At 70.7% G+C, this 55,624-nt stretch carries 58 protein-coding genes and 1 pseudogene (1 of these 59 running past the window's edge); 35 read left to right on the top strand and 24 right to left on the bottom strand.

Going from position 1 to position 55,624, the window contains the following annotated elements; genetic code table 11:
• Positions 1-1,625: 1,625 nt before the first annotated feature.
• The 4 genes from AB0M02_RS16815 (at position 1,626) to AB0M02_RS16800 (ending at position 4,732) form a co-directional block, all read left to right on the top strand.
• A complete protein-coding gene (locus AB0M02_RS16815; protein ID WP_364227363.1) occupies positions 1,626-1,844 on the top strand; it encodes a hypothetical protein in 219 nt (72 codons plus the stop codon).
• A gap of 299 nt (positions 1,845-2,143) precedes the next feature.
• Positions 2,144-2,995, top strand: coding sequence for an ABC-2 family transporter protein (locus AB0M02_RS16810; RefSeq protein ID WP_364227501.1), 852 nt, complete (start codon positions 2,144-2,146; stop codon positions 2,993-2,995).
• Positions 2,988-3,788 (top strand): ABC-2 family transporter protein, encoded by an 801-nt coding sequence (locus AB0M02_RS16805; RefSeq protein ID WP_364227360.1) that lies wholly within the window; start codon positions 2,988-2,990, stop codon positions 3,786-3,788. Before AB0M02_RS16810 ends, AB0M02_RS16805 begins: the two co-directional genes overlap by 8 nt.
• Entirely contained in the window at positions 3,785-4,732 is a 948-nt protein-coding gene (locus AB0M02_RS16800; protein WP_364227357.1) for an ATP-binding cassette domain-containing protein, read from the top strand. Before AB0M02_RS16805 ends, AB0M02_RS16800 begins: the two co-directional genes overlap by 4 nt.
• On the opposite strand, the gene AB0M02_RS16795 is transcribed toward AB0M02_RS16800, so the two are convergent.
• A complete protein-coding gene (locus tag AB0M02_RS16795) occupies positions 4,729-5,283 on the bottom strand; it encodes an XRE family transcriptional regulator (protein ID WP_364227355.1) in 555 nt (184 codons plus the stop codon). The two genes, AB0M02_RS16800 and AB0M02_RS16795, sit on opposite strands and share 4 nt — an antisense overlap.
• 98 nt (positions 5,284-5,381) lie before the next feature.
• Here AB0M02_RS16795 and AB0M02_RS16790 point away from each other — a divergent pair, with 98 nt between their 5' ends.
• Both AB0M02_RS16790 and AB0M02_RS16785 read left to right on the top strand, forming a co-directional pair.
• On the top strand, positions 5,382-6,194 hold the full coding sequence (locus tag AB0M02_RS16790; protein WP_364227353.1) for an AzlC family ABC transporter permease: 813 nt from the start codon (positions 5,382-5,384) through the stop codon (positions 6,192-6,194).
• Entirely contained in the window at positions 6,188-6,496 is a 309-nt protein-coding gene (locus AB0M02_RS16785) for an AzlD domain-containing protein (protein WP_364227350.1), read from the top strand. Before AB0M02_RS16790 ends, AB0M02_RS16785 begins: the two co-directional genes overlap by 7 nt.
• Before the next feature lie 132 nt (positions 6,497-6,628).
• Here the strand turns inward: AB0M02_RS16785 and AB0M02_RS16780 are convergent, their stop codons facing one another.
• From AB0M02_RS16780 to nadA, 3 genes are all read right to left on the bottom strand, one after another.
• On the bottom strand, positions 6,629-7,255 hold the full coding sequence (locus tag AB0M02_RS16780; protein WP_364227348.1) for a DUF3043 domain-containing protein: 627 nt from the start codon (positions 7,253-7,255) through the stop codon (positions 6,629-6,631).
• Between the two features lie 82 nt (positions 7,256-7,337).
• Positions 7,338-8,693 carry a UDP-N-acetylglucosamine 1-carboxyvinyltransferase gene (gene murA, locus AB0M02_RS16775; protein WP_364227346.1) on the bottom strand — a complete coding sequence of 452 codons (1,356 nt, stop codon included), beginning with the start codon at positions 8,691-8,693 and terminating at the stop codon, positions 7,338-7,340.
• A 188-nt stretch (positions 8,694-8,881) separates the two neighbouring features.
• Positions 8,882-10,060: a quinolinate synthase NadA gene (gene nadA, locus AB0M02_RS16770; RefSeq protein ID WP_364227344.1), complete on the bottom strand. Its 1,179-nt coding sequence runs from the start codon at positions 10,058-10,060 to the stop codon at positions 8,882-8,884.
• A 60-nt stretch (positions 10,061-10,120) separates the two neighbouring features.
• Between nadA and AB0M02_RS16765 the strand changes: the two genes are divergently transcribed.
• The 4 genes from AB0M02_RS16765 (at position 10,121) to AB0M02_RS16750 (ending at position 13,303) form a co-directional block, all read left to right on the top strand.
• Complete coding sequence (locus AB0M02_RS16765; RefSeq protein ID WP_364227341.1) at positions 10,121-11,227, top strand: glycerate kinase; 1,107 nt, start codon at positions 10,121-10,123, stop codon at positions 11,225-11,227.
• Between the two features lie 91 nt (positions 11,228-11,318).
• Positions 11,319-11,687, top strand: a complete 369-nt coding sequence (erpA, locus tag AB0M02_RS16760) for an iron-sulfur cluster insertion protein ErpA (RefSeq protein WP_185040212.1) — start codon at positions 11,319-11,321, stop codon at positions 11,685-11,687.
• A 127-nt stretch (positions 11,688-11,814) separates the two neighbouring features.
• Positions 11,815-12,792: a carbohydrate kinase family protein gene (locus AB0M02_RS16755; protein WP_364227338.1), complete on the top strand. Its 978-nt coding sequence runs from the start codon at positions 11,815-11,817 to the stop codon at positions 12,790-12,792.
• Between the two features lie 10 nt (positions 12,793-12,802).
• Positions 12,803-13,303: an ATP-binding protein gene (locus AB0M02_RS16750; protein WP_364227336.1), complete on the top strand. Its 501-nt coding sequence runs from the start codon at positions 12,803-12,805 to the stop codon at positions 13,301-13,303.
• Here the strand turns inward: AB0M02_RS16750 and AB0M02_RS16745 are convergent.
• Positions 13,296-13,505: a sulfurtransferase TusA family protein gene (locus AB0M02_RS16745; RefSeq protein WP_127554294.1), complete on the bottom strand. Its 210-nt coding sequence runs from the start codon at positions 13,503-13,505 to the stop codon at positions 13,296-13,298. The genes AB0M02_RS16750 and AB0M02_RS16745 overlap by 8 nt on opposite strands.
• Positions 13,502-14,647, bottom strand: a complete 1,146-nt coding sequence (locus tag AB0M02_RS16740; RefSeq protein WP_364227333.1) for an aminotransferase class V-fold PLP-dependent enzyme — start codon at positions 14,645-14,647, stop codon at positions 13,502-13,504. Before AB0M02_RS16740 ends, AB0M02_RS16745 begins: the two co-directional genes overlap by 4 nt.
• Before the next feature lie 169 nt (positions 14,648-14,816).
• Here AB0M02_RS16740 and coxB point away from each other — a divergent pair, with 169 nt between their 5' ends.
• Together coxB and AB0M02_RS16730 are read left to right on the top strand one after the other, a co-directional pair.
• Entirely contained in the window at positions 14,817-15,752 is a 936-nt protein-coding gene (coxB, locus tag AB0M02_RS16735) for a cytochrome c oxidase subunit II (RefSeq protein WP_364227330.1), read from the top strand.
• 10 nt (positions 15,753-15,762) lie between these two features.
• The gene (locus AB0M02_RS16730) at positions 15,763-16,185 is read left to right on the top strand and encodes a cytochrome c oxidase subunit 4 (RefSeq protein WP_364227328.1); all 423 of its coding nucleotides are present in this window, start codon (positions 15,763-15,765) and stop codon (positions 16,183-16,185) included.
• 48 nt (positions 16,186-16,233) lie between these two features.
• On the opposite strand, the gene AB0M02_RS16725 is transcribed toward AB0M02_RS16730, so the two are convergent.
• The 4 genes from AB0M02_RS16725 to AB0M02_RS16710 all read right to left on the bottom strand — a co-directional run bounded on the left by AB0M02_RS16725 (position 16,234) and on the right by AB0M02_RS16710 (position 19,076).
• On the bottom strand, positions 16,234-16,434 hold the full coding sequence (locus AB0M02_RS16725) for a hypothetical protein (protein WP_364227326.1): 201 nt from the start codon (positions 16,432-16,434) through the stop codon (positions 16,234-16,236).
• Between the two features lie 108 nt (positions 16,435-16,542).
• Complete coding sequence (trpD, locus tag AB0M02_RS16720; protein ID WP_364227324.1) at positions 16,543-17,601, bottom strand: anthranilate phosphoribosyltransferase; 1,059 nt, start codon at positions 17,599-17,601, stop codon at positions 16,543-16,545.
• Between the two features lie 20 nt (positions 17,602-17,621).
• Positions 17,622-18,065 carry a hypothetical protein gene (locus AB0M02_RS16715; RefSeq protein WP_364227322.1) on the bottom strand — a complete coding sequence of 148 codons (444 nt, stop codon included), beginning with the start codon at positions 18,063-18,065 and terminating at the stop codon, positions 17,622-17,624.
• A gap of 48 nt (positions 18,066-18,113) precedes the next feature.
• Entirely contained in the window at positions 18,114-19,076 is a 963-nt protein-coding gene (locus AB0M02_RS16710; protein WP_364227321.1) for a cytochrome c oxidase assembly protein, read from the bottom strand.
• Positions 19,077-19,182: 106 nt separating this feature from the next.
• On the opposite strand from AB0M02_RS16710, the gene AB0M02_RS16705 reads away from it, so the two are divergent.
• From AB0M02_RS16705 to AB0M02_RS16690, 4 genes are read left to right on the top strand one after another with little or no spacing between them, the layout of a single operon-like run.
• Positions 19,183-19,779: a heme-copper oxidase subunit III gene (locus tag AB0M02_RS16705; protein WP_364227319.1), complete on the top strand. Its 597-nt coding sequence runs from the start codon at positions 19,183-19,185 to the stop codon at positions 19,777-19,779.
• 53 nt (positions 19,780-19,832) lie between these two features.
• Positions 19,833-20,684 carry a c-type cytochrome gene (locus tag AB0M02_RS16700; protein ID WP_364227318.1) on the top strand — a complete coding sequence of 284 codons (852 nt, stop codon included), beginning with the start codon at positions 19,833-19,835 and terminating at the stop codon, positions 20,682-20,684.
• The gene (locus tag AB0M02_RS16695; protein WP_364227316.1) at positions 20,681-21,784 is read left to right on the top strand and encodes a Rieske 2Fe-2S domain-containing protein; all 1,104 of its coding nucleotides are present in this window, start codon (positions 20,681-20,683) and stop codon (positions 21,782-21,784) included. Before AB0M02_RS16700 ends, AB0M02_RS16695 begins: the two co-directional genes overlap by 4 nt.
• Positions 21,781-23,391, top strand: coding sequence for a ubiquinol-cytochrome c reductase cytochrome b subunit (locus tag AB0M02_RS16690; RefSeq protein WP_364227313.1), 1,611 nt, complete (start codon positions 21,781-21,783; stop codon positions 23,389-23,391). Before AB0M02_RS16695 ends, AB0M02_RS16690 begins: the two co-directional genes overlap by 4 nt.
• A gap of 459 nt (positions 23,392-23,850) precedes the next feature.
• On the opposite strand, the gene AB0M02_RS16685 is transcribed toward AB0M02_RS16690, so the two are convergent.
• From AB0M02_RS16685 to AB0M02_RS16665, 5 genes and pseudogenes are all read right to left on the bottom strand, one after another.
• Positions 23,851-24,138 carry an Lrp/AsnC ligand binding domain-containing protein gene (locus AB0M02_RS16685; protein ID WP_364227312.1) on the bottom strand — a complete coding sequence of 96 codons (288 nt, stop codon included), beginning with the start codon at positions 24,136-24,138 and terminating at the stop codon, positions 23,851-23,853.
• 67 nt (positions 24,139-24,205) lie between these two features.
• Positions 24,206-25,051, bottom strand: coding sequence for a sugar phosphate nucleotidyltransferase (locus AB0M02_RS16680; protein ID WP_364227311.1), 846 nt, complete (start codon positions 25,049-25,051; stop codon positions 24,206-24,208).
• Between the two features lie 131 nt (positions 25,052-25,182).
• Positions 25,183-25,704, bottom strand: a pseudogene (locus tag AB0M02_RS16675) (NUDIX domain-containing protein); the annotation flags it as partial.
• Positions 25,705-25,735: 31 nt separating this feature from the next.
• Positions 25,736-27,520 carry an HD domain-containing protein gene (locus tag AB0M02_RS16670; protein WP_364227309.1) on the bottom strand — a complete coding sequence of 595 codons (1,785 nt, stop codon included), beginning with the start codon at positions 27,518-27,520 and terminating at the stop codon, positions 25,736-25,738.
• Between the two features lie 120 nt (positions 27,521-27,640).
• Positions 27,641-29,440 (bottom strand): DEDD exonuclease domain-containing protein, encoded by a 1,800-nt coding sequence (locus tag AB0M02_RS16665; RefSeq protein WP_364227307.1) that lies wholly within the window; start codon positions 29,438-29,440, stop codon positions 27,641-27,643.
• Between the two features lie 117 nt (positions 29,441-29,557).
• On the opposite strand from AB0M02_RS16665, the gene AB0M02_RS16660 reads away from it, so the two are divergent.
• From AB0M02_RS16660 to AB0M02_RS16640, 5 genes are all read left to right on the top strand, one after another.
• Positions 29,558-30,916 carry an NYN domain-containing protein gene (locus AB0M02_RS16660; RefSeq protein WP_364227305.1) on the top strand — a complete coding sequence of 453 codons (1,359 nt, stop codon included), beginning with the start codon at positions 29,558-29,560 and terminating at the stop codon, positions 30,914-30,916.
• 61 nt (positions 30,917-30,977) lie between these two features.
• Positions 30,978-31,199, top strand: a complete 222-nt coding sequence (locus AB0M02_RS16655; protein WP_364227302.1) for a hypothetical protein — start codon at positions 30,978-30,980, stop codon at positions 31,197-31,199.
• 16 nt (positions 31,200-31,215) lie between these two features.
• Positions 31,216-32,460 (top strand): M48 family metallopeptidase, encoded by a 1,245-nt coding sequence (locus tag AB0M02_RS16650; RefSeq protein ID WP_364227300.1) that lies wholly within the window; start codon positions 31,216-31,218, stop codon positions 32,458-32,460.
• Entirely contained in the window at positions 32,460-33,587 is a 1,128-nt protein-coding gene (locus AB0M02_RS16645; RefSeq protein ID WP_364227297.1) for a glycosyltransferase family 4 protein, read from the top strand. Before AB0M02_RS16650 ends, AB0M02_RS16645 begins: the two co-directional genes overlap by 1 nt.
• A gap of 608 nt (positions 33,588-34,195) precedes the next feature.
• Entirely contained in the window at positions 34,196-34,561 is a 366-nt protein-coding gene (locus AB0M02_RS16640) for a thioredoxin family protein (protein ID WP_364227295.1), read from the top strand.
• A gap of 265 nt (positions 34,562-34,826) precedes the next feature.
• Here AB0M02_RS16640 and AB0M02_RS16635 read toward each other — a convergent pair whose 3' ends face one another.
• Positions 34,827-36,032 carry an MFS transporter gene (locus AB0M02_RS16635; protein WP_364227293.1) on the bottom strand — a complete coding sequence of 402 codons (1,206 nt, stop codon included), beginning with the start codon at positions 36,030-36,032 and terminating at the stop codon, positions 34,827-34,829.
• Positions 36,033-36,100: 68 nt separating this feature from the next.
• Here AB0M02_RS16635 and AB0M02_RS16630 point away from each other — a divergent pair, with 68 nt between their 5' ends.
• Both AB0M02_RS16630 and AB0M02_RS16625 read left to right on the top strand, forming a co-directional pair.
• Positions 36,101-36,604: a MarR family transcriptional regulator gene (locus AB0M02_RS16630; protein WP_364227291.1), complete on the top strand. Its 504-nt coding sequence runs from the start codon at positions 36,101-36,103 to the stop codon at positions 36,602-36,604.
• Positions 36,597-37,028 (top strand): DUF4395 domain-containing protein, encoded by a 432-nt coding sequence (locus AB0M02_RS16625; protein ID WP_364227288.1) that lies wholly within the window; start codon positions 36,597-36,599, stop codon positions 37,026-37,028. Before AB0M02_RS16630 ends, AB0M02_RS16625 begins: the two co-directional genes overlap by 8 nt.
• Here the strand turns inward: AB0M02_RS16625 and AB0M02_RS16620 are convergent.
• Positions 37,025-37,693 (bottom strand): response regulator transcription factor, encoded by a 669-nt coding sequence (locus AB0M02_RS16620; RefSeq protein ID WP_196415199.1) that lies wholly within the window; start codon positions 37,691-37,693, stop codon positions 37,025-37,027. The genes AB0M02_RS16625 and AB0M02_RS16620 overlap by 4 nt on opposite strands.
• A gap of 7 nt (positions 37,694-37,700) precedes the next feature.
• A complete protein-coding gene (locus AB0M02_RS16615) occupies positions 37,701-39,326 on the bottom strand; it encodes a GAF domain-containing sensor histidine kinase (RefSeq protein ID WP_364227498.1) in 1,626 nt (541 codons plus the stop codon).
• Between the two features lie 157 nt (positions 39,327-39,483).
• Here AB0M02_RS16615 and AB0M02_RS16610 point away from each other — a divergent pair, with 157 nt between their 5' ends.
• The 6 genes from AB0M02_RS16610 to AB0M02_RS16585 are packed head-to-tail and all read left to right on the top strand — an operon-like array spanning position 39,484 to position 44,535.
• On the top strand, positions 39,484-39,936 hold the full coding sequence (locus AB0M02_RS16610; protein WP_364227286.1) for an SRPBCC family protein: 453 nt from the start codon (positions 39,484-39,486) through the stop codon (positions 39,934-39,936).
• Between the two features lie 9 nt (positions 39,937-39,945).
• Positions 39,946-40,710 (top strand): hypothetical protein, encoded by a 765-nt coding sequence (locus AB0M02_RS16605; protein ID WP_364227284.1) that lies wholly within the window; start codon positions 39,946-39,948, stop codon positions 40,708-40,710.
• Positions 40,711-40,734: 24 nt separating this feature from the next.
• Positions 40,735-41,688, top strand: coding sequence for an ROK family glucokinase (locus tag AB0M02_RS16600; RefSeq protein ID WP_364227281.1), 954 nt, complete (start codon positions 40,735-40,737; stop codon positions 41,686-41,688).
• Between the two features lie 12 nt (positions 41,689-41,700).
• Positions 41,701-42,384, top strand: a complete 684-nt coding sequence (locus AB0M02_RS16595) for an endonuclease/exonuclease/phosphatase family protein (RefSeq protein ID WP_364227280.1) — start codon at positions 41,701-41,703, stop codon at positions 42,382-42,384.
• A 19-nt stretch (positions 42,385-42,403) separates the two neighbouring features.
• Positions 42,404-43,747: an NAD(P)-binding domain-containing protein gene (locus AB0M02_RS16590; protein WP_364227277.1), complete on the top strand. Its 1,344-nt coding sequence runs from the start codon at positions 42,404-42,406 to the stop codon at positions 43,745-43,747.
• Entirely contained in the window at positions 43,744-44,535 is a 792-nt protein-coding gene (locus tag AB0M02_RS16585) for an alpha/beta fold hydrolase (protein ID WP_364227276.1), read from the top strand. Before AB0M02_RS16590 ends, AB0M02_RS16585 begins: the two co-directional genes overlap by 4 nt.
• Here AB0M02_RS16585 and AB0M02_RS16580 read toward each other — a convergent pair.
• Positions 44,515-45,981, bottom strand: a complete 1,467-nt coding sequence (locus AB0M02_RS16580) for a trehalose-6-phosphate synthase (RefSeq protein ID WP_364227275.1) — start codon at positions 45,979-45,981, stop codon at positions 44,515-44,517. The genes AB0M02_RS16585 and AB0M02_RS16580 overlap by 21 nt on opposite strands.
• 34 nt (positions 45,982-46,015) lie before the next feature.
• Positions 46,016-46,816, bottom strand: coding sequence for a DUF308 domain-containing protein (locus AB0M02_RS16575; protein ID WP_364227272.1), 801 nt, complete (start codon positions 46,814-46,816; stop codon positions 46,016-46,018).
• 144 nt (positions 46,817-46,960) lie between these two features.
• On the opposite strand from AB0M02_RS16575, the gene AB0M02_RS16570 reads away from it, so the two are divergent.
• On the top strand, positions 46,961-47,662 hold the full coding sequence (locus tag AB0M02_RS16570; protein WP_364227269.1) for a lysophospholipid acyltransferase family protein: 702 nt from the start codon (positions 46,961-46,963) through the stop codon (positions 47,660-47,662).
• Here the strand turns inward: AB0M02_RS16570 and AB0M02_RS16565 are convergent.
• Positions 47,633-48,322, bottom strand: a complete 690-nt coding sequence (locus AB0M02_RS16565) for a Crp/Fnr family transcriptional regulator (RefSeq protein WP_364227267.1) — start codon at positions 48,320-48,322, stop codon at positions 47,633-47,635. The genes AB0M02_RS16570 and AB0M02_RS16565 overlap by 30 nt on opposite strands.
• Positions 48,323-48,556: 234 nt before the next feature.
• On the opposite strand from AB0M02_RS16565, the gene AB0M02_RS16560 reads away from it, so the two are divergent.
• Together AB0M02_RS16560 and AB0M02_RS16555 are read left to right on the top strand one after the other, a co-directional pair.
• Positions 48,557-49,411, top strand: a complete 855-nt coding sequence (locus AB0M02_RS16560) for a phosphotransferase (RefSeq protein ID WP_364227264.1) — start codon at positions 48,557-48,559, stop codon at positions 49,409-49,411.
• A 22-nt stretch (positions 49,412-49,433) separates the two neighbouring features.
• Positions 49,434-49,964: a polyadenylate-specific 3'-exoribonuclease AS gene (locus tag AB0M02_RS16555; RefSeq protein ID WP_364227261.1), complete on the top strand. Its 531-nt coding sequence runs from the start codon at positions 49,434-49,436 to the stop codon at positions 49,962-49,964.
• Here AB0M02_RS16555 and AB0M02_RS16550 read toward each other — a convergent pair.
• Positions 49,921-50,577 carry a helix-turn-helix domain-containing protein gene (locus AB0M02_RS16550; RefSeq protein WP_364227259.1) on the bottom strand — a complete coding sequence of 219 codons (657 nt, stop codon included), beginning with the start codon at positions 50,575-50,577 and terminating at the stop codon, positions 49,921-49,923. The two genes, AB0M02_RS16555 and AB0M02_RS16550, sit on opposite strands and share 44 nt — an antisense overlap.
• A 104-nt stretch (positions 50,578-50,681) precedes the next feature.
• On the opposite strand from AB0M02_RS16550, the gene AB0M02_RS16545 reads away from it, so the two are divergent.
• The 3 genes from AB0M02_RS16545 to proC all read left to right on the top strand — a co-directional run bounded on the left by AB0M02_RS16545 (position 50,682) and on the right by proC (position 54,506).
• Complete coding sequence (locus tag AB0M02_RS16545; protein ID WP_364227256.1) at positions 50,682-52,160, top strand: DHA2 family efflux MFS transporter permease subunit; 1,479 nt, start codon at positions 50,682-50,684, stop codon at positions 52,158-52,160.
• Positions 52,161-52,500: 340 nt separating this feature from the next.
• The gene (locus AB0M02_RS16540; RefSeq protein WP_364227254.1) at positions 52,501-53,529 is read left to right on the top strand and encodes a 6-phosphofructokinase; all 1,029 of its coding nucleotides are present in this window, start codon (positions 52,501-52,503) and stop codon (positions 53,527-53,529) included.
• A 164-nt stretch (positions 53,530-53,693) separates the two neighbouring features.
• Positions 53,694-54,506: a pyrroline-5-carboxylate reductase gene (gene proC / locus AB0M02_RS16535; RefSeq protein WP_364227251.1), complete on the top strand. Its 813-nt coding sequence runs from the start codon at positions 53,694-53,696 to the stop codon at positions 54,504-54,506.
• 154 nt (positions 54,507-54,660) lie between these two features.
• Here the strand turns inward: proC and AB0M02_RS16530 are convergent, their stop codons facing one another.
• Both AB0M02_RS16530 and AB0M02_RS16525 read right to left on the bottom strand, forming a co-directional pair.
• The gene (locus AB0M02_RS16530; protein WP_364227249.1) at positions 54,661-55,326 is read right to left on the bottom strand and encodes a DUF429 domain-containing protein; all 666 of its coding nucleotides are present in this window, start codon (positions 55,324-55,326) and stop codon (positions 54,661-54,663) included.
• Positions 55,323-55,624, bottom strand: the 3' portion of a protein-coding gene (locus tag AB0M02_RS16525; RefSeq protein ID WP_364227247.1) for a glutathione peroxidase. 172 nt of this gene lie beyond the right edge of the window; only the last 302 of its 474 coding nucleotides appear in the window; its start codon lies beyond the right edge, outside the window — the gene reads right to left on this strand; the stop codon is at positions 55,323-55,325. Before AB0M02_RS16525 ends, AB0M02_RS16530 begins: the two co-directional genes overlap by 4 nt.

Here is a 55,624-nt window from a genome sequence, read left to right as displayed (position 1 = left end):
GTGTCTGCGGGACCGGAGTTGCCGGCGGGGCCGACTGGGCTGCGGCCTCTGCGGCGATGCGGCGGGGGTCGAGGGGGCGGGTGCGGTCCTCGGATTCGGCGTGGTGTTCGGCTGGGCGGGGATGCCCGGGGGTGGGGGTGAGGCCGACGCGCCGGGGGTCCAGCGGGCGGGTGGGGTCCTCCGGCTCGGAGGGTTGGTGACCGGTGGGCAGATCGGAACGCTTGGGCGTCCACGTGTCCTCGTCCGGCGACACCACGCCGGCTGGTCCGGCTGCCTGCGGCACCGGCGGATGACCGGACACCGGGACACCATGCCCGGATGCCGGGACCGAACCGGGCACGCCGCTGTCAAAGGCGGAACCGGCCGGACGGAAGCCGGGCCCGGCGGGACCGGAGCTGGGGGCAGCCGGACCGAAGCCGGGGGCGGCGGGACCGGAGCCGGGGGCAGCCGGGCCGAAGCCTGGGGTCGCCGGGCCGGAGGCGGGGGCGGCCGGGCCGGACGCGGGGGCGGCCGGGCCTGGGCCGGGGACGATGGGTGGCTGGGTGGGGGTGCCGGTGGGCGTGTTGGGGTAGACGGCGGCCGGTGTCACCGGCTGCTGTGGTGTTACCCGGGTGGGCTGTGGAGCCGGGCGGGCTGTTGTGGGGGTGGCTCGCTCCTGAGGAACCGGGCGCAGGTTGAAGGGGGCCTCGCGGCGCTCTTCCGCATAGGCGGGGAAGGCGTCGGGAGGTGCGGGGCGCGCGCTGCCGTAGGCCGGGCCGGCCGGAGAGGTCGGACCGGTGATGGGGCGGCCCTCGGCGTCGTGGCGGGGGAAGCCCTGTTCGGGGGCCTGCCGCCGGCCCTGGTAGCCGGGTTCGGGTCGTGGCTGGCCGTAGCCGGGGGGCACTGTGCCGCCGAACCGTCCGGGCGGCGGAACCTGCCCGTGCCGACCGGCATCTCCCGGACGCATCGGCGCACCCGGACCACCCGAGGCGCCGGGTCCACCGTGACTGCCGGGGCCACCAGGACCACCAGGAGCACCGGGGCCACCAGGACCGCCGGGAGCACCGGGGCCGTTTTGAGGAGCGAAACCGGGCCGCGGCTGACCGGGAGCACCGTGCGGGCCCGGACCGGAAGGATTGTGGGACGGCCCACCGTGCATGGGGGAACCCGGGCCGCGAGGGCCGGGCTGCGCCGGGCCGCCCTGCTGGGGCGCCGGGCGGCCATATTCGCCTCGGTCGGCGGGGGAGACGGGGGAGACGGGTCGGGGACCGTAACCCTGAGGGCCCTGCCCGCGCACCCACGGGCCACCGTCCGGCGGCATCGGCTGCTGCGGAACGCGCCCTGCGGGCCCACGCCCGGACCGTCCCGGCGAGACCGGCACGGACGGCGACTGATGCCCGGGGTTGACCGGCACCTGGCCATGCCCGGGGTTCACCTGACCGTGCCCGGGGTTGACCTGACCCTGCCCGGGGCTGACCTGACCCTGCCCGGGATTCCCGGGACCGCCCGGCATCGGACGCCCGGCGCCCGGCCGCCCGCCCGCATAGTCCTCGCCCTGCGCCCGCCCATACACCGGCGCGGAGCCCCGCCGCTGCTCAGGAGCGGGCCCAGCCGGCCCGCCGCGCTCCTCATCGACCCGGTCATGCATGCGGACCGGGCGGTTCCACGACGGCTCGTCGCGCGATGCCGCCGGCGCGTCCGGCCACGTCGGCGGCGGAACAGGCGCACCGCCGACCACAGCCCGCCCCCGCCCACGATTGTCCGGCGCCGATCCGGGCCCGCTGACCGGCGCGGCACTGACCGGGGACGAGCTGACCGGGGACGAGCTGACCGGAGCGGACGCCGAGCCGCGGGATGCCTCGTAGACCGGTGTGTGCACGGCTTTCCGGCGGCCGGGGTCGCCCGGGTAGCGCTGGCCGGGCAGGGGTTCCCACTCCCAGGTGATCTCGTACACCCAGGCGGGTTCGTCGTCCCAGCTGTCCGCGCCCGGCCGGGAGCTCCAACCGTTCATCGGGCACCCGAAGGGTGGCCCGGCGATTGGCAACGCTCCGTCACGGCGAACTCCACCTTGTCAAAAATCGTGCCGCGGCCGGCCGGGGACCCGGGTAGAGTCGCCCGGCTCCACTGCGAAGGGTTTCGAGAGGAGATTAACGGCGTGGACCGGATCGACGCCAGGGTGCTGACGATCTCTCGAAACGGTCCGTTCCGCGGCTCCGCTACTACTTTCGGTGCGCTGATCGGATCGGGTTTCCGGCGGTACTCGACCTACCGGCAAGCCACCATAGCCGGAACGTTCACGAACATCGTGTTCGGCTTCCTGCGGTGTTACGTGTTACTCGCTGTCGTGGAGGGTGCGGCCGGGCAGCAGCCGGCGGGATATGACGCCGAGCAGTTGGCCACGTACGTGTGGGTGGGTCAGGGCCTACTCAGCGTGATCGGCCTCTGGGGCTGGACCGAGCTGGCCGACCGGATCCGCACCGGTGACATCGCCGCCGACCTGTTGCGCCCGGTCTCCCCGGTGGTCGGCTATCTCGCCGCTGACCTGGGCCGGGCCCTGCACGGCGCGCTCACGCGGTTCGGCGGGCCGCTGCTCGCCGGCGCCGTCTTCTTCCCGTTGCGTACGCCCACCCGCTGGCAGACGATCCCCCTGTTCGTCCTCTCCGTGACGCTGGCCGTGGTCGTCTGTTTCGGCTGCCGCTACCTGGTGAACGCGACCGCCTACTGGCTGCACGACGCGCGCGGCCCGATCATGGTCTGGACGCTGGGTGCGGGTGTGCTCGGCGGTCTCTACTTCCCGCTGCGGCTGTTGCCGGAGGAGCTGGCGCTGGCGCTCTGGGTGGCCACGCCGATGCCGAGCCTGTTGCAGACGCCACTCGACGTGATCGCCGAGCGGGACGGGCCGCTCCTGCAGGCCGGGCTGGTCGGGCTGCAGGCGGTGTGGGCGGTGGCGGTGCTGCTGCTGGCCGGGGTGGTGCAGCGACGGGCCGAGCGCCGTCTGGTGGTGCAGGGTGGGTGAGCTGCGGGCGTACGGGGCACTCGCCGGCGCCCAGATCAGATCGGCGATGTCCTACCGCGCGTCGTTCCTGACCGAGATGGTCGCCAACACCGGTGCCACGGTCTTCGACGTGTTCACGGTCCTGGTGCTGTTCCGCGCGACGCCGGCGATCGGTGGCTTCTCGCTGGAGGAGGCGCTGCTGATCGTGGGGCTGAGTTCGGCCGGGTTCGCGCTCGCCGACATGACCGTCGGGAATGTCGACCGGCTCAAGCTCTACGTCCGGGCCGGCACGCTCGACGCCGTCCTGGTGCGGCCACTGCCCGCGCTGCCGCAGTTGCTGTTGATGGACATACCGCTGCGGAAGACACTGCGGGTGGTGTTCGCCTTCGTCGTGCTGTGCGGCGCGGTCGCCGTCAACGACATCGACTGGACGCCGGGTCGGCTGGTGCTGGTGGTCCTGACCCCGCTCGCCGGCTGTGTCTTCTTCGCGTCCATCTTCGTGATCAGCGCGAGCCTGGCGTTCTGGTGGGTCGACTCGGGGGAGATCGGTGCGGCGTTCACCTACGGCGGGCGTGACTACACCTCGTATCCGATCACCGTGTACTCATCGTGGTTCCGAGCGCTTTTCGCGTACGCCATAGGTTTTGCCTTTGTCGCCTATCAGCCGGCGCTGGCGCTGCTCGGCCGGACCGATCCCCTGGGTCTGCCGGGCTGGGCCGGCTTTCTCTCCCCGCTGGCCGCGCTCGCCTCGGCGTCTGTCGCCGCCATGGTCTGGCGAATCGGCATCCGTCACTACAGGAGCACCGGTTCATGATCTCAATGCGCAATTTAAGGAAAGATTTTACGGTACGGGTAAAAGCGTCCCGTTTTCGCCGGGAGAAACGCACGGTCGCCGCCGTGGACGGGGTGAGCCTGACCATCGATCGCGGTGAGATGGTCGGCTACATCGGCCCGAACGGTGCCGGCAAATCCACCACGCTGAAGATGCTCACCGGCGTCCTCACCCCGTCCAGCGGCGACGTCTCGGTCTGCGGTCTCGCCCCGGTGCCGCAGCGTACCCGGCTGGCGCTGCGGATCGGCGTCGTTTTCGGTCAGCGCTCGCAGCTCTGGTGGGATCTGCCGCTGCGCGAGTCGTTCCGGTTGCTGCGCCACATCTACCGCGTCCCGGCGGCCGAGCACGAGACCCGCCTGCGCCGCTGCCGTTCGCTGCTGGACCTGGACGAGTTCCTGGACACGCCGGTGCGGCAGCTCTCGCTCGGGCAGCGGATGCGCGGCGAGCTGACCGCGGCGCTGCTGCACGGGCCGGAGGTGCTGTTCCTGGACGAGCCGACGATCGGGCTGGACGTGGTCAGCAAGCAGGCGGTCCGCTCGTTCCTCGGTGAGCTGGGCGCCTCGGGTGACGTGACGCTCGTGCTGACCACCCACGACCTGGCCGACATCGAACGGCTCTGCGAGCGCCTGGTCGTCATCGATCACGGGCGGGTCGTCCACGACGGGACGATCGAGGCGCTGCACGCCCGGTACGGTTCCCGCCGGAGTCTGGTCGTGGACCTGGAGAACCCGCTGCCTTCGGGGTTCGTCCTGCCCGGTGCGACGTTGGTCGGCAGTGAGGCGGCCGGGCATCGGGTGACGTTCGCGCTGGACTCGTCGGCGGCCGGCGCGGCAGTCGCGGGGTTGGTGGCGGCCGTCCCGGTTCGCGACCTGTCCCTTCTGGAGCCGGACATCGAGGACGTGGTGGCTCGTCTTTATCGGTCTTAACGGTGTTCCATGATCAACACTGCCCAGGTGGGTTCGAGGGCCTCGTAGCGGTGCGGCACGTCGCCCGGGAACGTCACGTAGTCGCCCGGACCGACCTCGACGGTCTCGTCGGCCGGGCCGGTGCGCATCCGGCCGGACGCCACCACGATGTGCTCGACGCTGCCGGGGATGTGCGGCTCGGCCTCGCGGGGATCACCCGGCTCGAGCTGAAACGTGTAGATGTCACGCCGCGTGTGCGGCGCCCCGGTGGCCAGCAGCGTCGCCACGAACTCGGCGCGGTCGGCCCGCAGGCTGGTGCCCTCGCCCGCGCGGATCACGCGGACCGGCGAGGGCGGCGGCTCGACCAGGCGGCTGAACGGGACGCCGAGCGCCACACCGAGTGCCCAGAGAGTCTCGATGCTCGGGTTGCCGGTGCCGGACTCCAGCTGGGAGAGCGTCGACTTCGCCAGTCCGGCGCGCCGGGCGAGCTCGGCCAGGGAGATCCCGGCGCGCTCCCGCTCGCGGCGCAGGGCGGCGGCGATGACGGCCAGCGGCGGTGCCGGCTCCTGCATGTTCGCTCCATCGGTCCATGCGTTCGATTTGACGAACGCTGCTGCTTCGTTCAGCATAACGAACTATGAGTACGGCAAAACGAACGCTACTCCGAGATGTGGGTGCGCTCGCCGCCGCCACACTCGCCGTCGGCGCTTCCTTCGGGGCGATCGCCATCGCGTACGGGCTGCCGGTCTGGGCGCCGCTCGTGATGTCGGTCTTCGTCTTCGCGGGCGGCTCCCAGTTCCTCGCGGCCGGCCTCCTCGCGGTCGGCAACCCGATCGCCGCGGTGTTCGCGGGGCTGCTGCTCAACGCCCGGCACTTCCCGTTCGGCCTGGCCGTGGCGGACTCCGTCGGGGTTCGGTGGCGGGACAGGCTGATCGGCAGCCACATCATGACGGACGAGACGGTGGCGTTCGCGCTGGCCGAGAGCGACCCGGCACAGCGCCGCCGGGTGTACTGGACGGTGGGCGCCACCCTCTTCGTCACCTGGAACACCGGGACGGTTCTCGGTGTGCTGCTCGGTGGGGCTACCGGGGATCCGAACGCGCTGGGGCTGGACGCGGCGTTCCCGGCCGGCCTGATCGCCCTGCTCCTGCCGTCCTTGCGGGACCGGGACACGCGGCGGGTGGCGTTGGCCGGCGCGGTCATCGCGGTCCTGCTCACTCCGGTGCTGCCGGCGGGGTTGCCGGTGCTGTGCGCCCTGCTCGGCCTGCTGGTGCTGTTCCGCCCTCGCGGCCGCCGCCCTGCCGCTACCCCTGAGCCCGCCGCTGTCGCTGAGCCCGCCGCTGTCGCTGAGCCCGCCGCTGTCGCTGAGCCCGCCGCTGTCGCTGAGCCCGCCGCTGTCGCTGAGCCCGCCGCCGCGGCTTGGTCCGCTGCTGTCGCTCAGTCCGCCGCTGCGAAGTTCCCGGTCGAGGAGACCCGATGCTGATCGCCGCGATTCTGGTGCTGGCCGCCGGGACCTATGCCATCCGCCTCGGTGGCGTGGTGCTCCGCGACCGCATCGAACTTTCCGATCCGCTCCAGCGGCTGCTCCCGATGGCCGCCGCCGCCCTGCTCGCCGCCCTGGCCGGAACCGCCGCGCTGATGGCAGGCAGCGAGTTCGCCGGTGTCGCCCGGCCGGCCGGAGTCCTGGTCGGCGCCGTGCTTGCCTGGCGACGGGCCCCGTTCGTCGTGGTGGTGATCGCCGCGGCTGCGGTAGCCGCCCTGCTGCGCCTCGCCGGAGTCCCCTAGAAGTCGCCCGCATCGCATCGGCGCATCCGCGCGTTCCTTGAGATCTTGGAGAGTTGCGGCTCACATACGGGCACAACCCTCCAAGATCTCACCGTCGCCGGGCAGTGGGGAGATGCTCTGGAGGAGCGGGCTTTACGGCTTCGTGCCCAGGTCGACCTTGGGCTTGGGCATCCGCATGCGGCGGAACGTGAGGCCCCGCATGATGCCGTAGAGATACAGCGAGCCGAGCCGCTGACCCGTCTGCGGGAAGCGCTCCTTGACCAGCTTCTTGATGCGCCGGGCGATCAGGATGCTGTCGAGGATCACCGCCAGTGCCAGGCCCGCCCAGATCAGGGTGCTGATCTGCTGGATCAGCGGGTTGGGCACGGAGGAGCCGATCAGCACGATGACCGCGCCGCCGATGAACCACGAGCCGACGGTGCGGCGGGAGTCGACGATGTCGCGGACCAGGGAGCGCTCCGGGCCGCGGTCGCGGGCCAGCAGGTAGCGCTCGTCGCCGTTGCGCATGCCCTCGGCGGCTTCGGCGCGCTCGGCCCGCTGGCGCTCGCGGAGCTGCTTGTAGGCCTCTTTGCGGTTGGCCGGCGCGGGATCCTGCACCCGGCGGCCCGTGGCGACGCGTTTCGGCGTCACCACGCCCAGCTCTTTCTTGCTGGGGGTGTAGCCCTTGGGGCGGGACTCGGCGGAGGTCACCTCCTGCTCAACGGAGGAGGTGGCGTCTTCGACGAGATCAGCTGGCTTGCGGCGAAACAGCGGGGACACGCAACGAGCGTAGCCAAACGGCGCGGCGTGCCACACACCGCGCCGTTGATCGTGACGAAAATGCCTGTCAGAGACCCGAGAATCAGAGGCGCTCGACGTGGGCGCCGAGGGCGGCCAGCTTGGCCTCGAAGTCCTCGTAGCCGCGCTTGATCAGGTTGACGCCGTAGACGCGCGAGGTGCCCTCGGCGGCCAGGGCGGCGATCAGGTGGGCGAAACCGGCGCGCAGGTCGGGGATGACCAGGTCGGCGGCGTGCAGCTTGGACGGGCCGGCGATGACCGCGGAGTGCATGAAGTTGCGGCGGCCGAAGCGGCAGGGTGTGCCGCCGAGGCAGTCGCGGTAGACCTGGATGGTGGCGCCCATCTGGTTGAGCGCCTCGGTGTAGCCGAGCCGCTGCTCGTACACGGTCTCGTGCATGATCGAGATGCCGCGGGCCTGGGTGAGGGCGACGACGAGCGGCTGCTGCCAGTCGGTCATGAAGCCGGGGTGTACGTCGGTCTCCAGCGCGACGGCCTTGAGTTCGCCGCCGGGGTGCCAGAACTTGATGCCGCCCTCGGAGCCGGTGACGCCGGTGCGGGCCACCCGGTCGTCGGTGATCTTCAGCTCGCCGCCGATGGAGCGGAACACGTTCAGGAACGTCATCATGTCGGCCTGGCGGGCGCCGAGCACCTCGATCTCGCCGCGGGTGGCGAGCGCGGCGGCGGCCCAGCTCGCGGCCTCGATGCGGTCCGGGATCGGCTTGTGCTCGTAGCCGTAGAGGCGGGGCACACCCTGGATCTCGATGACCCGGTCGGTGTGCACCGTGATGATCGCGCCCATCTTCTGCAGGACGCAGATGAGGTCGATGATCTCGGGCTCGATGGCGGCGTTGCGCAGCTCGGTGACGCCCTCCGCGCGGACCGCGGTGAGCAGCACCTGCTCGGTGGCGCCGACGCTCGGGTACGGCAACTCCAGCTTGGCGCCGTGCAGACCGTTGGGGGCGCTCAGGTGCATGCCCTCGGGGGTCTTGTCGACGACCGCGCCGAACTCGCGCAGCGCCCTGATGTGGAAGTCGATGGGCCGCGGGCCGATGTGGCAACCGCCGAGGTCCGGGATGAACGCGTGACCCAGGCGGTGCAGCAGCGGGCCGCAGAGCAGGATCGGGATCCGGCTGGAGCCCGCGTGCACGTTGATCTCGTCGGTGCTGGCGCTCTCCACGTTCGTGGGGTCCATCACCAGTTCGCCGTCCTCGGCGCCGGCGGTGACCTTCACACCGTGCAGCTCCAGCAGGCCGCTGACGACCTCGACGTCGCGGATCCGCGGTACGTCGAAGAGACGGCTCGGTGACTCGCCCAGCAGGGCGGCGACCATCGCCTTGGAGACGAGATTCTTGGCGCCACGGACCCGGATCTGACCCTGCAGCGGCGTACCGCCGTGCACGACCAGGACATCGTCGGTCAACGTAACCTCCAGCCGGCGGGCGTGGGAACGCCCGGTGATCGAGGGGGCAGAGCGCGGGTGGGGGTACCCGTTTCTGCAACCGGGGAAGCATAGCGCTGAGTGACAAGTCCGCCAGTCGTGGTGGCATGCGAAACGCCGCTGACTAAGGAAGCCTTAACGAAAAGGTGGATTCAACCGGCTACTGACAGTTACGGCAGGGCGAGCATCTGGTCGAGTGCCACGCGTGCCTCGTGCGCTGTCTTCTCGTCGACCGTGATGACGTTGGGGACCCGGCCGGCGACCAGTTCCTCCAGCGCCCACACCAGGTGGGGCAGGTCGATGCGGTTCATCGTCGAGCAGTAGCAGACGGCTCGGTCGAGGAACATGATCTGCTTGTCCGGGTGGGCGAGCGCGAGTCGTCGTACGAGATTGAGCTCTGTACCCACCGCCCACGCCGAACCGGCCGGCGCCGCGTCCAGGGCCTTGATGATGTATTCGGTCGAGCCGACGTAGTCGGCCGCCCGGACCACCTCGTGCCGGCACTCCGGGTGCACCAGGACGTTGACGCCCGGCACCCGTTCGCGGACCTCGCGGACGCTGTCGATGGTGAACCGGCCGTGCACCGAGCAGTGGCCCCGCCAGAGGATCATCCGGGCGTTGCGCAGCTCGTCGTCGGTGAGCCCGCCGTTGTGTTTGTGCGGGTCGTAGAGCACGCAGTCGTCCAGGTCGAAGCCCATCTCCAGGACCGCGGTGTTGCGGCCGAGGTGCTGGTCGGGCAGGAAGAACACCTTCGAACCCTGCTCGAACGACCAGGTCAGCGCGCGCTTGGCGTTGGACGAGGTGCAGACGACACCCTTGTTGCGGCCGACGAAGCCCTTGATGTCGGCCGAGGAGTTCATGTACGTCACCGGGACGATCTGGTCGGTGATGCCGAGGTCCTGGAAGTGCTCCCAGGCGGTCTCCACCTGGCCGAGCACCGCCATGTCGGCCATCGAGCAGCCGGCGGCGAGGTCGGGCAGGATGACGCGCTGCGCCGCAGTGGTGAGGATGTCCGCGCTCTCCGCCATGAAGTGCACGCCGCAGAAGACGATGAACTCGGCGTCCGGGCGGGCCGCGGCCTGCTGGGCAAGCTTGAACGAGTCACCGGTGACGTCGGCGAACTGGATCACCTCGTCGCGCTGGTAGTGGTGCCCGAGGACGAACACCCGGGAGCCGAGCGCCGCCTTGGCGGCCGTCGCGCGGGCCACCAGGTCCGGGTCGCTGGGTGCGGGCAGGTCGCCGGGGCAGTCCACGCCCCGCTCACTGGCCGGGTCGGTGCCCTTGCCGAGCAGGAGCAGCGCGAGAGGGGTGTTCGAGGGTTCGGTCCAGGTCGACGTCACGGAAATCATCGTTGCACAACGGCTGGGACGGTAGCTGCGTCACCGACAGTGGGCTGCCACACTCGCGGGGTGCGCGTACTGATCTGTCCGGACAAGTTCGCCGGTACCCTTTCCGCCCCCGCTGTCGCCCAGGCCGTCGCCGAGGGCTGGTCCGTGCCCGGCGACGACCTGGTGCAGCGCCCGCTGGCCGACGGCGGCCCCGGATTCGTCGAGGTGCTGGCGACCGCGCTGGACGGCCGCCGCATCCCGGTCGCCACGGTCGACCCGCTGGGCCGGCCGGCGCGGGGCGAGATCCTGCTGGCTGGCACCACGGCGTACGTGGAGAGCGCCCAGGCGTGCGGCCTGCACCTGCTCACCACCGAGGAACGAGACCCGGAGAGGACGACGTCGTACGGGCTCGGCCTCCTGATCGCCGCGGCCGTGGAGTCCGGAGCGGCCGAGGTCGTCGTCGGGCTCGGCGGCTCGGCCGTGAACGACGCGGGCGCCGGCATGCTGGCCGCTCTCGGCGCCGGTCCCGTCGACACGGCCGGATACTCGCTGCCGTACGGCGGAGCGCCGCTGATCACCGCGACCGCCCTGGCCGGAGTCCCGCCGCTGCGCCAGGTGAGCCTCGTCGCCGCCACCGACGTCGACAACCCGCTGACCGGCCTGCACGGCGCCTCCAACGTCTTCGGCCCGCAGAAGGGCGCGAGCCGTGAGGCGGTGCTGCGCCTGGACGCCGCCCTGGAGCACTTCGCCGGTGTCCTGGAGGAGGCGTTCGGCGTGAAGGATCTCGCCGCCGCGCCCGGTGGGGGAGCGGCCGGTGGGATCGGCGCCGCCCTGATCGCTCTCGGTGGCCGGGTGACCTCGGGTATCAACCTGGTCACGAATCTGATCGGCCTCGACGCCGAGCTCGACGCCGCCGACCTGGTGATCACGGGTGAGGGCTCGTTCGACCACCAGTCGCTGCGCGGCAAGGTCGTCGCCGGGATCGCGGCCGGCGCCCGGGACCGTGGCCTGCCGTGCGTGGTGCTCGCGGGCCGTAACGAGACGGGATACCGAGAGGCAGCGGCCGCGGGGGTCACCGAGACGCACACGCTCGTGGAGCATTTCGGGTCGGTGGAGACGGCACTCGCCGAACCGGCCCGCGGCCTGCGCGAACTTGCGAAGGGCTTGGCTGAGCAGTGGAGCAGGTGATCTGCGTCCTGCCCGGATTGGGAATCTGTGGAAGAGGGGTTAGCGTTGCCTTTGTACGGCAGTTTTGACCGCACCTGGCAGGAGAGCCCTAGTGACCACTGAAGCGCACACCGAGTCGACCGAGGCGACCGCCCCGACCGGCGTCATCTTGACCGACGTCGCCGCTGTGAAGGTCAAGGCCCTGATCGAGCAGGAAGGGCGCGACGACCTGCGCCTGCGCATCGCCGTACAGCCCGGTGGCTGCTCCGGCCTGCGCTACCAGCTCTTCTTCGACGAGCGCTCGCTCGACGGGGACGTCGTGAACGACTTCGGCGGTGTCGAGGTGGTCGTGGACCGGATGAGCGCTCCGTATCTCGCGGGGGCAACCATCGACTTCGCGGACCGGATCGACGCGCAGGGCTTCACCATCGACAACCCGAACGCGCAGAACTCCTGCGCCTGCGGTGACTCGTTCCACTGATCAAGGCTCCGATCGAGAACTCAGCACGTTCGAACAGGCCGTCCCGTTAACGGGGCGGCCTGTTTGCCGTAACCGACCGGTAGTCTCAACCCGTAACGCCCCCTGTTTCCCGACCCCGAGGGCCGAAATGAAGATCGCCGTCACCGGCTCGATCGCCACCGACCACCTGATGCACTTCCCCGGCAAGTTCGCCGAGCAGCTCATCGCGGACCAGTTGCACAAGGTCTCCCTGTCCTTCCTCGTCGACGACCTGGTGGTCCGGCGCGGTGGCGTGGCGCCGAACATCGCGTTCGGGATGGCCAAGCTGGGCCTGCGGCCGATCCTGGTGGGCGCGGTCGGCGCGGACTTCGCCGACTACCGGTCCTGGCTCGAGCGGCACGGGGTCGACTGCGACTCGGTGCACATCAGCGACGTGGCGCACACTGCTCGCTTCGTCTGCACCACCGACGACGACCTGAACCAGATCGCCTCGTTCTACGCCGGCGCGATGGCCGAGGCCCGCAACATCGAGCTGGCTCCGGTGCACGACCGCTCCGGCGGCCTCGACCTCGTCATGATCAGCGCGAACGACCCGGCCGCGATGATCCGTCACTCCGAGGAGTGCCGGACCCGGGGGTACGCGTTCGCCGCCGACCCGTCGCAGCAGCTCGCCCGCATGGACGGCTCGGACGTGCTCGGCCTGATCCGCGGCGCGGAGTACCTGTTGACGAACGAGTACGAACGCTCGCTCCTGGAGACCAAGGCCGGCCTCACCTCCGACCAGGTGCTGGACGAGGTCAAGATCCGGGTCACGACGCTCGGCAAGGACGGCGTGGAGATCACCGGGCGGGGCATCGAGCGGATCCACGTGCCGGTCATCCCGGGCGTGATCGGCGAGGACCCGACGGGTGTCGGCGACGGCTTCCGGGCTGGCTTCTTCTCCGGCATCTCCTGGGGCCTCGGCCTGGAGCGCTCGGCCCAGGTGGGCTCGCTCGTCGCGGCGCTCGTGCTGGAGACGGTCGGCACCCAGGAGTACGACATCAAGCCCGACGACTTCACCAAGCGCCTGGCCGCCGCGTACGGGGAGCAGGCCGCCGCCGAGATCGCGCCGTTCCTTCCCCGGTAAGCGAAAGGTAATGGTTCTCGCGGTCTTCGCCGGGCTGCCCGGTGTCGGTAAGAGCACGCTCGCCGCGCAGGTGGCCGCCGAGCTGCCCGCGGCGGTGCTCGCCGTCGACACGGTCGACTTCACCCTGCAGCGGTACGGGGTGCAGGAGCCGCGGCCCGGCTACGCCGCCTACGGCGTGGTGGCCGCCCTCGCCGAGGAACAGCTCAGGATCGGCCACCACGTGATCATCGACGCGGTCAACCCGGTCCGCGCGGCCCGTGACCTCTGGGTCGAGCTGGCCGAGCGGATGCAGGTGCCGCTGCGCGTGGTCGAGGTGATCTGCGGCGACGACGCGGAGCACCGCCGCCGGGTCGAGGCGCGGTACGCGTCCCGCGACCACGAGGGCGTCCCGGACTGGGTACGCGTCCTGGAGCGGCAGGCCGAGTACGAGCCGTACCTCGGCCCCCGCCTGGTCGTCGACACCTACCTGGCCAAGGACCCGGTCCCGCAGGTGGTCAGCTACCTCAGGTGATTCTGCGTACGTCGAACTGATGGCCGTGGCCGGCGACGAACTCCTGCCCCTTCATGCGGCACCAGGCGGGGATGTCGTTGGCCGCGGCCGGGTCGTCGGCAAGCACCCGCACGATCTCGCCGACCGCCACGCCGGGTATCGCCTTCGCCAGCTTGATCACCGGTAGCGGGCAGCGCTGGCCGAGGCAGTCGAGGGTGATCACATGCCGGCCTCTCGCCGGATGCCGGCCACCACGCCCGGCAGCACCGCCAGGAAGCGGTCCACCTCGTCCTCGGTGGTGTCCCGGTGCAGCGAGACCCGCACGTTGCCGTGGCTGAGCACGCCCATCGCCTCCAGCACGTGGCTGGGTTTCAGCGTCGACGACGTGCACGAGGAGCCGGACGAGACCGCGAAGCCGCGCCGGTCCAGGGCGTGCAGCAGGGCCTCGCCGTCCACGTAGAGGCAGCTGAACGTGACCAGGTGCGGCAGCCGCTCGACGGGGTCACCGACGATCTCCACGTCGGGCACGGTCGCGGCCACACGATCCCTGATCCGGTCGACGAGCACGCTCAGCCGCGCGTTGAGGGCGGCGGCCTCGGCGACGACGGCCCGCAGGCTCGCCGCGGCCGCGACGACGGCGGGCAGATTCGCCGCGCCGGAATGACCGGGGCGATAAAGATCATCCTGGGGGAGCGGCGAGATCCATCGCACACCCTTGCGCACCGCGAGGACACCGACGCCGGCCGGGCCACCCCATTTGTGCGCGCTCGCACTCAGCAAGGACCAACCATGGGGTACGGGAGAACGCCCGACAGTCTGCGCGGCGTCCACGAACAGTGGCACGCCCGCCTCGGCGCAGAGTTCCGCGGCGGCGGCCACGGGTTGCACGGTGCCCACCTCGTGACTGGCACTGATCAGGCTCGCGAGGGCCACCCCCGGCGCGGAGACGGCCTTGGACCAGGCGTCGAGGTCGAGCCGCCCGAGCCGGTCCACGCCGACCTCGCTCGCCGAAGCCGTGCGGGCGGCGTGCAGGACCGCCGAGTGCTCGATCGCCGAGTGCACCAGGGTGCTGCCGGCCCTGCGGCGTCCCGCCAGTCCACCCAGCACCGCGGCCTGCGCGGCGGATGTTCCCGATGGCCAGAAGGAGAGCTCGTCCACCCGTACGCTCAAGATCTCGGCAACCACCGCGGTGGCTGCCTCGTGCAGCTGCTGGGCCCGCCGCCCAGCCGCGTAGAGACGTGCGGGGTCGGCCCATCCGTCGGCAAGGGACGCGAGCATGGCCTCCCGGGCCACGGGATGGAGCGGTGTCGCGCTCGCGGCGTCGAGGTATACCGCCGCCCCCGCCGGATCGCCTGTGTAATCCACAGAGGGAACGGTATCGTCCGGTTGTGCGGGACTTTCGCCGGACGGCCGGGCCTACGGCCCCCCGGTGGCGGGCGGGCCGGGCCAGGTCGAGTAGTGTGCGACCGTCGGTGAGCCTTGCCGCCAGGTGTCCGAATTGGGCCGGGCGGCGCTGCTAAGGAGGCAGAAGCAGGTGGGCGCAAGGAGTTCGGCCACACGGCCGCGGGCAGTTGGCCGGGCGGCCGGGCTGGGTCTCGGCGGCGCTGCGCTGCTGATCCTGCTCTCAGGGTGCTCGATTGAGGACTGGGGCAAGGCCTTCGGCCACTTCGGGTGGCCGAGCCGGGGCATCAGCCTGCAGGCCCACGAGATGTACGACCTGTGGATCGCGTCGACGATCGCCGCGCTGGTGGTCGGCTTCGGCGTCTGGGGCCTCATCTTCTGGTGCGTGATCCGGTATCGCAAGCGCGGCGACGAGCTGCCCGTGCAGACCCGGTTCAACATGCCGATGGAAATCCTCTACACGGTCACCCCGGTGCTGATCGTGGCGGTGCTCTTCTACTACACCGCCGTTGTGCAGACCAGCGTGGACAAGCTGTCGAAGAACCCCGACCAGGTCGTCGAGATCGTCGGTTTCAAGTGGAACTGGCAGTTCAACTACCGCGACGGCATGGGCGAGGAGGCGAACACGGTCGCCTCGACGGTCGGTTCCTCCGACGTCATCCCGATCCTGGTGCTCCCGGTCGGTCAGAAGATCCGCTTCGAGGAGACCAGCAAGGACGTCATCCACTCGTTCTGGGTGCCGGAGATGCTGTTCAAGCGGGACGTCTTCCCGGGCAACGTGCGCAACGTCTTCGAGGCCACCCTGGACAAGGAGGGGCGGTACGTCGGCCGCTGCGCCGAGCTGTGCGGCACGTACCACGCCTTCATGAACTTCGAGCTGGTCGTCGTCTCGCCGGAGAAGTTCGAGACCTTCCTGGAGAGCAAGAAGGGCGGCGCCTCGACGCAGGAGGCGATGGCCGCGATCGGCTTCACCGGTGACGCCTCCTACGCGGAGAAGACCGAGCCGTTCAACACCCGGCGCCAGCAGCACAGCTGGAACCAGCCCGAGAACCAAGCCGCAGGGAAGTAGGAGCCTCGACGTGCGGACCGAATACAAGATCTTCGCCGGGGTCGCCGCCTTCCTCTTCGGCGCGGCTGTGGTCTACGGCTTCTACACCCATGGCGCCACGCCCGGTGTCGAGTGGGTCGGCACCGTCGCGCTGATCCTCTCCGGCCTGCTCTGCTCGATGTGCGCGGGCTTCTTCTGGTTCGTCGCGCGGCGTATCGACCTGCGCCCGGAGGACCGGGAGGACGGCGAGATCGCGGAGGGCGCCGGCGAGGTCGGCTTCTTCAGCCCGGGCAGCTACTGGCCGTTCGGCATCGCCCTGGCGGCGTCGGTCGCCGGCATCGGCCTGGTCTTCTGGATGTGGTGGCTGGTCGCCCTCGGCATGGTCATGGTGATCTTCGCGTCCTGCGGCCTGCTGTTCGAGTACTACTCGGGCACCCGCGCGCCGGAGCACTAGGCCCGTCGCCTGCTGATGAGCCCGCGCCCTTCAAGGGCGCGGGCTCTTTCATGCCGCGCGGCGCTGCTGCGGGAGAAGGCCCTTCGGGGGCTTGAGCCACAGGTGTACGACGATCGGCGCGACCACCTCGGCCGCACCGCACCGGGTACAGACCAGCTCGGGGCAGTCGTCGTGCCCGTCGCCGCACGGCGGCACCTCGAAGAGCATGTCGCCGTCACAGATGACGCAGCGGAGTTCTCGTTCCCGCACGGGTGTCTCCTTCGCCGGAAGGTGGAATTACCCGAATGTCATTCAGACGCTGACACGTAAATCGGGCAATCTCGGGCATTGCCCGCGGCGTGTTGCGGATTTTCCTCGTTATTCCGCGGCTTTGGCAGCCTGTGCCGCGTTCACCCAACGGTCCAGCTGAGCCGTCACAGCGCCCGAGTCGATCGTTTCGGCCGCCCTGGCTATCCCGGCCCGCAGCGTGTCGTGGAAGTCGCCCGGGAAGCCGCTGTGGGCCGCCATCGCGGCCGCCGCGTTCAGCAGCACGGCGTCGCGCACCGGTCCGGGCTCCCCGGCGAAGGTCCGCCGGGCCACGTCTGCGTTGAACGCCGCGTCGCCGCCCCGCAGGGCGTCCGGCGCGCTGCGCGGCAGGCCCAGGTCGGTCGAGTCGACGAGCAGTTCCTCCACCTTGCCCTCGCGGGCCATCCAGATCCGGGTGGGCGCGGCGGTGGTGAACTCGTCAAGGCCGTCCTCACCGCGCATCACCAGCGCCGAGTCGCCGCGCCGGGCGAACACCTCGGCCATCACCGGCGCCATCCGCGGGTCGAAGCAGCCCACCGCGGCCGACGTCGGCCGGGCCGGGTTGGTCAGCGGGCCGAGCACGTTGAAGAACGTCGGCACGCCCAGCTCGCGCCGGGTGACCGCGGCGTGGCGCATGCCGGGGTGGTACCGCGCGGCGAAGCAGAAGCCGATGCCGGCCTCCTCGACGGTCCGCGCCACGCCCTCCGGGCCCAGGTCCAGCGGCAGGCCGAAGTGCTCCAGCAGGTCGGCGGTGCCGGTGGTGGAGGAGGCCGACCGGTTGCCGTGTTTGACCACGGTCACGCCGGACGCGGCGGTCACGATCGCCGCCATGGTGGAGATGTTCACCGTGTTCGCCCGGTCGCCGCCGGTGCCCACCACGTCGACCGCGCTGGTCCGGGTCTGTTCCGGCAGCGTCACCAGCGTGGCGTTGGCGAGCATCGCCTCCACCAGGCCGGCCAGCTCGGCCGGGGTCTCGCCCTTGGCGCGCAGCGCGATCGCGAAACCGGCGACCTGCACCGGGGTGGCGTTGCCGGCCATGATCTCGCCCATGGCCCAGGCGGTGTCCGTGGTGGCGAGCTCCTCGCCACGCAGCAGGGCACTCGTCAGGTTCGGCCAGGTACGCGCGCCCATGGGAAGTCTCCGTCCGTTGATCAGCGGGCGATTTCGCCCTGAGTGCCCAGCGGAACAGCGCCCGCGCGGCGGGCCCGCAGCATCCCGGCCACCGTCTGCCCGGTGGTGACCGGGTCCAGCGGGGCCAGCAGGGTCGCGTCGACCTGCGCGAACGCCGCCAGCCAGCGGTCGGCGGCGCGGGCGATGACGACGCAGGTGGGCGGCGGGTTCAGGTACTCGTCCTTGGTCTGGCGGGCGATGCCGAGACCGCCGGCCGGAGTGGCCTCGCCGTCGAGCACCATCAGATCGATCTCGTACTCGTCGAGCAGCTGACGGCAGTCCTCCCAGGTGGAGGCGTCGGCGAACTCGATCTTCAGATCGGCCGCGGGACGCGGGCCGATCGCGAGCCGGATCCGGTCGCGCACGGCGGCGTCGTCGCTGTAGAGCAGAACGGTGTACTGGGTCGGCGTCGCCGCGTCGCTCATGGTGTGTCTCGCCTCACGTCGTAGGTCCGCCCGATCGTACCGAATCCGTTATCCGGCGTCGGGGTCCGGTCGGGGCGTGGCGGCGGCCGCCGCGGCCCTGGCCTGCTCGGCCTCCTCGCGGTCCAGCGCGCGGTCGATCCGCTTGGCCTCCCGCTCCGACTGGCGGACCCACTGGACCACCAGGATGCCGAGCATCGTGACGCTGACGATCTCGCCGCCGGCCCACAGGATGCCGCCCGCGGTGACCTGGTCCGCGTGCGGATCCATCCAGGTCAGGCCCAGGTTCGGGTACCAGTCGCCGCCCAGCAGCTGCTCGCTCTGCATGATCGTCAGGCCGAGCACGGTGTGGAACGGCACCGACAGGACCATCAGCAGGGCGCGGCCCGGGTACGGCCAGCGGTTCGGCAGCGGGTCGAGCCCCAGCAGCGGCCAGAAGAAGAGGCATCCGGTCACGATGAAGTGGAAGTGGATGAACTCGTGGAGCCAGGCGTGCTCGAGGGTCTGCCGGTACAGCCCGGTGAAGTAGAGGACGAACGGGTTGGCGATGAAGAGTCCGAACGCGACCAGGGGGAAGGTCAGGACGCGTACCGGGCGGCTGTGCAGGACGGTCAGCAGCACCTTGCGCGGGGCCGGCTGCAGGGTGCGCAGGGCCAGAGTGGTCGGTGCGCCCAGGGCCAGGAAGATCGGCCCGACCATGGAGAGCACCATGTGCTGGACCATGTGCACGGAGACGAGTGTCGTGTCGTACGCCTCGATGCCGGTGACGGTCACCGCCGCGATCGAGCCCAGTCCACCCGCGACGAAGGCCACGATCCGGCCCGCCGGCCAGTGATCGCCGCGCTGTCGCAGGCGCCAGACGCCGTACAGATAAAGCGCTGCCGAGACCAACAGGCCCAGTGCGATCAGGCTGACCAAGTGGAACTCGGTGAAGATCGCGGCCGGGGTGAACGGCGGAAGTCCAGTATCCCCGCTGTCGGCCGCCAGTGTGGGCAAAACGTCGAGCTGCACCACTAGAGGCTAGGCCTACCGGCTGGTCACAGAATATTCCGGGGCGCCCACAGTGCCGGATTGGGGACCCCGGGGGACCTTGGACCTTTCTCGGATGAATAATGAGGCCGTGACAGCGGCAGCCATCGACAAGAGCCGGATCCACTCGCTGACTCGACCGAACATGGTCAGCGTCGGGACCATCGTGTGGCTCTCCAGCGAGCTCATGTTCTTCGCGGCGTTGTTCGCCATGTACTTCTCCATCCGTGCGGCAGCGCCGGAGCAGTGGGAGAAGCACACCGAGGTGCTCGACATCCCGTACGCCACCACCTTCACGGTGATCCTGGTTCTCTCCTCGGTGACATGCCAGCTGGGCGTCTTCGCGGCGGAGAAGGGCGACGTGTTCGCGCTGCGGCGCTGGTTCACGATCACCTTCGTGATGGGCCTGATCTTCGTGCTCGGCCAGGCGAACGAATACCGGAACCTCGTCCACGAGGGCGTCACCATCAACGGTGACGGTTACGGGTCGATGTTCTACCTGACGACCGGATTCCACGGACTGCACGTGTCCGGCGGTCTCGTCGCGTTCATCATCTACATGATCCGGACGACCATGGGCCGGTTCACCCCGGCGCAGGCCACCTCGGCGATCGTCGTTTCGTACTACTGGCACTTCGTGGACATCGTGTGGATCGCGCTGTTCGCCATGATCTATTGGCTTCAGTGACCCGCCGAACTCCGCTGAGCTTCAGGTTCGCAAAACCCAGAGGGACATAGCCCATGACTTCTGACACCCCCGCCCGCAGGCGTGCCCGGGTGTTCTTCTCCCGGCGGCGCTCCGCGCCCAGCCGGGCGCGACGGCGGCTAGGCGCGGCGGTACGCATGCTCGCCGCGCTGTTCCTGGCCGGCGGCGTCTACACCGTCTTCACGCCGGGCGCCTTCGCGGACGACGACATCCAGCTCTCCGCGGCCGCCCGTGAGGGCAAGGCCCTCTTCGACACCAGCTGCATCACCTGCCACGGGCGGGACGGCCAGGGCGTCGACGACCGCGGCCCGAGCCTCATCGGTGTCGGTTCGGCCTCCGTCGAGTTCCAGGTCAGCACCGGCCGCATGCCGATGACCCGGCAGGAGGCCCAGGCGGAGCAGAAGGCGCCGCACTTCAACGAGGAGCAGACCAAGCAGCTCGCGCAGTACATCCAGGAGATCGGCGGCGGTCCGCAGATCCCGGAGGGCGAGCTCGTCGAGGATCTGAAGACCAACCCTGACGCGATCGCCCGCGGTGGCGAGCTGTTCCGGGTCAACTGCACCTCCTGCCACGGATTCGGTGGCGGCGGTGGCGCGCTCTCCTCGGGCAAGTTCGCTCCGGGTCTGCACGACGCCACGGCCGAGCAGATCTACGCCGCGATGCTCACCGGGCCGCAGAACATGCCGGTCTTCGGTGACAACCAGCTGACGCCGGAGCAGAAGCGGCAGATCATCACCTACATCCAGGAGCAGCTGCAGCAGGAGAAGGACCCGGGCGGCATCTTCAACCTGGGCCGGTACGGCCCGTCGACCGAGGGCATGGCCATCTTCCTGGTCGGCATCACCATCCTCGTCTTCACGGCGCTCTGGATTGCGGGGAAGTCATGACGGCTGTGCATCACCACGCGGGCGAGTCCGGCACCCAGCCGGTCGACGTGCACGACCCGCACCTGACGCGTTTCGAGATCGTCAAAGAGGGTCTCCGGCGCGACGACATCGAGATCATCACGTACGAGTCGCAGTTCCACGGGCCGAACTCGAAGGCGGAGAAGCGGGTCGTCCGCAACATCGCGTTCCTGTTCGTGCTCTCCGGCATCGCGTCGCTGGCCTTCCTGGTCTTCTACATCGCGTGGCCGTGGGAGTTCGAGCTCGGCCACACGATGAGCGACTACTACACGCCGATCCTGGGCATCACGCTCGGCATCGCGCTGCTGTCGCTCGGCTTCGCGATCCTGGCCTGGGCCAAGAAGCTGCTGCCGCACGAGCTGTCCATCCAGCAGCGGCACGGCGGCCCGTCGCCCGAGGACGAGCAGCTGATCACCGGTCAGACCATGCTGTACGTGGCGGACGAGCTCGGCGTCCAGCGGCGCCCGCTGCTAAAGGGCGCGATCGCCCTGGGCATGGCCCCGCTGGGTCTCGCCGCGGCGGCCCCGCTCGTCGGCGGCCTGATCGAGGACCCGCACAAGGGTGAGCACCCGATGATGTTCACCACCGGGTTCCACCCGTCCAACAACGACGGCAAGCCGGTACGCCTGACCCGCGAGGACGGCAGCCCGATCCGTCCCGAGGACGTCAGCGCCGGCGGCCAGATGACGGTCTTCCCGGGCATCCCGCACGGCGCGACCAACCAGCACGCCGACTCGCCCACGCTCCTCATCCACCTGCGCGCCGACGACGCCGCGAAAACTCGCGAGAACGCCGACGCCGACCCGCGCAACAAGGGTTCGATGTGGGGCAACTACGTGGCGTACTCCAAGATCTGCACGCACGCCGGCTGCCCGGCCAGCCTCTACGAACAGCAGACCAACCGTCTCCTCTGCCCGTGCCACCAGTCGCAGTTCCTCATCACCGACAACGCGCAGCCGGTCTTCGGGCCCGCGACTCGGCGTCTGCCGATGCTGCCGCTTACAGTGGACGAGGAAGGTTTCTTTGTGGCAGCGTCCGACTACCGCGACACCGTCGGACCTGACTTCTGGGAGCGGCCGTGAAGCGCCGAAAGCTCGACCTCGCAGAGGCACCCGTCACCTTCGCCAAGGGGGTCGACGCCCGGTTCACCGCGTCCACCCCGCTGCGTGGCCTGCTGAACAAGGTGTTCCCGGACCACTGGTCCTTCCTGCTCGGCGAGATCGCCCTGTTCTCGTTCATCGTGCTGCTGCTCAGCGGCGTGTTCCTCACCCTCTTCTTCGACCCGTCGATGAAGGAGGTGCAGTACGACGGTGAGTACCTCGCACTCAAGGGCACCTGGATGTCGGCCGCCTACGAGTCCTCGCTGAACCTCTCCTTCGAGGTGCGCGGCGGTCTCTTCATGCGGCAGATGCACCACTGGGCGGCGCTGCTGTTCATGGCGTCGATCATCGTGCACATGGCCCGCATCTTCTTCACCGGCGCGTTCCGCAAGCCGCGTGAGACCAACTGGGTCATTGGCATCGTGCTCTTCCTGCTCGGCTTCTTCGCCGGCTTCACCGGTTACTCACTGCCCGACGACGGCCTCTCCGGCACCGGTCTCCGCATCGCCTCGGCGATCATGCTGACCCTCCCGGTGATCGGCACCTGGCTCTCGGCGGCGATCTTCGGTGGCGAGTTCCCCGGTGAGCTGATCATCGGCCGCTTCTACATCGCGCACGTGCTGCTCATCCCCGGCGGTCTGCTGGCGCTGATCAGCGTGCACCTGGGCCTGGTCTTCGCGCAGAAGCACACCCAGTGGCCGGGTCCGCTGCGGACCAACCAGAACGTGGTCGGCGAGCGCATGTTCCCGCGCTACGCGATGAAGCAGGGCGGCTTCTTCATGGCCGTCTTCGGCGTGATCGCGCTGATGGCGGGCATGTTCCAGATCAACCCGATCTGGCTCTTCGGGCCGTACCGCGCGGCCGAGGTGTCGTCGGCGTCGCAGCCCGACTTCTACGTCATGTTCATGGACGGCCTGGTCCGTCTCATGCCGAACTGGCAGATCTACATCCCGTTCGGCGACGGCTACAGCATCCCGCCGATGTTCTGGCCCGCCGTCGTCGGCCTGGGCGCGCTGTTCACGCTGCCGATGGCCTATCCGTGGCTGGAGGCGCGCAAGCTCAAGGACAAGCGCATCCACCACCTGCTGGAGCGCCCGCGCGACAACCCGGAGCGCGTCGGCATCGGCATGATGGCGTTCACGTTCTTCTTCATCGCCACCCTCTCCGGCGGCAACGACGTGATCGCCGACAAGTTCCACATCAGCCTGAACGCGATGACCTGGGCCGGCCGTATCGGCCTGCTCATCCTGCCGCCGCTGGCCTACTACATCTCCGTCCGCATCTGCCTCGGTCTGCAGCAGCACGACCGCCAGGTGCTGGCGCACGGCGTGGAGACCGGCATCATCAAGCGGCTGCCGAACGGTCAGTTCATCGAGGTGCACCAGCCGCTCGGCCCGGTGGACGAGCACGGCCACCCGGTCCCGCTGGAGTACGCCGGCTGGGTCGTCCCGAAGAAGATGAACCGGATCGGCGCGCTCGCGCCTGCGGTGAAGGGCTTCTTCTTCCCGGTCGAGAAGCCGGCCGAGGCGCCGGTCTCGCCGGCCGTGGGCGCTCCGGCGAAGCGCGAGGAGATCTCCTCCGGCCGCTGATCCCGGTTCGTTCTGAGTGGGCCCGTCGCGCATGCGGCGGGCCCTTCTCCTTCTACGGTACGCAGTAACGGCCGCCCCCAACCGCGACAACCGCGTCCCGCCCCACCACGCGAGCCAGGCGCCCCACCGCCCCCGTGCCGCGCCCCCGGCCGGTGCGGCGGGCCATTGCGTGTGGAGTTCGGCCCCTCTGCGCACCCAAAAGTCACACGCTGACTGGTGTTGTCGTTGTGTGTGGAGTTCGGCCGCTCTGCGCACCCAAAAGCCACACGCTGACTGGTGTTGTCGTTGCGTGTGGAGTTTGGCCGTTCTGTGCGCCCGAAAGTCACACGCTGGGTGGTGTTGTCGTTGTGTGTGGAGTTTGGCCGTTCTGTGCGCCCGAAAGTCACACGCTGGGTGGTGTTGTCGTTGTGTGTGGAGTTCGGCCACTCTGTGCGCCCGAAAGTCACACGCTGGGTGGGGTCAGTCGGCGTCGGGGAGGCCGATGGCGAAGGCGTCCTCGAGGTCGTGCTTCGAGTAGGCGCGGAAGGCGATGTGCGACTCGGTGTTGATGACGCCGCGGGTCTTGGAGATCCGGCCCGCGATCACCTCGGCGATGTCGTCGAACTTCGCGACACGCACGATGGCGATCAGGTCGACGTTGCCGGCCACCGAGTAGACCTCGCTGACCCCGTCGAGCGCGGCGAGCGCCTCGGCCACCTCGGGGATGGAGTCGGTGGCGCAGTCGATGTGGACGATCGCGGTGTTCACCTGCGGGCTCCTCGGCTGTGAGGGCGGAAGTGGGTCGCGACCATGCTATCCGCGGCGGCGCCCCCGGTCAGGCGGGGACGGTCAGGCCGTCAGTGGCGCGGATGACCTCGGTCAGTTTCTCTCCGGGTGCGACGACCGCGCCGGGCCAGACGACGCAGCGGGTCACCGAGCCCTCGACCCGGGCGCCGGCGCCCACGACGGACTCGGTGACGTCGCCGGTCACCACGGCGGACGCTTCGATCAGACTCGTGCCGGCGGCGGCGTGCAGGTTGGCGGCCAGGTAGTCGGCGGGAGTGCCGGTGTCCAGGTAGTAACCCTCGTAGCCGACCAGTTCCAGAGAGCCCTCGGCCTCGGCGGGACGCCAGACCGTGCGGACCAGATTGCTGTCGACGTCGTCCAGCGACCGCACTCGGCGCCAGGGGAGCAGTGAGAAGCCGGCGAACCGGTGGCCGCTGAAACCGCCGGCTTCGCCGGGGCGGCAGGGCAGGGTCAGCATTCGTACGGTCTCGCCGTCCCATCCGTCCAGCAGCGCGGCGATGTCCTTGCCCGGCTCCCGGAACGGGTCGACCAGGTAGGCGTCGGCGTTACCGACGAGCACACCGCGGCCGTCGATCCAGCCCTTGAGCCGGCCGATGCCGCCGGAGGTGCCCAGCGGGCCGTCCGGCTCGACGGAGAGGTGCGCGCGGGTGCCGACGTGGGCGACGACCTGGGCGGCCAGGTACGCCGCGTTCACGGCGATCTGATCCGGTCCGGTCAGGCCGGTGCCGGTGACCCGGCGCAGGGCGTGGTCCAGCAGCGGGAGGTTGCCGATGGGGCAGAGCGCTTTCGGCACGGTCTCGGTGAGCGGGCGCAGGCGCCGGCCCTCACCGGCCGCGAGCACCACACCGCAGACGGGGACAGCGGGAGCGGTCACCGCGGCCGCTCCTGGGAGCCCGCGCCGCCGGCAGCGGCGCCGGGCGAAGGGGCCCGGCCGGATGAGGCGGCGCCGGGGGTTGCGGCGGCGGGTGAGGACATCGGCGGGGGGCCGTAGTCCGGGCCGGGTGGGACGGACGGGGGGAGCTCGCCGGCGCGGGGGCCGATGCCGTAGATGCCGAGGAGGCGTTCGGTCGGCCAGGTCAGCGTCGGCAGGTCGTCGAGGGGGAACCAGCGGGCCTCCAGGACCTCGCCGCCGTCGACGGACAGGGGAGTGGTGGCGGAGGGGACCGAGCCGAACCAGACCGTGTCGACCACGCCGCCGTTCGGATGGACGACCGCGTTCGGGTTGCCGGGGGTGAGGTCGGTGGGCTCTACGCGTACCCCTGCTTCTTCGAAAAGCTCGCGCGCGGCACCCACCGCAGGCAATTCGCGGCGCTTGAGCAGGCCCGCCGGTAAGCCCCAGCCGCGTCCCGGAGGCTGGCGGAGCAGAAGGATGCGCCCCGGCGACGTGGCCTCGGTGTCGCGGATGATCGTGACGGCACCCACGAGGTATTTCGGGGAGATCATCCGGGCGAGTTGGCGGCGCACCGGCAGCGGCAGCCCGTAGAAGGCCTGATAGGCGAGGCCGCGAAACTGCCGGGGAATGTTCACGCGGTAAGGCTAGCCGGGCTCGCCGAATATCTCAGTCCGGGTGGTCGACGAGGGCGATTAGCTGCTCGACCACGGCATCCGGCTCCAGGCTGCGCTCGCAGACCGCCACCAGCAGCGTCTCCAGGTCGGGATAGCCGAGCTCCTCGGCCAGACGGCGCAGCGGCACCTCGCTGGCCAGGCCGCGGTCGTGCTTGCGGAGGGTGAGCCCGATGGTGGCGCGGCCGAGGCGGACCTTGTCGGCGATGCTGATGCCCGGCTCGTTCTTCTCGTCGAAATACCGGTTGATCTGCATCTGCGCCTGGCTGGACTTGACGAATCCGAGCCATTCCTTGCGGGGGCCGCGCGGCGCGTTGGGCTCGACCTCGACGTGGCCGTCGGTCTCGGAGAAGATCTCGACGACGTCACCGTCGCGCAGGGGGGAGCTGAGGGGGGCGAGACGTCCGTTGATGGTTGCGGCAAGACATTGGTCACCCTGTTGAGGACCCAATTCGTACGCCAGGTCGACCGGAGTTGATCCGCTGGGCAACTCGTAGGCGTTGCCGTGGGCGAAAACGGTGATCTGGCCCTCGGCGAGGTCACATCGCAGCGAGTCGAGGAACTGTCCCGCGTCGGTGGCGTCCTGCTGCCAGTCCAGCACTCGTTTCAGCCAGGTGAGCTGGTCGGCGCCGGGTGGCTCGTCGGCCACCTTGGGATATCGATAGCTGGTGGCGACGCCGTACTCGCTGTAGCGGTGCATGGTCTCGGTGCGGATGAGCACTTCGACCAGCCGCCCCTCCGGCCCGACCACCGTGGTGTGGAGCGAGCGGTACAGGTTGTTCTTCGGCGAGGCGATGAAGTCCTTGAACCGGCCGGCCACCGGGCGCCACCTGCCGTGGATCGCGCCGAGCGCCGCGTAACAGTCGGTGTCCGGGCCGTCCACCACCACCGCGATGCGGGGCAGGTCCAGCGGCACACTGTGGTTGCCGGCGACGGTGTCTTTCCAGATCGAGTAGTAGTGCCGAGGGCGCGCCGTGACCGCTGCGTCCACGCGCGAGCGGCGCAGCGCGGTGCGCGCCTTCCCGGAGACGTCGATCAGATACTCACTCCAGCCGGGCCGGTTGCGGACGTGCTCGTCGATCCGCGCGTAGGCGTCCGGCTCCAGGTGGAAGAGCACGACGTCGTCGAGGTCGCGCTTGAGGGCCTGGATGCCGAGCCGGTCGCAGAGCGGGACCAGCACGTCGAGCGTGGCGTTGGCGATCCGGGCCCGGCTCGCCGGCGAACGGGCGTCGAGGGTGCGCATGTTGTGCAGCCGGTCGGCCAGCTTGATCACGAGGACCCGGACGTCCTTGCCGGCCGCGACGATCATCTTGCGGATCGTCTCGCCCTCGGCGGCCTTCCCGTAGTAGGCCTTGTCGAACTTGGTCACGCCGTCGACCAGGTGGCTCACCTCGGGCCCGAAGTCGCCCTGCAGCGCCTCCAGGGTGTAGCTGGTGTCCTCGACCGTGTCGTGCAGCAGCGCGGCGACCAGCGTCGTGGTGTCCATGCCCAGCTCGGCGCAGATCTGCGCGACGGCCAGGGGATGCGTGATGTAGGGATCCCCGGACTTGCGGAACTGGCCGCGGTGCATGCTCTCGGCGATCGCGTAGCTGCGGCGCACCACGGCGACGTCGGCCGACGGATGGATGCTGCGGTGCGTGCGGGTCAGTGTGGCGACCGGGTCGTCGTCATTGCCCTGAAAGCTGAGGAACGAGCGCAGCCGCTGGGTGAACGAGAGATCGCGGGCAGCGGCCGGCAGGGCACGACCGAGAGCGGCGCCGTGGCCGGCGTCGACGTCCACCCGGACACCCCCTCACCGATCTGCTGTGCGTTGTCTCGCAAGCGAAGCACTTCAAGGGCCGCTTCGCCAAAGGCATCAAGCCGCCAAATGAGGTGAATCACCGCGAGGGTCGCGCGTGCCTTACAGCCTAAGCGAGCGAGCGTCATCCGAACGGTCAGTTACCGATAGGCGAACGGTCGAGTCTTGGAACGATGAGGCGGTCTCCGCCCTGGTGAGAAGGCCGGAGAAACGCGCGGCGCCACGAATCGGTGACACCCAGTCGCCGATAGTTTCCACCAGGCGGGTGTCCGGCCGCTCCAGCCACGCGAGGATCCGCTCGGTCTCCTCGGCCGTGGCGGCGGGCACCGGCCCCGGTCCGGGAAGGACCGTCTCGGCCGTCAGGCGTGCCGCGTCCAGGGTCGGGCGGGGGTGCTCGCGGGGCGGTGAGGTGGCCGCCGCGGCGAGACGGCCGTGCCGGACCACGACGATCTCCCAGCCGCCCTTGCCGTCGCGCCGGGCCGCCACGATCTCCGGCATCCTGGTCAGGGCGTCCAGCCGCTGCATCCGGATCAGCGCGCGCAGCAGGGCCACGAGACGGGACCGGACGACGGCCGCCTCCTCATAACGCTGGCGGCCGGAGAGCGTGTCGATGCGGGCCAGGATCGCGTCGACGACTCCTCCGGGATCACCGGTCGTGGCGGTTCGGAAGGGGAGGGCGGCGCGAACGTCGTACTCCTCAGGGGTTATTTCGTGTTCGCAGGGTGCGGGGCATCGCCCCAGCTCAGCCAGCGCGCAGGCCGGCGTCTTGGTCCGGACGGACAGCTTGTGGTTGCACTGCCGCAGGGGAACGGCGTCATAGACGCCCGCGGCGGCGAGCTCGGCCGTGCGCCGCGACGAGAAGGGACCCAGATAGGTGGCGCCGTCCTCGGCCATCCGCCGCACCACGGACAACCGTGGATAGGCCTCGGCGGTCAGCTTCAGCCAGACGACGCGCTCCGGGAACTTCGACCGGCGGTTGTAGGGCGGCGCGTGCGCGGCGATCAGCCGCAGCTCACGGACCTCGGCCTCCAGCGAGTGCGCGCACTCCACCGCCTCCACCCGGACGGCGGCGGTCAGCATCTCGGAGATCCGCGCCCGTTTCTCGCCGGCCGTGAAGTAGGTGCGCACCCGGGTGGCGATGTCCTTCGACGTGCCGACGTAGAGCGGGCGGTCGTCGGCGGCCCGGAACAGGTAGACCCCCGGGACATGCGGCAGGCCGTCGGCCAGGTGTCTCTGCCGGCGCTGGGCCGGTGTCACCGCCTTGGCGAATTCGATCGCGTCGCCCAGGGTGTGCACCCGGAAACTGCCCAGGCGCTCGATCAGGCCGTGCAGCACGTCGACCGTGGCCTTGGCGTCGTCGAGCGCGCGGTGCGTCGGGGTGACCGACGAGCGGAAGAAGTGGGCGAGCGTGCCGAGCTTGCGGTTGGGCACCTCGTCGCGGGTCAGCGCGCGGCGGGCCAGCGCCGCGGTGTCCAGCACCCGCATCTGCGGCCAGGGGTAGCCGTGGCGGGCACAGGCGGCTTTCAGGAAGCCGACGTCGTAGGGCGCGTTGTGTGCCACCAGGACCGCGCCGCGCAGGAACTCCAGCAGGCTGGGCAGGACCGTCTCGATCGGCGGGGCCGGGCGCAGCATGGCCTCGGTGATGCCGGTCAGGACGGTGATGAACGGCGGCAGCGGCTCACCGGGGTTGACGAGCGTCGCGAACTCGCCGAGGCGCTGGCCGGCGCGCACCTTGACCGCGCCGATCTCGGTGATGCCGGCGCCGTCCGCGGCGCCACCGGTGGTCTCCAGGTCGAGCACCACGAACGTGGTGTCCGCCAGGGACAACGCGGCCGGATCGACCGAGCCGTCGGCGGTCAGGAGCGTGTCCAGAGTGCCCTGCACGTAGGCCGGTTGTGTCACGGCCCGGAACACTAGAGGTGGGGTACGACATTTCTTGGTCTACTCGTTTCCGGCCCGGGAGAAAAGATCACTTGCTCTGACCGGCGATTCGGTCCTGACCGGTGTGAGAATGGGTGGATGTCCGCGCCGCTCGATCCAGAACACCGCCCCGATGAGGAGGCGGCGGAGTTCTCGCCTGAGCCGGTGCTGCCCGAGACCGTGCGCCAGCGGATCATGACGCTGGCCGCCGCGGCCCTGCCCGGCCTTCCCGCCGACGAGATGCCCGTGCCGCTGCGCCGGGTGGCTCGCTTCGCGCCGAACCGCCGAGCCCGGCTCGGGGGCCGGGACATCGCCGCCCAGCTGGTCGCCGACCCGCTGTTCCGCCAGCGCATCGGCGCCCGGATCGTGACCGAGGCCGGTGACCTGGGCGCGGCCGTGACCAACGGGGTCGCCCCGGCGGCGGCGGATCCGGTCGAGGTCGCCGCGTTGGCGTACCTGGCGAGACCCGACGGCTGGCGCGACCTGGTCGAGGCGGCCGGCGACGCGGTCCGGGCCGAGGCCGACACCGCCGCGGTGGCCGGGCAGATCCGCGCGGCCGAGCAGCGTGCCACCCGCGCCGAGCACGACCGGGCGGTGGCCCGGGCCGAGGCGGACAAACTGCGCGACGAGCTCGCCAAGATCAGCCAGGAGCTGGGCCAGCTGCGGGAGGAGGCGCGGACCACCGCGAAAGCCCTGCGCGAGGCGCAGGCGGCCCAGAAACGGGCCGCCGACCTGCTGGCGACGGAGAAAGGGAGGGCGGCGCGTGCCGCCCTCGATCATGAGGCAGAGGTACGCCGGATGCGCTCGCGCCTCGCGGAGGCCGAGGCCGCCGCGGCCACCGGTAAACAGACCGCCAAGGACGCCCGCGCGGTCGACGACGCCCGTCTCTGGCTGCTGCTCGAGACGATCGGGCAGGCGGCCACCGGCCTGCGGCGCGAGCTCGCCCTGGGCCCGGCCGAGAAACTGCCCGCCGACTTCGTGGCCGACACCGCGGCCGAGCGCCCGGGTGCGCCGGAGCGGTCCCGGGCCCGCGCGCAGGACACCGACGACCCCGGCCGCCTGGACCAGTTGCTCGCGCTGCCCCGCGCGCACCTGGTCGTGGACGGCTACAACGTGACCAAGCGCGGCTTCGCCGACATGTCCCTGGAACAGCAGCGCAAGCGGCTGATCACCGGGCTGGGCGGGATAGCGGCGCAGACGGGTGACGAGGTGACCGTGGTCTTCGACGGTGCCGAGCGGGTGCACGGGCTGCCGCCGGCTCCGCGGGGCGTCCGGGTGCTCTTCTCCCGCAAGGGCACGACGGCCGACGAGCTGATCCGCCAGCTGGTGCGTGCCGAGCCGCCGGGGCGCCCGGTGGTCGTGGTCTCCTCCGACCGGGAGGTGGCCGACGGGGTTCGCCGCCACGGTGCCTATCCGATGGGCGCGGATTCGCTTTTGCGCCGCCTGTCCCGGTCGTAATTTTTGTCGTACCCCTCGCTTAGCGTGATTGTCACGTCTCCACTTCATTGGAGGAGGGGAAATGATCATCGACTGCGGACGGTGCGCGGAACGCACCGACGACTGCAACGGATGCCTGGTCAGCGTCCTGGATTCGACCCCCGACGGCATTGCTGACCTGACCCCCGGCGAATTGCGGGCGATCGAGACGTTCGAATTGGCCGGGTTCGAAGTGGAGCTGATTTCCACGCCCGAGCCGCCCGTCGTGGTCCCGCTGTTCCCGGGACGCCGCAACGTTGCGTGATCCTTAGGATGGTGACGTGATGACGCGGGGCTGGGCGATCGGTGCGTTCGTCGTGCTGCTCGCCGCCCTGGCGGTCTTCGCTCTGGTGACCATCCCCTGGCATCGCGCTCCCGCGCCGCGCGCCGATCAGCTGGCCGCGCTCGGCGAGCTCGACCCCGAGCGGGTCGCCCGCGGGCGGGAGTTCCACGCCGCGCTGCGTCCCGGCAACTATCTGGGCATGGCGCTCGGGCTGCTGGTCGCGCTCGTGCTCGGCCTGACCCCGGCCGCCGCCCGCCTGGTCGAGTGGACCGGCCACCACTGGCTTGCGCGCGCCGTGCTCGGTGGTCTCGTCGTCGTTCTGGCCGCCGAGGTGGTCACCCTCCCGCTCGCCGCGTGGCGGCACACCATCGTCGTGCGGTATGGGATCTCCACCCAGAGCTGGGGCGGCTGGGCCATCGACCTGCTGAAGTCTTATGCGGTGGGAGCCGTCCTCGGCGCGATCGTGCTGGCCGGGTTCTTCACCGTCACCCACTTCGCGCCGCGCTGGTGGTGGGCGATCGGGGCGGCCGGCGCGGCGGGGCTCGTGGTGCTGCTCTCGTTCGTGCTGCCGGTGCTCGTCGAGCCGGTCTTCAACCGGTTCACCCCGATGCCCGACGGGCCACTGCGAACCGAGCTGCTGGCCCTGGCCGAGCGCGACGGCGTGCCGGTCAGGGACGTGCTGGTCGCCGACGCGTCCCGGCGGACCCGGGCGGTGAACGCCTATGTGTCGGGCCTGGGGCCCACCCGGCGGATCGTCGTCTACGACACGATGCTGACCGAGGCCACACCGGACGAGGTCGTCTCGGTGACCGCGCACGAGCTCGGCCACGCCAGGGACAACGACGTGCTCACCGGCACCGTCCTGGGCGCACTCGGCGCGGCGCTCGCGGTGATCGCCCTCTACCTGCTCGGCTCCTGGACCGGGCTGCTCCGCCTGGCCGGCGTCGACTCGATCGCCGAGCCACGCGCCATCGGCCTGCTGCTGGCCGTCACCACGGTCGCCGGGCTGATCGCCGGGCCGGCCCAGGCGTTCGTGTCGCGCCGCGTCGAGGCCCGCGCCGACCGCCACGCCCTCGACCTGACCGCCGACCCGCAGACCTTCGAGGCCATGCAGCGCCGCCTCGGCAGCGTCAACCTCGCCGACCCCGACCCGCCGCACTGGGAGCACGCCATGTTCGCCTCACACCCGTCCACCGTGCAGCGGATGGCCGCGGCCCGTGCGTACGCCCGGGGTGCCCGCTGATGGGCCGCACCCTGCTCGTCACCAACGACTTCCCGCCCCGCCCCGGCGGCATCCAGCAGTTCGTGCACAACCTGGCGGTCCGGCTACCCGCCGACTCGGTCGTGGTCTACTCCTCGACCTGGCGGGACGCGGCCTCCTTCGACGCGGCACAGCCTTTCGAGGTCGTTCGCGAGGACACCGGCATCCTGCTGCCCACCCCGGCCGTCGCCCGCCGCGCCGCGTCGCTGGCCCGCGCTCACGACTGCTCCAGCGTCCTGTTCGGCGCCGCGGCCCCGCTCGGACTGCTCGCCCAGGGTCTGCGACGGGACGCGGGGATCTCACGCGCGGTCGGCATCACCCACGGGCACGAGATCGGCTGGGCTGCGCTCCCCGGCGCGCGCACCCTGCTGCGGCGGATCGCGCGGGGCAACGACGTGATCACGTACCTGGGGAACTACCAGCGTGTCCGCCTGGACCGCGCCCTGCACGGCCTGACCGACCTGCGCCGCCTCGCACCGGGCGTCGACGTCGACACGTTCCACCCTGACGTGGACGGCTCCGTGGTCCGCGCCCGCCACGGGCTGTCCGACCGCCCGGTCGTCGTCTGCGTCTCGCGGCTGGTGCCGCGCAAGGGCCAGGACATGCTGATCCGCGCCCTGCCCCTGATCCGCCGCCGGGTGCCGGGGGCGGCCCTGCTCCTGGTGAGCGGCGGGCCGTACAGAAAGACCCTCGAACGACTGGCCCGCGAGAACGGTGTCGAAGCGGACGTGGTGTTCACGGGCTCGGTGCCGTGGGAGTCGCTGCCGGAGCACTACGCGGCGGGGGACGTCTACGCGATGCCGTGCCGGACGCGGGCGGCGGGGCTTGACGTGGAGGGGCTGGGGATCGTCTACCTGGAAGCCTCGGCCATGGGGTTGCCCGTGGTGGGCGGGGATTCGGGGGGTGCGCCGGACGCGGTCCGTGAGGGGGAGACGGGGTTCGTGGTCGGCGGGTCTGATGTGGCTGCCATCGGGGGGCGGGTGGCGGATCTGCTGGCGGATCGGGAGAGGGCTCGGGCCATGGGTAAGGCCGGGCGGGACTGGGTGGAGCGGGAGTGGCGGTGGGAGGCGCAGGCGGAGAGGTTGACGGCTTTGCTGCACGGCTCCTGAGCGCTTGACCCGGCGTGGGGCAGGCGCTGCTCGGCGCGGTGAGGTGTGGGCGCTGCTCGGCGCGGTGAGGTGTGGGTGCTGCTCATTACGGCGGCGGGCGGTGCCTGGCTCGCCGCGGTGAGGTCTGGGCGCTGCTCGGCGCGGTGAGGTGTGGGCGCTGCTCGGCGCTGCTCGGCGCGGTGAGGTGTGGGCGCTGCTCATTACGGCGGCGGGCGGTGCCTGGCGTCGGGTGCCTGACCCGGCGCGGGGCAGGCGCTGCTCATTACGGCAGGCGGTGCCTGGCTCGCCTGGGCGTCGCTTTGTCCTGAAATTTCCGCCATGCGGTGCGTGAGAGGTGTTCGGGATCGCTGGGGTGTCCGGGTTGTGGCCTGTTGATCGGGCGGGGCGGATGTCAGAGTTGACCCATGGATCCAGTGGGGTTGGTGGCGGTTGGCGCGGTGCTGGTCGTGGGGGTGGCGGTGGGTGTGTGGCGCCGCGCTACCGATGGGCGCCTCCGGCCGGTGGCTGCTTCGCGGGTGGCGTCCGAGGGTGGTGTTCCGGCGTCGGGTGAGCTCGACGCGGCGGTGGCCTCTGTGGGCAGGGCGGGAGACGCGAGTCAGGATCCAGGGGTGACTGAATCAGGGGTGGACGCGGTACGGCTTGATTCCTCGCTTCTGCGGCGACTCGGCGTTGGGCCTGCGGACGCCACGTTGTTGCAGTTCTCCACCGCGTTCTGTGCGCCGTGCCGGGCTGTGCGGCGGGTCAGCACTGAGGTGGCCGCGCTGCTGCCGGGTGTTCAGCACATCGAGGTGGATGCCGAGAGTCATCTCGACGAGGTACGCGAACTGGGTATCTGGCGCACCCCCACCCTGTTGGTCCTGGACTCGGGTGGGCATGTGACCAGGCGAGCTACGGGTGTGCCCACGAAGCCGCACCTGATCGCCGCCCTCGCTGAGCTCCTCCCCACCCAGCCGCCAACGGCTCCCGCGGGCTGACCCCGCCGCCCCGCAGGCTGACCCCCGGTGCCGGCTGGCATCGGGGCGAGTTTCGGCGCCTGACTACCGGTGTGGATGCCAGCCCGGCGGGCCGGGAAGTGGTCCGGATCGTCGACGGGCGCGAGGAGCGGCGTGGGCGAGGGGGCATAAGCGCAGGCGGGAGAGCGGGCGGCGGGGCAGGGGGCGTTGCGGGGTAGGGAGAGTGGCGCGGGTGGTGCGGGTGGTGCGGGTGGTGCGGGCGGCGCGGGTGGGGTGGGGGAGAGGGTCAGGCGGGGACTGGGAGTTCGGTGGGGGAGGCGGAGCGGGTCAGGGTGCGGGAGTCGCGGATCAGGAGTTGGGAGGCGGCGGAGGCCAGCAGGACGAAAGCGCACACCGTGAGCACCCGGTCCACCCCGAACCGGGCGGACAGGGGCCCCGCCAGGGCGTTGCCGACGGGCATGGCCAGGAAGGATGTGACGTAGTCCCAGGAGGCGACTCGGCCCAGCATGGCGTGGGGGACGTTGTCCTGGATGGCGGTCTCCCAGGCTACGTCGAAGAAGATCAGGCCGCCGTAGCCGATCACCGCGCCGGCCAGGACCGCGGTCAGGGTTCCGGGCCAGACGTACGAGAGTGCCCAGACCGGCATCAGCATCAGGGCCAGCCAGCCTGCTCGGAGGAGCCGGCGGGGGCGGAAGCGCATGCCGAGGGCCGCGCCGAGGAAGCCGCCCAGGCCCTCGGCGGCGGAGATGAAGCCGATGGCGTGGGCGCCGCCGAGTTCGGAGACGGCGACGATCTGGACCAGGACCAGGATCATGCCGTTGGCGATGTGGTAGGCGGTCGCGCCGAACAGGCCGCCGATCAGCCAGTTCCGGGAGCGGATCTCGCGCCAGCCGGCTCCGAGCGAGCGGAGCATGGGTTCGAAGTCGCCGCGGGTCGCGCGTACCCGAATGAAGGCGGCAAAGACCAGTGACAAGAGGAAGCTGACCGCGTTGGCCGCGAAGCCCGCCGGAGCGCCGAAGGCGGCGACGGTGATGCCGCCCAGGGTGGGTCCCGCGATGCCGCACGCGGTCTGCAGCATGCTCAGCGTGGCGTTGGCCCGCTGGCGCAGCGAAACCGGCACCAGCAGGGGCCGCAGCGCGCTCATGGCCGGTGTGAAGAAGCTGCCGGCGCCCGCGGAGAGGACGGTGAGCGCGCAGAGCAGTGCCAGGTGGTAGCCGCCGGTGGCGAACATGGCGGCGATGCCGGCTGTGGTGAGGAAGCGGATCAGGTCGGAGGCGACCATGACGCGCTGGGGCTGGAGGCGGTCGGCCCAGACGCCGCCGAAGAGGGTGCCGGCCAGCATGGTGATCACCGAGGAGGCCATGACCAGGCCGAGGTCGCCCGCACCGCCACCGGTGGTGACGATCGCGACGGCGAGCGCGACGGTCTGGAAGCCGTTGCCGATCCAGGAGAGAGCCTGGCCGGCGGCGAGGAGGCGGAAGTCGCGAGTCATGCTCTCAAAGTAGTTCACCGTCTAACTATCAGCAATCTAATAATCAGAAGGATGGCACAATGGCGCCCATGGAAGACGGTGCGGATCAGCATGTGGCCCGGTGGGCGGCGTTCTGGAAGGACGAGCCGGCGTTCGATCCGGAGGTCGAGGGCGCGCTGGTTCGGATGAAGCGCCTGCTGCGATGGATCGAGCGCGCCGACATTGCAGCATTTAACGCGAAAAATGATGACTTTACGTTGCAGGACTACAAGACGCTGCACGTCCTGATGGTCCAGCCCTGGCCCAACGAGGCCACTCCCGCGCAACTGGCGGAGGCGGCCAATGTGACCCGGGCGGCGATGACGAGCCGCCTCGACCGGCTGGCGGAGGCCGAGTTGATCACGCGTCAGGTGGACGGCATGGACCGCCGGCGAATCATCATCCGGCCCACGCAAAAGGGTCGTGAGATGTGGGACCGGTACATCTTCGAAGGAATCGCCCGCGATCAGGCAGCCCTTAAAGCATTGAAAAAAGACGAGCTGATCAGGCTTAACGAGCTGCTGCGGAAAGTCCTACTATCCCTAGGTGAATAGCGAACTAGATCCGCGCGGCCAGCGCTTTGCCGCCGCCATCACCACCGTCGTCACAGCCGTCGTGCTGATCACCGGCTCGGGCTGGCTGGCGCTGGCTCAGGCAATCGTCTTCGCGATCACCGCGGTTGATCCGCGGCGAGGTCCGTACGCGATGATCTTCCGTGCCTTGCCCAGGCTGAGCCCACCCGCGGAGCGTGAGCCAGCCGCACCAGTGCGATTCGCGCAATTTGTCGGATTTATCTTCCTGAGCGTCTCCGCGGGGGGATATCTCGGGGGCGCGGAGACTCTCGGGCTCGTCGCGGCCGCGTTCGGCCTACTGGCGGCCTTCCTCAACGCGGCCTTCGGACTGTGCCTGGGCTGCGAGGCCTATCTGGCGTTTCAAAGGCTAAAGACCAGAAACGCCGAAAATGTCGAAAATAGTTAGAACTTCGGCGCGTCGGGAGCCTCGAGCAGCCCCAGCCGCAGCGCCGTCATGAGCGCCTGAGCCCGGTTCGCCGCACCCAGCTTCTCGTAGAGCTTCGAGATGTGGGTCTTCGCCGTCGACTCGGAGACGAACAGCTGCTTGGCGATCCCGGCCACGCTCATGCCGTCGGCGAGCAGGCGAAGCACCTGGCCCTCGCGCGGCGAGAGCTGCGGCCCGCTCGGGGCGAGCCGGCGCTTCATCGCCTCGGCCAGGTCGGCGGCGGTGAACGCGCTGGGTGCCGACGCGGCGTGCCGTGCGGCCGCCACGACCTCGTCCGCCGGGGCGGTCTTGGGCACGAACGCGCTGGCGCCGGCCTCGAGCGCACCGAAGAGCTGGTCGTCGCCCGCATACATCGTGAGCACGACGATGCCCATGTTCGAGTTGTTCTTCCGCAGGGCGCGAGTGGCCTCGAGTCCGCTGCCGTCGGGCAGCCGCAGGTCCATGATCACCACGTCCGGCTGCAGGGCGCCGGCCTGGCGCACCGCCTCCGCCGCCGTGGCGGCCTCGCCGACGACCTCGAACTGCCGGTCGCGCTCGAATGCGTGTCGCAGCCCCTTACGGATCAAGTCGTGATCGTCAACAAGGAGGACCTTGGTGCGCCCCGTCGGCGCAGGACTGGTCGACATGCTCGGGTTACTCCCCTTCTGGAGCGGAAACGCTATCCCGCACGCTATCGCGCCGAGGCGGGGTTCCGAGTACTACGGCGACGGTTGTCCCGCTGGGGTGTCGCGGCGTGATCTTGAGACGTCCTCGGATGCGTTCGGCGCGCTCGGCCATGATGGTAAGTCCGTAACGGCCGTCCGGTCGCTCGTCGGCGAACCCCTTGCCGTCATCGGACACTTCGATCTCCGCATAGGGCGGGTCGACGGTGCAGGTGACCCAAAGGTTCGACGCGCCGGCGTGCTTGCGGGCGTTGGTGATCGCCTCTTGCGCGATCCGCAACAACTCCGCCTCCGTCGCGGCCGGCAGCCGCGCGGTCGACTCGTCGAACGTGAAGTGCACCCGCAGTCCGGCGCTCGTGCCGAGCGTCCGGGCGTACTCGGCGATGGCCGCGGCGAGGCCGCCGTTGCGGTCGACCTCGGAACGCAGCTCGAACAGGCTCAGCCGCAGCTCGGTGATCACCCGGGTCACCTCGGCGCGCAGCACCCGCAGCTCCTCGGCGGTCTCCTCGGCACCCTCGGGCAGCGTGGCCTGAGCGTTGTCGATGCCGTAACCGACCATCACCAGCTCCTGCGCGACCCCGTCGTGGATCTCCCGGGCCAGGCGCTGGCGCTCCTCGTTGGTGGCGAGCGAGCGCACGTCGTCGAAGAGCAGGGCGGCCTCCAGCCGCAGCGCGGCCGGGCCGGTCACCTCGGTCACCCCTTGGACAACCACCGATGGGTACGCCCCCGTGCCATCGGTCTCCAGGATGACGAGCCCGATCGTGCGCACCCCGGCGACCAGCGGGACGACCAGGGACGAGACCTCGCCGTCCTGATGCGTACGCGCCTGCGACCGGCTCGCCACCTGCGGCTGCTGAGTGGCCCACGCGTCCGCGATGGCCGAGTCCGCGTCGAGCGTGGTCTCCCAGTCGACCCGCTCGGCCCCGGTCTGCGCCAGCACCACGAGCCGCCCGCCGCCGCTGGCCGACAGGACCGCGGCCCGGTGACCCGGCGCGACCATGCGCAGCTCCTCCAGCAGGTGCTCGGAGATGCCGCCCGGGTCCAGGGTGGCGCCCGGCAGGGACCGCGCCACGCTGCGGAGCTGGGTCAGCAGTCGGGTGGCCTCCGCGTACGGCTGGGGGGTGGGCTCCGGCGGCTGGAGCAGCTGGCGCATCGTCTCGGCGGCGAACGTGATGATCGCCCCGAGCACCAGCCACTGTCCGCACGCCGCGAGATAACCCGGTTGGGTGAGCGTGAAGTCGTCCCCGGTCTTGTTGACCAGTCCACCGGCGACCATGGCCAGTGCCGCGGCGCCCAGCAGTGCGGCGCCCTCGGTGTGCCGCCGGTGCAGGGCGGCGGTCAGCAGCGGAACCGCGAGGTAGGGCAGCACCGCCTCGGCACCGAACCCGGCGTCGACCTGGCCGATCGCCGCCGTGGCGATCGAACCGGCCGCGAGCCCGGTGACCACGACCTCGGCGAACCTGCCGAGCGGGGCGAGGATCGGGTGCTCACGGGCCACGAAAGCGGGCACCGCGGCGATCGCCAGCAGCACGATCCAGATGAGCTGCGCGGGGTCCTCGGTCGCCGTCAGGGTGAGCACCGCGACCAGCGCGAGCATGACGACGCGCGCCACGGCTTCGGCGGGGCGCAGGCGCGTCGGGGCACTGGCTAGGGCTGGCACGTGACGGATGGTAGCGGTAGTGACCGGAAACGGCCCGTCGGCGACAGCGCCCCGGGCTCATGTGCCGGGGCGAACAGCGGGTAGCCTGCCGTGCATGGCGGACACCTCGACGCAGTCGATTCAGGTCCATGCGCCCCTGGCCAAGGTGGCTGCGGTGATCTGCGACTTCCCGCGCTATCCGGAGTGGGCGGAGTCGATCAAGCGGGTGGAGGTCCTCGAGGAGTACGAGGACGGTTACGCGGCGCAGGTCCGCTTCCAGATCGACGCGACCGTGCTGGTCGACGAGTACACGCTGGAGTACGCGTACGCCGACGACCTGTCGCGCATCGAGTGGCACCTGGTCGAGCCGTCGAAGACGCAGCGGTCCCAGGAGGGCTCCTACGACCTGGCGGAGAACGCCGACGGCAGCACGACGGTGACGTACACCCTGGCGGTGGATCTTGCCATCGGGATGCTCGGCATGTTCCGGCGCAAGGCCGAAAAGTTGATCATGGATACGGCGCTGAAGGAGCTCAAGCGCCGTGTCGAGAGCATTCCCGCGGACTGAGGAGAGCACATGGCCGGGTCAGCGCGCGAGGAGGCCGAGCGGCTGGTCGCTTCGTTTCTCGCCCGTGCCGCCGCTTCCTCTCAAAACCCTTCAGAGGGTACGGAGAAAGCGCACGCGGATCTCCTCGGACTTCTGGCCGGAGCGTTCTCCGGCGGGTGGTCCACGGGCAGTGCCGAGTGCTGTGTCTGCCCGGTCTGCAAGGTGATCGCCGCGATGCGCGACCCCAGCCCCGAGACGGCCGAGCGGCTCGCCACGAGTGCCGGTGACATCGCCAACGGGGTGGCCGGTCTGATGCGCGCCCTCTCGGGTGTCGCTTCCGAACGTCCCCGGCCGCCGTCGCCGCGCGCCGAGGCCCGCCCGGCTGATCCCTCCCGCAAGGCTGACCCGGACCGGGTTTGGGCTGCTGCCACCGACGACGCCCCCGAGGCCGGCGCCGCGCCGGACGACGACCCCTGGGCCGCCGCGACCGCGGAGAGTGCCCGGGAGGCCGCCCGTGAGGCCGCCGCTGCGGCGCGGGCCCGGGCCGCGGCCGCCGAGGAGGCCGTGGCACGTGCTGTGGAACAGGCGCGCGCGGCCGCCACCGCCACCCGGGAAAGCGGTCAGACGGGTGGAAAGCCGCAGTTCGGGGGAGATGTCTGGGCCATGGCCACCGCGGAGCCCGCCGCCGGTGACGCGGCCGCGCCCCGTAGCGTGGATCATGACCTGGGCGCCTCGGCGCCCGAGGACCGCGACGCGGCTCCGGGCGACGGCGCCCGTGCCGGCGACGCGGTGTGATTTTTTGCAGAGGGGACGGGCAGCGTGACGCTGACCATCGGAATCGACGTCGGCGGTACCAAGGTGGCCGGCGGCGTGGTCGACGAGTCGGGCAACGTGCTCGCGTCGAACCGCCGGCCGACGCCGGCGGAGGACCCGGCCGGCACCCGGGACACGATCGTCGAGGTGGCCGCCGAGCTGGCGGCGCAGTACCCGCAGGCGACCGCGATCGGGATCGGTGCCGCCGCGTGGATCGACGCCGCCGGCTCGACAGTGCTGTTCGCGCCGAACCTGGCCTGGCGTGACGAGCCGCTGCAGGCGTACGTGAGCAAGGCCGTCGGACTGCCGACCGTGCTGGACAACGACGCCAACGTGGCGGCCTGGGCGGAGTTCCGGTTCGGTGTCGCCGCGCACGCCGACGACTCGATGGTCATGATCACCGTGGGTACCGGCATCGGCGGCGGCATCGTCCTGGGCGGCAAGCTCTGGCACGGCGCCAACGGCATCGCGGGCGAGCTCGGGCACATCCAGTCGGTCCCGGACGGGCACCCCTGCGGCTGCGGCCGGCTCGGCTGCCTGGAGCAGTACGCGAGCGGCAACGCCCTGGTCCGTTTCGGCCGCGCCGGCGCGCGCCAGGAGCCGGAGCGGGCCGCGAAACTCCTCGAGCTGGCCGGTGGCGACGCCCTCGCGATCACCGGCCGGCAGATCACCGAGGCGGCGCGGGCCGGTGACGGTGTGGCGATGGACGCGTTCGCGCAGGTCGGCTACTGGCTCGGGGTGGCCCTCGCGGACCTCGCGCAGAGCCTGGACCCGCAGATCCTGGTGATCGGCGGCGGGGTGATCGACGCTGGGCCGCTGCTGATGGGCCCGGCCGAACGGACGTACCGGGACCAGCTCGCCCAGCGCAACCGGTTCCCGGTGGCCGAGGTGCGGGCCGCGCGGATGGGCAACGTGGCCGGCGTCGTCGGCGCCGCGGACCTCGCCCGGCTCGCCGGCTGAGGCGGAACGGGGATGTCCGGGGTTCCGCTGCGGGTGGTCAGCTACAACGTCCACGGGTTGCGGGACGACCGGGCCGCGCTGGTCGGCCTGGTCCGTGACCTCGCCCCGGACGTCCTCGTCGTGCAGGAGGCGCCGCGCCGGTTCCGGTGGCGGCAGAAGTGCGCGTTGCTGGCCTCCGAGACCGGCCTGGTGGTGGCCGCCGGCGGCCTGCCCTCGCTGGGCAACCTGCTGCTGGTGAGCCTGCGGGTTGCCATCCGGCGGACCTGGTGCCTGCGCTATCCGCTGACGCCCGGGCGGCACCTGCGCGGCGCGGTCTTCGCCGAGGGCTCGGTCCGCGGTGCCACGTTCACCGTCTCCGGCTCGCACCTGGCCACCGACCCGGCCGAGCGCCCGGCACAGGCGCAGCACTGGAAGGCCGAGCTGGACCGCGCCGAGGGCCCGCTGATCGCCGCGGCCGACCTGAACGAGGGGCCGGGCGGCAGCGCCTGGCGGATGGTCGAGGACGGGCTGCTCGGCGCCGGCGAGGACGTGCCCACGTTCCCGGCGGCCCTGCCGCAGCGGCGGATCGACGGGCTCTTCGTGACCCCGGACGTTTCCATCGAAAGTTACGAGATCATATCGACGGACCGCGCTCGCGCTGCTAGTGATCATCTGCCCGTCGTCGCGGACCTTCTGCTCCCTTCCTCCCAGCCCTGAGGTCTGCAAGGATCGCCGGGTGCACGACACCCCCGACCCGGGTGACCGTCGCGACGCCGTCTGTGTCGTCGGGGCCGGCGCCAGCGGACTAACCGCGATCAAGAACCTGCGCGAGCTGGGCTTCGCGGTCGACTGCTACGAGCGCGAGACCTCCGTCGGCGGCGCCTGGAACTGGCGCCACGACCGCAGCCCGGTGTACGCGAGCACCCACCTCATCTCCTCCCGCCCGTTCACCGAGTTCCCCGACTTCCCGATGCCGGACGACTGGCCCGACTATCCGCACCACAGCCAGGTCCTGGCGTACCTGGAGCGGTACGCGAAGCACTTCGGCCTAGGCGAGCACGTCTGGTTCGGCATGGAGGTCGTCTCCGCGGTGCCGGCCGACGACGGGCGCTGGGACGTCACCATCCGCTCGACCGGTGGCGGATCGTCGCGGACCCAGCGCTACGCGGCGATCGTGGTCGCCAACGGGCACAACTGGTCGCCGCTGACCCCCGAGATACCGGGGGACTTCCAGGGACAGGTCATGCACTCGTCGGCGTACAAGGACCCGGCGAAGCTGCGTGGCCGCAAGGTGCTGGTGGTGGGCGGCGGCAACACCGGCTGTGACATCGCCGTCGAGGCCGCACAGCAGGCCGCGAAGGTGTGGCACTCCACCCGCCGCGGCTACTGGTACGCGCCGAAGTACGTCTTCGGCCGCCCCGCCGACCAGACCAACGCCCGGGTGCTCAAGTGGGGCCTGCCGCGCCGGCTGCGCGAGTGGATCTACCGCCGCGTGGTCCGGCTGACCACCGGTGACCTCACCCGGTTCGGCGTGCCCGCGCCCGACCACGGTCCGTTCGAGAGCCACCCGGTGGTCAACAGCCAGCTGCCCTACTACCTGGGGCACGGCCGGATCAGCCCGGTGCCGGACGTGGCCCGCTTCGACGGCGCCGCGGTGGAACTGGCCGACGGCACCCGCGTCGAGCCGGACCTGGTGATCACCGCGACCGGCTACCGGCCGCGCTTCGACTTCCTCGCGCCGGAGCTGCTCGACACCGACGAGAACGGCCGGCCCGACCTGCACCTGCACGCGTTCGCCCGCAAGCACCCGACGCTGGCCGTGGTGGGCCTGCTGCAGCCGGACTCCGGTGTGCTGCCGCTGGCGCACTGGCAGAGCGTCGCGATCGCCCGCTGGCTGCGGCTGCGCACCACCGATCCGGTACGCGCCGCGGCGGTGCAGCAGAAGGAGTCCACCCGCCCGCTGGCGAGCTGGTCACGCCGTCAGGTGGTGCCCTCGCAGCGCCACTGGTTCGAGGTGGACCACATCGACTACCTGCGGTCCCTGGACGGCCTGCTGAAGCAGATGGAGACAGCCCGGTGAAGTCCGACCTGCTGCGTTTCTCCGACTGGACCGACCCGGTGCCACCGGCCGAGCGGGAGGTCGTGTCGAGGCTGCCCGAGGACGACGACCAGGGTCATCCGCCGCTGCTGTTCGTGCCGGGACTGGGACACGGGGCGTGGGCGTACGCGGAGCACTGGCTCGGCCACGCGGCCGGACGCGGTTTCGCGGCGCACGCGCTCACCCCTCGCCCCGGCGGCGACCTGCGCGCCCAGGTCCACGACGTGGTGCAGACGGCCGCCTCGCTGCCGCGCCAGACGGTGCTGATCGGGCACGGCGTCGGCGCCCTCGTGGTGTCCCGCGCCCTGAGTCGTTACCCGGCCCGCGCGGCGGTGCTGGTCGCGCCGGTGCTGGACGGCTGGGCGGCGCTGGGTGCCGCGCTGCGGAGCAACCCGTTCGGCACGCTCCCGGCGGTCTTCGGCGGACGGTTGCGGCTGTCCGCGCGGCAGATGTTCGGCCCGTCGTTGCCGGTTGAAGAGGCTGCCGCGTATCTGGAGCGCGTCGACGCCCGGCCGCGCGCCGAGCTGCTCGGCCGTGCTGCGCCGCCGGCGCCGGTCGGTGCGCCGCCCACCCTGGTGGCGGGCAGCCCGGACGACCGGATCGTGCGGCGCGGAGCGCTGGACAAGGCGGCCGCGCACTACGGCGGTGCACCGCTGCTCTTCCCGGGCATGGGCCACGACCTGATGCTGGACACCGGCTGGGTGGAGCCGATCGACGCGATCCTGGACTGGCTGGGCAAGGAAGCCGGTCTATCGGGGCCGGGTCACTGATCTCTGCCGGGGGACGCGGCGGCGCCTTGCCGGGTCGCCGGGCACCCGTTCGGCCAGGCGGCCTGTGTGATCAAGAGCGGACAGGTAGGCGCGGGCCCAGGCCAGGATGTCGTGGTGGGTCAGGTGCCGGCGCATCGCGGTCATCCGGGCCGCCAGGTCGTCCGGTTCGGCCTCCATGGCCTTCAGCAGCGTCTCCTTGAGGCCGTCCACGTCGTGCGGGTTCACCAGGAACGCCTGCTCCAGCTCCGCGGCCGACCCGGCGAACTCGCTGAGCACCAGCGCGCCGGCGCCGTCCTCCCGGGCCGCGACGAACTCCTTGGCGACCAGGTTCATCCCGTCCCGCAGCGGGGTCACCACCATCACGTCCGCGGTCTGGTAGAGGGCGGCCAGCAGCGACCGGTCGAACGGCTGGTTCAGGTAGTGGATCGCCGGTTCGCCGACCCGGCCGTACTCGCCGTTGATCCGGCCGACCTCGCCCTCGATCCGGTCGCGCAGGTCCCGGTAGCTCTCCACCCGTTCCCGGCTCGGAACGGCGACCTGGACCATGACGGTGTCCCGTACCTTCACGAAGCCGTCCCGCAGCAGCTCGCTGTACGCCGTGAGCCGGTGCTCGATGCCCTTGGTGTAGTCCAGCCGGTCCACACTGAGCAGCACCCGCTTCGGCTGCCCCAGATCGTGCCTCAGCTGCCGGGCCTGACCCACCACGTCCGGGCGGCTGGCCAGCGCGCGCATCTCGGCGACGTCGATGGAGACCGGGAAGGCGCCGGTCTGCACGGTACGGCCGTCCACGGTGATCGCCGTGTCGGTGGACTCCGCGGCGAGCAGCTTCCTGGCCAGCTGGGCGACGTTGTGCGCGGCCTGCTCCCGCTGGAACCCGACCAGGTCGGCGCCGAGCATCCCGCGCAGCAGCTCGACCCGGCGGGGGAGCTGCATGTACAGCTCCGGCGGCGGGAACGGCACGTGCATGAAGAACCCGATCAGCAGGTCCGGGCGCAGCTCGCGGAGCATCTGCGGCACCAGCTGCAGGTGGTAGTCCTGCACCCAGACGGCGGCGCCCTCCTCGGCCACCTCGGCGGCGGCCTCGGCGAAGCGCTGGTTGACCGACCGGTACGTCTCCCACCACTCCCGGTTGAACACCGGCTGCTGAACCGCGTCGTGGTAGAGCGGCCAGAGCGTGGAGTTGGCGAAACCCTCGTAGTAGCCGCGCAGCTCGTCCTCGGTCAGCGCCACCGGGCGCAGCCGCAGGCTGCCGATGTCGGGCAGGCTGGGCGCCGGTCCCACACCGCCGGCCCAGCCGACCCAGGTCGCGGGTGTCGGGGCGAGGATGGCGTGCAGGGCGCTGGCGAGCCCGCCTGGGCTGCGGCGCCACTCACAGGCGCCGTCCGGGGCGGCGTTGTCATCGAGGGGCAGACGGTTGGCGACGACGACGAGCGAACTCTGACGCATCACCGTAGGTTACTGTGCGAACACCGATCCCTGTCTATACGACAGCGCCGTCGTCGAATTCGTCGTCGTCGTCACCGGAGCGCAGCCGCCAGACCAGCATGACCGCGCCGCCGACGATCGCGCCGAAGCCGATCAGCGTGACGTAGTGCGTGTCGATCGGGATCAGGTTGGGGAACAGGAACAGCACGAAGCCCAGCACCACGCCGAGGACGCCCATCACCGCGTATTTCGAGATGCGGGGCATCGGCGGGGGTGGCGGCGGGACGTAGCGGTCCTCGTCCTCGTCGAACTCCTCGTCGGGCAGGCCGGCGCCGAAGGTGTCGAGTCCGTAGAGTATCGACGGCTCCTGCGGGTCGGTGCGCCGCCGGTTGTACGGCGTGCCGTCCTCGGTGAGGCGGCCCGTGCGGGGCTGCTCCTGCTGGGGGTCGACGTTCTCCGTCTCGGGCCAGGGCGCCTCGGTGTCGGCCGTGGTGTGGAAGCCCGCGATGATTTTGTCCCACTCGGCGTCCACCTCGGCCTGCGGACGCGGGTCGGCGGGAGGCGGAGCGGGTGGCGTCGGTGGTGCGCCGCCGGTCACCTTCTGCAGGTGCTCGCGGGCGGTCTCCAGCCTGGTGCGGTCGACGAAGAGCCGGTCGGTCGGCCGCGCGGGGAGCGTCGTGGCACGCAGGATCGGGTTCTGATCCGCGGTCGGCTGCAGGTAAGCCGCGATGCCGCCGGCTGCGAGAACGTCGAGCAGATGCTCGCCGACCCGTGGATCCACGTCACCCGCCGCCGCGTAGTCAGCGGCGTCGAGCCCGTTGTCCCGCCGCCCACGACGGGCGCCACCCGTTGTCACCGATGCACACCCCCTTGCCGACCGTGCCTTGAATGGTGACACGGCAAGCACCTCTTGCGGGAGTGCGATTGTGGCGCGCCGCCCCCGCTTCGTACGCTTCTCCTCGCCCCGGACGCTCGGGTGGCATCCGCTGAAAGGACGTCAGTGTTCTACTGGCTGCTGAAGTTGGTGGTCCTCGGACCGCTGCTGAGACTGCTCTTCCGCCCCAAGGTGGAGGGGCTGGGAAACGTTCCCCGCTCCGGGCCGGTCATCCTCGCCTGCAACCACCTCTCGTTCTCCGACTCGATCTTCACCCCGCTGATCATGAAGCGGAAAGTGACCTTCGTCGCCAAGGCCGAATACTTCACCGGCAAGGGGATCAAGGGCTGGTTCTCCCGGATGTTCTTCACCGGCGCCGGGACCATCCCCGTCGACCGTTCGGGCGGCGAGGCGGCCCAGGCGGCCCTCGACACCCTCCTGAGGGTCCTCCGCGAGGGCAACATCGCCGGCATCTACCCCGAGGGCACCCGCTCGCCCGACGGCCGCCTCTACCGTGGCAAGACCGGCGTAGCCCGCCTGGCCCTGGAGAGCGGCGCGCCGGTCGTCCCGGTCGCGCTGCTGAACACCGACGAGATCCAGCCGACCGGCACGCTCGTGCCCACGGTCAAGCGCGTCCGGATCCGCGTCGGCCGGCCGCTCGACTTCAGCCGGTACGCCGAGCAGCGCGGCGACCGCTTCGTGGAGCGGGCCATCACCGACGAGATCATGTACGAGCTGATGGCTCTCTCCGGCCGCGAGTACGTGGACGTTTACGCCTCCACGCTCAAGAATCAGCCGCTAACTGCCCATCCCGGCGCGGCGGCGTAGGGCCTGGACGTCGGTCACGACGATGCGGCGGCCCTCGGTGCGCAGCCAGCCGCGGCTCGCGAACGAGCCGATCGCCTGGTTGACGCTCTGCCGGGAGCCGCCGGCCATCTCGGCCAGCTGACTCTGGTTCAGCTCGATGGTGATCATCGGAGCCTGGCTCTCGCCGGAGAGCCGGACCAGGGTCTTGGCGACGCGGCCCGGCAGGTCGAGGAACACGTGGTCGGCGTTCTGTTCGGTGAGCCTGCGGATCAGGCCGCCGACAGAACGCATCACGGCGTCCAGGATGCGCGGGTTGGAGTGGACCAGGTCCATGAAGGCGGCCCGGGACAGCGACAGCGCCTGGGAGTCCTCGATCGCCTCGGCGGACGCGCTCCGGGTGGAGGCGTCCAACAGGGAGACCTCGCCGAGGACGTCGGGTGGGCGTACGACGGTGAGGACGGCGCGTTCACCGGTCGGCGCGGTGCGGAAGACCGCCACCGCGCCGCGCTTCATGATGATCAGTGAGTCCCCGGGGTCGTGCTCCACGAAGAGGATCTGCCCCTTGCGGTAGTGACGTGGGACGGCCGTGGCGATGACGCGTTGCCGAACATCCGGCTCCAGCCCGGCGAACATGTCCACGCCGGTCAATGCGTCGCCGTTATCCGGCATGCGATGGTCCACGGCGTTATCCCTCCCCCGATGGGGACCGCGTCGACTCGGCCGGCGTCGGCCCCACGACGCGAACGATCACTAATAGCACGAAGCGTGCTCCGAGCGCCATTCCTGCCCGGACATCGAAGCTCACCCTGTACGATCATGTCCCTTCGGTAGCGTTCTGTAAACCACCCATTGCCTTCTGTGATTGTCGCCCAGTCTGTCCGTCCTCTTGGTGGCATCTGTCGAGATAATCCCGCAGTGCCGGATGATGAGCTCCTTCGATCGACGTTGCGCGACCAGTGGCACCTCGTTCCGTCCGAGATCACCGAGCGCCCGCCGTCCGTGATGTCGCGGGGCTGGGAGATCACCGCGGGCGCGGAGAGGTACGTCGCACGGCTGGGTGAGAGCGTCGCCCGGCCGTCGATGGAGGCCGGGCAGATGGCCGCCGAACATCTGCGCTCCCGGCGGATCGCGGCCGGGGAGCCGATGCGGACACTCGGCGGGGCGCTGACCGTGGAGACGGAGTTCGGCGCTCTCGCCGTACTGCGACGTGTGCCGGGGCGGCACCTCGACGGGCGGGATCCACTCGATCAGCAATGGTGGGGCGAGCGCTTGGGACTCGTACACAAGGCTCTTCAGCATTTTCGGCATCCCGGCCTGCGCCCGTGGCAGTTGCTGGACCCCGACGCTGTCTCCGGCGAAGCGGAGCCCTGGCTCCGTGACGCCGCGGCGGCAGCGGTGACCGCCGCGACCCGGCTGACCGTGACCGACCAGCTCACCTACGGCGTGCTGCATGGTGACCCGGCGCCGGACGCGTTCGTCCTCGACCCGGACACCGGCCGCCTGGGCCTGCTGCACTGCGGCTCGTGCGGCACCGGGCCGCTGGTGTACGACGTGGCCGCCGCCGTCACCTACGCCGGCGGGCCGGAGGAGGCGGGTGAACTGCTCGACGGCTACCGCGCGGCGGGCCCGGTGAGCGCCGACGAACTGGACGCGGCACTGCCGGTGATGCTGCGCCTGCGGTGGGCGGTGCAGGCCGACCGCGCGACGCGTTATGGCTGCCCGGTGGCGCTGTCGGCGGCGCGGGAGGCCCTGGAGTCCATGCCCGGATGACGATGGGCGAGGATGGGACCCGATGGTGTATCGCTATTTCTACGACTGTGAGTTCATCGAGGACGGGCGCATCGTCGACCTGGTCTCGATCGGTGTCGTCGACGAGTTCGGCCGCGAGTTCTACGCGGTCAGCACCGAGTTCGACGACACGCGCGCCGTGCCGTGGGTACGCCGCAACGTGCTCGACAAGCTTCCGTCGCCCTCGGACAAGGCGTGGCGCAGCCGGGAGCGCATCCGCCAGGACCTGTACGAGTTCCTGACCGAGCCGATCCACGGCCGTGACGAGCAGATGGAGCTCTGGGCGTGGTACGCGGCGTACGACCACGTGGCGCTCGCCCAGCTGTGGGGTGCGATGCCCGCCCTGCCCCGTGAGATCCCGCGCTTCACCAAGGACCTCCGGCAGCGCTGGGACGACCTGGGCCGCCCACGGCTGCCCGAGATGGCCGGCCGGCACGACGCGCTCGTCGACGCCCGGCACAACCTGGCCCGCTGGCAGACGATGGCCGGTCTCAGCGGCGGCGACTCTCCAGCGGCGGCACGCACTCGCGCATGACCGCCTGCACGTCGGCCTCGGACGGCCCGTCGCCGAGCTCGCCGTTGCCCGGCCGGGCCCGCAGGCCGTCGATCATCAGCTCCAGATAACGCTCGTAGAGGCCGGACCGGCACCCGGCGCTGTTCTGCGCCAGCTCGGTGACCATCGCCATGATGATCGGGAAGTCCCGGAAGCCGGCGTCCGGCCGCAGTGAGCCCTCCTCGTGCGCCCGGGCCATCAGCTGCTCCAGCAGCGGCACGATCTGCTCGCCGGCCCGCGCGAAATGGGTCTCGTCCATGCTCAGCGCCGCGTCGCGCAGCCCGCGGTCGGTGGCGTGCATGCGCGCCGAGCGCCGCAGGAAGTCCGTCAGGCCGTCCCAGGCCGAGGGCGCCGCGAGGGCCTCCTCGGCGAGCGTGACGAGATCCTCCAGCCGGTCCGTGAAGACCGCCTCGACCAGCGCCTCCTTGGTGGGGAAGCGGCGGTAGACCGTGCCGACACCGACCCCGGCGTGGTGCGCGACGTCGTCGAGGGTGGCGGCGAACCCCCGGCCCGCGAAGACCTCCCGGGCGGCCTCGATGATCCGCTCCCGGTTGCGCTGGGCGTCGCGCCGCAGCGGGCGGGCCTCGGTGGTCATGTGGGCAAGCCTACAACAAAAGTGGAGGTAGTTCCTCAACTTGTCCTGTTAGCCTGCCGATGTGGAGGACAGATCTCAACTTAGCTACTCCGGGGGACGCACGCATGACCACGCTTTCTGATCGACCGCAACTCGCGGCGGATAAGGACACCGGGCGCTGGTGGGCGCTCGTCGTCCTCGCGCTGGCGCAGCTCATGGTGGTGCTGGACGCCACGATCGTGAACATCGCGCTGCCCACCGCACAGGCCGACCTGGGCTTCGACGACGCCGGCCGGCAGTGGGTGGTCACCGGGTACGCGCTGGCCTTCGGCAGCCTGCTGCTGCTCGGCGGCCGCCTCTCCGACTTCTTCGGCCGCAAGCGGATGTTCCTCATCGGCCTCGTCGGCTTCGCCCTCGCCTCCGCGCTCGGCGGCGCGGCGCAGAACCTCGAGGTGCTGATCTTCGCCCGCGCGCTGCAGGGCGCGTTCGGCGCGGCGCTGGCCCCGGCCGCGCTCTCGCTGCTCTCCACGACGTTCACCCAGCCCGCCGAGCGCGGCAAGGCGTTCGGCATCTTCGGCGCGATCTCCGGCGCGGGCGGCGGCATGGGCCTGCTGCTCGGCGGCGTCCTCACCGAGTACGTCTCCTGGCGCTGGTGCCTCTACGTCAACCTGGTGATCGCCGCGATCGCGGTGGCCGGCGCCATGGTCAAGCTCCGTGACGAGCCGGTCCGCGCCGACGGCAAGATCGACATTCCGGGTACGCTCACCGCGGTCTCCGGCCTGGTCGCCCTCGTGTACGGCCTCGCCAACGCCGAGACCGACGGCTGGACCGACCGGATGACGCTCGGCCCGATCGTGGCCGGTCTGATCCTGCTCGCCCTCTTCGTCTCCATCGAGCGCCGCGTCGCCCACCCGCTGCTGCCGATGCGCGTCGTCCTCGACCGCAACCGCGGTGGCTCGTACGCGTCGATCGCGATCGCCGGCGCCGGCATGTTCGGCATCTTCCTCTTCCTCACCTACTACCTGACCGTCGTGCTGCACTTCACGCCGATCAAAACCGGTCTTGCGTTCCTCCCGATGCTCGGCTCGGTCATGCTCACCGCGACGACGGCCGGCTCGATGCTGGCACCGCGCGTCGGCCCGCGCCCGCTGGTTCCGGTCGGCGCTCTGGTGGCCGCCGGCGGCATGCTGTTCCTGACCCGGCTGGACCTGGACTCGACGTACGCGGGAAGCGTCCTGCCCGGCCTGATCATCATTGGCCTCGGTCTCGGCCTGGTCTTCGCGCCCACCCAGAACGCCGCCACCTCGGGCGTCGAGCACCGTGACGCCGGCGTCGCCTCCGCGATGATCAACACGGTCCAGCAGATCGGCGGCTCGATCGGCACCGCGCTGCTGAGCTCCTTCTTCGCCTCCCGGGTCGAGGACTACGCGACCAGTCACACGCCGTCGGCGCAGCTCGCCCTGGAGGCTCAGCTGGCCGGGTACCACACGGTCTTCTGGTGGTCGGCGGGCTTCTTCGTGCTGGCCGCTCTGGTCGCGGCGGTCCTGTTCCGCACCGGTCCGCTGGACACCGATCCGGACGCTCCGCCCGCGATGGCCCACTGAACACCCCGCCCAGGTGTGTGGAGTTCGGCCGTCATAGCGACCCGAACTCCACACGCCTTGCGGTGCCAGCCCCGGCGTGTGGAGTTCGGCCCTCATAGCGACCCGAACTCCACACGCCTTGCGGTGCCAGCCCCGGTGTGTGGAGTTCGGCCGTCATAGCGACCCGAACTCCACACGCTGGGTGGAGGGGAATTGCGGGGTGGCGTCGAGTGGGTCCGGGGTGGCGACTACAGTTCGGTTGCGGCCCGCCCCGGGCCCGGCAACGCTGCCGCTAGTTTTCGTCCCCCGGGGGCTCGCACGGGCTAACCGCATCTCGCTACCCGATCCAGGGGGAACCAAAATGCGTATCGGCGTGCTCACCGGCGGCGGCGACTGCCCCGGTCTCAACGCTGTCATCCGTGCCGTGGTGCGTAAGGGCGTCACGGCGTACGGGCACGAGTTCGTCGGATTCCGGGACGGCTGGAAGGGCCCGCTCGAGGGTCTGACCAAGCCGCTGGGCATCGCGGAGGTCCGCGGGATCCTGCCTCGTGGTGGCACGATCCTGGGCTCGTCCCGGACCAACCCGTTCAAGATTGAGAACGGTGTCGAGCGGATCAAGGCCAACCTCGCTGAGCAGGGCGTGGACGCGCTCGTCGCGATCGGTGGCGAGGACACCCTGGGTGTCGCCACCAAGCTGAACGACCTCGGCGTGAACGTGGTCGGCGTCCCGAAGACGATCGACAACGACCTCAACGCCACCGACTTCACGTTCGGCTTCGACACCGCGGTCAACATCGCGATGGAGGCCATCGACCGGCTGCACACCACCGCCGAGTCGCACCACCGCACCCTGGTCGTCGAGGTCATGGGCCGGCACGCCGGCTGGATCGCGCTGCACGCCGGGCTCGCCGGTGGCGCCAACGTCATCCTGCTGCCGGAGCGCAAGTTCGACGTCGAGCAGGTCGCGACGTACGTGACGAAGCGCTTCCAGGTGGAGTACGCGCCGATCGTCGTCGTCGCCGAGGGCGCCCAGCCGCTCGACGGCCAGATGGTCCTGCACAACCAGGAGCTGGACAGCTTCGGCCACGTCCGCCTCGGCGGCATCGGCCAGTGGCTCGCCGAGCAGCTGGAGGAGAAGACCGGCAAGGAGGCCCGCACGGTCGTCCTCGGTCACATCCAGCGCGGTGGCACGCCGACCGCGTTCGACCGCGTGCTCTCCACCCGCTTCGGCCTGCAGGCGATCGACGCCGTGCACGAGGGCGACTTCGGCAAGATGATGGCGCTGCGCGGCACCGACATCGTCCGCGTCCCGCTCATCGAGGGCACCGGCGAGCTGAAGACCGTTCCGATCGAGCGTTACGAAGAGGCCGAGGTCTTCTTCGGCAACTGATTCGTCGAAAGGGCCGGGGATTTCCCCGGCCCTTTCTCGTCGGCTGCGCGGGCCGGGCGGAAACCCGGCGTGGATGCGCGGGCCGGGCGGAAACCCGGCGTGGATGCGCGGGCCGGGTGGAGGCCCGGCGTGGATGCGCCCGGGAACTCAGGAAAGGGACAGCGTTGCCCAAGCACACCGTCGCGGTCATCGGTGCCGGCAAGATCGGTGAACTCGTCCTCTCCGGCCTGCTGCGGTCCGGCTGGCCGGCGTCGCGCCTGCTGGTCACGGTCCGGCGCGGCGCGCGCGGCGAGGAGCTGGCCGAGAAGTACGGCGTGACGGTCGTCGACAACGCCGAGGCGGTGAGCCGGGCCGACATCCTGGCGATCGCGGTGAAGCCGCAGGATGCCGCCGCGCTGCTGGAGCAGATCGGCAGCAAGGTGCCCGAGGGCAAGCTCGTGGTCTCGCTCTGCGCGGGGCTGCCGACCAGCTTCTTCGCCGCCCGCCTGCCCGAGGGCACGCCGGTCGTGCGGGTCATGACGAACACGCCCGCGCTGGTGGACCAGGCGATGACCGCGATCTCGGCGGGCCCGCACGCGAACGGCGAGCATCTGGCGATCGCCGAGGAGATGTTCCAGCCGCTGGGCGTGACGCTGCGGGTGCCGGAGTCACAGCAGGACGCGGTGACCGCGCTGTCCGGTTCCGGTCCGGCCTACTTCTATCTGCTCGTCGAGGCGATGGTCGACGCGGGCATCCTGCTCGGCCTGCCGCGGCAGGTGGCGCACGAGCTGATCGTGCAGACGGCGATCGGGTCGGCAGTGATGCTGCGCGACTCGGGGGAGCACCCGGTGAAGCTGCGCGAGGCGGTCACGTCGCCGGCCGGCACGACCATCTCGGCGATCCGCGAGCTGGAGAAGCACGGCGTCCGGGCGGCACTGCTGTCGGCCCTGGAGGCCGCCCGCGACCGGGCCCGGGAAATCGCCGACCAGGCGAGGTGATCGCGGACCGGGCGAGGTGATCGCGGGCCGGGCGAGGTGACTGCCGGACCGCGCGACCACTCCCCGTGTCCCGGCGGCCGCGCTGCGGCCTCGGGTGGCAGGTGGTCGCGGGTCTAGGTGCGGCAGAGCACGAGTCGCGTACCTTTAAAGGGTTTTAATACCAAATCGCAATGCCCTCTTCCGGAGGGTTTGGATGACTTTGCGCAGAGCCTGTCGCGACCCGATGGGCGGTCCAGGCCACTGCCGCGGCGTCCAGGATGTCGTCCGGCGGCGCCTGGCCCGCGGGGCCCAGACGATCAGGCAGCACGATGCCGTGTTTCGCCAGGAGCTCCCGTCGCTGTGCCTGCCCGCTCCAGGTCTTTTTGGCGTACGGAAGGGGCTCGCCCGCCATGGCCCGGAACGACACCTCGGGGTGAGCCTCGAAGAGCAGGCGCGGGTGTCGCTCCCAGATGGCGTTCGCCTCCAGCAGCTTGGCGCGCAGTGCCCAGGACTGGCGGCTGAGGCCCGCGCCGGTCAGCTCGCGGCACAGCCGGTTGGCCGAGGCGAAGTCCTGCTCGTCCCAGACCGCGCGCGGCGGCACCCGGAACACACTGCTGCGGCGCGGGCCGAGCTGGTCGGCGGCGAGGGTGTCGGCGGCGCGCCAGCGGTCCGGGAGCATGCCCAGGGGGATGTCGACGCCGATCACCGCGGCTCCCGAGCTGCCGGCGACGATCTCGTAGAGCGTGGCGGCGAGCACGGCCCGGCCGAAGACGCCGTCCCGCAGCTCGACACCGACCCAGCCGAGCGCGTAAGCGTCGACGCCGATGACGGTTACGGTCATCGCTCGGGAAGGTGCTTCTCGATTGTGGCGATCAACTCCGCGTCATCTGGCTGGGTGCCGGGGCCGAACCGGGCGGCGACGGTGCCGTCGGGGGCCACGACGAACTTCTCGAAATTCCACTGGATGTCGTCGCCGTCGCCGACCAGCTCACGGTAGAGCGGGTGGCGCCCGGGTCCGTTCACCTCGACCTTCTCGGTCACCGGGAAGGTCACTCCGTAGTTCGTACGGCAGAAGTCGGCGATCTCCTCGGCCGTTCCCGGCTCCTGGCCGCCGAACTGGTCACAGGGCACACCGACGA

The organism is Actinoplanes sp. NPDC051861, from assembly GCF_040681145.1.
In the GTDB taxonomy this organism is placed as follows: Bacteria; Actinomycetota; Actinomycetes; order Mycobacteriales; family Micromonosporaceae; genus Actinoplanes.
Note: the sequence above shows the minus strand (reverse complement) of the source record. Positions and strands in the feature narration are given on the sequence as shown.

Excerpts from the sequence above, each read along its gene's own strand:
- AB0M02_RS16635 (WP_364227293.1), bottom strand. The coding sequence starts at position 36,032 with ATGACTCGCGACTTCCGCCTCCTCGCCGCCGGCCAGGCTCTCTCCTGG.
- AB0M02_RS16580 (WP_364227275.1), bottom strand. The coding sequence starts at position 45,981 with ATGCGTCAGAGTTCGCTCGTCGTCGTCGCCAACCGTCTGCCCCTCGAT.
- AB0M02_RS16660 (WP_364227305.1), top strand. The coding sequence starts at position 29,558 with ATGTCCGCGCCGCTCGATCCAGAACACCGCCCCGATGAGGAGGCGGCG.
- AB0M02_RS16750 (WP_364227336.1), top strand. The coding sequence starts at position 12,803 with ATGGTTCTCGCGGTCTTCGCCGGGCTGCCCGGTGTCGGTAAGAGCACG.
- AB0M02_RS16615 (WP_364227498.1), bottom strand. The coding sequence starts at position 39,326 with ATGCTCGCGCTGGTCGCGGTGCTCACCCTGACGGCGACCGAGGACCCC.
- AB0M02_RS16655 (WP_364227302.1), top strand. The coding sequence starts at position 30,978 with ATGATCATCGACTGCGGACGGTGCGCGGAACGCACCGACGACTGCAAC.
- nadA (WP_364227344.1), bottom strand. The coding sequence starts at position 10,060 with ATGATTTCCGTGACGTCGACCTGGACCGAACCCTCGAACACCCCTCTC.
- AB0M02_RS16555 (WP_364227261.1), top strand. The coding sequence starts at position 49,434 with ATGGTGTATCGCTATTTCTACGACTGTGAGTTCATCGAGGACGGGCGC.
- AB0M02_RS16815 (WP_364227363.1), top strand. The coding sequence starts at position 1,626 with ATGCGGACCGGGCGGTTCCACGACGGCTCGTCGCGCGATGCCGCCGGC.
- AB0M02_RS16610 (WP_364227286.1), top strand. The coding sequence starts at position 39,484 with ATGGCGGACACCTCGACGCAGTCGATTCAGGTCCATGCGCCCCTGGCC.
- AB0M02_RS16755 (WP_364227338.1), top strand. The coding sequence starts at position 11,815 with ATGAAGATCGCCGTCACCGGCTCGATCGCCACCGACCACCTGATGCAC.
- AB0M02_RS16540 (WP_364227254.1), top strand. The coding sequence starts at position 52,501 with ATGCGTATCGGCGTGCTCACCGGCGGCGGCGACTGCCCCGGTCTCAAC.
- AB0M02_RS16530 (WP_364227249.1), bottom strand. The coding sequence starts at position 55,326 with ATGACCGTAACCGTCATCGGCGTCGACGCTTACGCGCTCGGCTGGGTC.
- AB0M02_RS16645 (WP_364227297.1), top strand. The coding sequence starts at position 32,460 with ATGGGCCGCACCCTGCTCGTCACCAACGACTTCCCGCCCCGCCCCGGC.
- AB0M02_RS16620 (WP_196415199.1), bottom strand. The coding sequence starts at position 37,693 with ATGTCGACCAGTCCTGCGCCGACGGGGCGCACCAAGGTCCTCCTTGTT.
- AB0M02_RS16800 (WP_364227357.1), top strand. The coding sequence starts at position 3,785 with ATGATCTCAATGCGCAATTTAAGGAAAGATTTTACGGTACGGGTAAAA.
- AB0M02_RS16695 (WP_364227316.1), top strand. The coding sequence starts at position 20,681 with ATGACGGCTGTGCATCACCACGCGGGCGAGTCCGGCACCCAGCCGGTC.
- AB0M02_RS16550 (WP_364227259.1), bottom strand. The coding sequence starts at position 50,577 with ATGACCACCGAGGCCCGCCCGCTGCGGCGCGACGCCCAGCGCAACCGG.
- AB0M02_RS16715 (WP_364227322.1), bottom strand. The coding sequence starts at position 18,065 with ATGAGCGACGCGGCGACGCCGACCCAGTACACCGTTCTGCTCTACAGC.
- AB0M02_RS16795 (WP_364227355.1), bottom strand. The coding sequence starts at position 5,283 with ATGCAGGAGCCGGCACCGCCGCTGGCCGTCATCGCCGCCGCCCTGCGC.
- AB0M02_RS16700 (WP_364227318.1), top strand. The coding sequence starts at position 19,833 with ATGACTTCTGACACCCCCGCCCGCAGGCGTGCCCGGGTGTTCTTCTCC.
- AB0M02_RS16545 (WP_364227256.1), top strand. The coding sequence starts at position 50,682 with ATGACCACGCTTTCTGATCGACCGCAACTCGCGGCGGATAAGGACACC.
- AB0M02_RS16630 (WP_364227291.1), top strand. The coding sequence starts at position 36,101 with ATGGAAGACGGTGCGGATCAGCATGTGGCCCGGTGGGCGGCGTTCTGG.
- trpD (WP_364227324.1), bottom strand. The coding sequence starts at position 17,601 with ATGGGCGCGCGTACCTGGCCGAACCTGACGAGTGCCCTGCTGCGTGGC.
- AB0M02_RS16785 (WP_364227350.1), top strand. The coding sequence starts at position 6,188 with ATGCTGATCGCCGCGATTCTGGTGCTGGCCGCCGGGACCTATGCCATC.
- AB0M02_RS16595 (WP_364227280.1), top strand. The coding sequence starts at position 41,701 with ATGTCCGGGGTTCCGCTGCGGGTGGTCAGCTACAACGTCCACGGGTTG.
- AB0M02_RS16605 (WP_364227284.1), top strand. The coding sequence starts at position 39,946 with ATGGCCGGGTCAGCGCGCGAGGAGGCCGAGCGGCTGGTCGCTTCGTTT.